Annotated in this window: 56 protein-coding genes, 1 tRNA gene and 1 pseudogene (2 of these 58 only partly in view); 34 read left to right on the top strand and 24 right to left on the bottom strand. The window is 70.1% G+C overall.

The window, feature by feature from the left end; genetic code table 11:
- Both V6S02_RS08790 and V6S02_RS08785 read left to right on the top strand, forming a co-directional pair.
- Positions 1 to 931 carry the 3' portion of an ABC transporter permease gene (locus tag V6S02_RS08790; RefSeq protein WP_336400535.1) on the top strand. 545 nt of this gene lie to the left of the window's left edge, so the window shows 931 of its 1476 coding nt (coding positions 546–1476); its start codon lies off the left edge, out of view; its stop codon occupies positions 929 to 931.
- Between the two features lie 3 nt (positions 932 to 934).
- Positions 935 to 1501, top strand: a pseudogene (locus V6S02_RS08785) (ABC transporter ATP-binding protein); the annotation flags it as partial.
- A gap of 232 nt (positions 1502 to 1733) precedes the next feature.
- Here the strand turns inward: V6S02_RS08785 and V6S02_RS08780 are convergent.
- From V6S02_RS08780 to V6S02_RS08770, 3 genes are all read right to left on the bottom strand, one after another.
- Complete coding sequence (locus tag V6S02_RS08780) at positions 1734 to 2726, bottom strand: SDR family oxidoreductase (protein ID WP_336400534.1); 993 nt, start codon at positions 2724 to 2726, stop codon at positions 1734 to 1736.
- Between the two features lie 36 nt (positions 2727 to 2762).
- Positions 2763 to 4262, bottom strand: a complete 1500-nt coding sequence (gene gndA, locus V6S02_RS08775) for an NADP-dependent phosphogluconate dehydrogenase (protein WP_276310450.1) — start codon at positions 4260 to 4262, stop codon at positions 2763 to 2765.
- Positions 4263 to 4412: 150 nt separating this feature from the next.
- Entirely contained in the window at positions 4413 to 4568 is a 156-nt protein-coding gene (locus V6S02_RS08770) for a hypothetical protein (RefSeq protein WP_164478098.1), read from the bottom strand.
- Between the two features lie 196 nt (positions 4569 to 4764).
- Between V6S02_RS08770 and V6S02_RS08765 the strand changes: the two genes are divergently transcribed.
- Positions 4765 to 5430 carry a 50S ribosomal protein L25/general stress protein Ctc gene (locus tag V6S02_RS08765; RefSeq protein WP_336400533.1) on the top strand — a complete coding sequence of 222 codons (666 nt, stop codon included), beginning with the start codon at positions 4765 to 4767 and terminating at the stop codon, positions 5428 to 5430.
- A gap of 9 nt (positions 5431 to 5439) precedes the next feature.
- Positions 5440 to 6024, top strand: a complete 585-nt coding sequence (gene pth / locus V6S02_RS08760) for an aminoacyl-tRNA hydrolase (RefSeq protein ID WP_336400532.1) — start codon at positions 5440 to 5442, stop codon at positions 6022 to 6024.
- A 10-nt stretch (positions 6025 to 6034) separates the two neighbouring features.
- Here the strand turns inward: pth and V6S02_RS08755 are convergent, their stop codons facing one another.
- Positions 6035 to 6556 carry a hypothetical protein gene (locus V6S02_RS08755; protein WP_124293625.1) on the bottom strand — a complete coding sequence of 174 codons (522 nt, stop codon included), beginning with the start codon at positions 6554 to 6556 and terminating at the stop codon, positions 6035 to 6037.
- 48 nt (positions 6557 to 6604) lie between these two features.
- Here V6S02_RS08755 and mfd point away from each other — a divergent pair, with 48 nt between their 5' ends.
- Positions 6605 to 10234, top strand: coding sequence for a transcription-repair coupling factor (gene mfd, locus V6S02_RS08750; RefSeq protein WP_336400531.1), 3630 nt, complete (start codon positions 6605 to 6607; stop codon positions 10232 to 10234).
- Here mfd and V6S02_RS08745 read toward each other — a convergent pair.
- Positions 10219 to 12888, bottom strand: coding sequence for a phosphoenolpyruvate carboxylase (locus V6S02_RS08745; protein ID WP_336400530.1), 2670 nt, complete (start codon positions 12886 to 12888; stop codon positions 10219 to 10221). The genes mfd and V6S02_RS08745 overlap by 16 nt on opposite strands.
- Before the next feature lie 131 nt (positions 12889 to 13019).
- Here V6S02_RS08745 and nhaA point away from each other — a divergent pair, with 131 nt between their 5' ends.
- Genes nhaA through hisS form a run of 3 tightly spaced genes read left to right on the top strand, consistent with a single transcriptional unit; the run spans position 13020 to position 16230 of the window.
- Positions 13020 to 14216, top strand: coding sequence for a Na+/H+ antiporter NhaA (gene nhaA / locus V6S02_RS08740; protein WP_124293623.1), 1197 nt, complete (start codon positions 13020 to 13022; stop codon positions 14214 to 14216).
- 16 nt (positions 14217 to 14232) lie between these two features.
- The gene (locus V6S02_RS08735; protein WP_336400529.1) at positions 14233 to 14898 is read left to right on the top strand and encodes a MazG family protein; all 666 of its coding nucleotides are present in this window, start codon (positions 14233 to 14235) and stop codon (positions 14896 to 14898) included.
- Positions 14899 to 14949: 51 nt separating this feature from the next.
- The gene (hisS, locus tag V6S02_RS08730) at positions 14950 to 16230 is read left to right on the top strand and encodes a histidine--tRNA ligase (RefSeq protein ID WP_336400810.1); all 1281 of its coding nucleotides are present in this window, start codon (positions 14950 to 14952) and stop codon (positions 16228 to 16230) included.
- Here hisS and V6S02_RS08725 read toward each other — a convergent pair whose 3' ends face one another.
- The gene (locus V6S02_RS08725) at positions 16231 to 17493 is read right to left on the bottom strand and encodes an APC family permease (RefSeq protein ID WP_124293620.1); all 1263 of its coding nucleotides are present in this window, start codon (positions 17491 to 17493) and stop codon (positions 16231 to 16233) included.
- A gap of 83 nt (positions 17494 to 17576) precedes the next feature.
- Here V6S02_RS08725 and V6S02_RS08720 point away from each other — a divergent pair, with 83 nt between their 5' ends.
- From V6S02_RS08720 to V6S02_RS08665, 12 genes are all read left to right on the top strand, one after another.
- Positions 17577 to 18395, top strand: coding sequence for an SGNH/GDSL hydrolase family protein (locus tag V6S02_RS08720; protein WP_336400528.1), 819 nt, complete (start codon positions 17577 to 17579; stop codon positions 18393 to 18395).
- A 32-nt stretch (positions 18396 to 18427) separates the two neighbouring features.
- The gene (locus V6S02_RS08715) at positions 18428 to 19096 is read left to right on the top strand and encodes an O-methyltransferase (RefSeq protein ID WP_336400527.1); all 669 of its coding nucleotides are present in this window, start codon (positions 18428 to 18430) and stop codon (positions 19094 to 19096) included.
- An 88-nt stretch (positions 19097 to 19184) separates the two neighbouring features.
- Complete coding sequence (eno, locus tag V6S02_RS08710; RefSeq protein ID WP_336400526.1) at positions 19185 to 20465, top strand: phosphopyruvate hydratase; 1281 nt, start codon at positions 19185 to 19187, stop codon at positions 20463 to 20465.
- 31 nt (positions 20466 to 20496) lie between these two features.
- Positions 20497 to 21006, top strand: a complete 510-nt coding sequence (locus V6S02_RS08705) for a septum formation initiator family protein (protein WP_240638601.1) — start codon at positions 20497 to 20499, stop codon at positions 21004 to 21006.
- 9 nt (positions 21007 to 21015) lie between these two features.
- Complete coding sequence (locus tag V6S02_RS08700; protein WP_336400525.1) at positions 21016 to 21531, top strand: DUF501 domain-containing protein; 516 nt, start codon at positions 21016 to 21018, stop codon at positions 21529 to 21531.
- Positions 21528 to 22811 (top strand): S8 family serine peptidase, encoded by a 1284-nt coding sequence (locus V6S02_RS08695; RefSeq protein WP_336400809.1) that lies wholly within the window; start codon positions 21528 to 21530, stop codon positions 22809 to 22811. Before V6S02_RS08700 ends, V6S02_RS08695 begins: the two co-directional genes overlap by 4 nt.
- 21 nt (positions 22812 to 22832) lie before the next feature.
- Positions 22833 to 24257 carry an NAD(P)/FAD-dependent oxidoreductase gene (locus V6S02_RS08690; protein ID WP_336400524.1) on the top strand — a complete coding sequence of 475 codons (1425 nt, stop codon included), beginning with the start codon at positions 22833 to 22835 and terminating at the stop codon, positions 24255 to 24257.
- A 29-nt stretch (positions 24258 to 24286) separates the two neighbouring features.
- Positions 24287 to 24359, top strand: a tRNA-Leu gene (locus V6S02_RS08685).
- 23 nt (positions 24360 to 24382) lie between these two features.
- A complete protein-coding gene (locus V6S02_RS08680; protein ID WP_336400523.1) occupies positions 24383 to 25624 on the top strand; it encodes an alanine racemase in 1242 nt (413 codons plus the stop codon).
- Positions 25621 to 26928, top strand: coding sequence for a D-arabinono-1,4-lactone oxidase (locus tag V6S02_RS08675; protein WP_336400522.1), 1308 nt, complete (start codon positions 25621 to 25623; stop codon positions 26926 to 26928). The genes V6S02_RS08680 and V6S02_RS08675 overlap by 4 nt, the downstream gene beginning before the upstream one ends.
- Positions 26929 to 27012: 84 nt before the next feature.
- Entirely contained in the window at positions 27013 to 27582 is a 570-nt protein-coding gene (locus V6S02_RS08670; protein WP_124293613.1) for a LemA family protein, read from the top strand.
- Positions 27579 to 28667 (top strand): DNA glycosylase AlkZ-like family protein, encoded by a 1089-nt coding sequence (locus tag V6S02_RS08665; RefSeq protein WP_336400521.1) that lies wholly within the window; start codon positions 27579 to 27581, stop codon positions 28665 to 28667. The genes V6S02_RS08670 and V6S02_RS08665 overlap by 4 nt, the downstream gene beginning before the upstream one ends.
- Here V6S02_RS08665 and V6S02_RS08660 read toward each other — a convergent pair.
- On the bottom strand, positions 28664 to 29569 hold the full coding sequence (locus V6S02_RS08660; RefSeq protein ID WP_336400520.1) for a hypothetical protein: 906 nt from the start codon (positions 29567 to 29569) through the stop codon (positions 28664 to 28666). The genes V6S02_RS08665 and V6S02_RS08660 overlap by 4 nt on opposite strands.
- Positions 29566 to 30837 carry a winged helix-turn-helix domain-containing protein gene (locus V6S02_RS08655; RefSeq protein ID WP_336400519.1) on the bottom strand — a complete coding sequence of 424 codons (1272 nt, stop codon included), beginning with the start codon at positions 30835 to 30837 and terminating at the stop codon, positions 29566 to 29568. The genes V6S02_RS08660 and V6S02_RS08655 overlap by 4 nt, the downstream gene beginning before the upstream one ends.
- A 61-nt stretch (positions 30838 to 30898) precedes the next feature.
- Between V6S02_RS08655 and V6S02_RS08650 the strand changes: the two genes are divergently transcribed.
- Positions 30899 to 32086, top strand: a complete 1188-nt coding sequence (locus tag V6S02_RS08650) for an AI-2E family transporter (RefSeq protein ID WP_124293609.1) — start codon at positions 30899 to 30901, stop codon at positions 32084 to 32086.
- Positions 32087 to 32088: 2 nt separating this feature from the next.
- Positions 32089 to 33333 carry a threonine ammonia-lyase gene (ilvA, locus tag V6S02_RS08645; RefSeq protein WP_336400808.1) on the top strand — a complete coding sequence of 415 codons (1245 nt, stop codon included), beginning with the start codon at positions 32089 to 32091 and terminating at the stop codon, positions 33331 to 33333.
- A 16-nt stretch (positions 33334 to 33349) separates the two neighbouring features.
- Here ilvA and greA read toward each other — a convergent pair whose 3' ends face one another.
- Both greA and V6S02_RS08635 read right to left on the bottom strand, forming a co-directional pair.
- Positions 33350 to 33841, bottom strand: a complete 492-nt coding sequence (greA, locus tag V6S02_RS08640; protein ID WP_124293608.1) for a transcription elongation factor GreA — start codon at positions 33839 to 33841, stop codon at positions 33350 to 33352.
- Positions 33842 to 33922: 81 nt separating this feature from the next.
- Positions 33923 to 34315, bottom strand: coding sequence for a DUF4307 domain-containing protein (locus tag V6S02_RS08635; protein WP_124293607.1), 393 nt, complete (start codon positions 34313 to 34315; stop codon positions 33923 to 33925).
- 66 nt (positions 34316 to 34381) lie between these two features.
- Between V6S02_RS08635 and V6S02_RS08630 the strand changes: the two genes are divergently transcribed.
- A complete protein-coding gene (locus tag V6S02_RS08630) occupies positions 34382 to 34621 on the top strand; it encodes a hypothetical protein (protein WP_124293606.1) in 240 nt (79 codons plus the stop codon).
- A 5-nt stretch (positions 34622 to 34626) separates the two neighbouring features.
- Here the strand turns inward: V6S02_RS08630 and trhA are convergent, their stop codons facing one another.
- Positions 34627 to 35316 carry a PAQR family membrane homeostasis protein TrhA gene (gene trhA / locus V6S02_RS08625; RefSeq protein WP_124294506.1) on the bottom strand — a complete coding sequence of 230 codons (690 nt, stop codon included), beginning with the start codon at positions 35314 to 35316 and terminating at the stop codon, positions 34627 to 34629.
- Between the two features lie 136 nt (positions 35317 to 35452).
- Here trhA and V6S02_RS08620 point away from each other — a divergent pair, with 136 nt between their 5' ends.
- Both V6S02_RS08620 and V6S02_RS08615 read left to right on the top strand, forming a co-directional pair.
- Complete coding sequence (locus tag V6S02_RS08620; protein WP_124293605.1) at positions 35453 to 36232, top strand: isoprenyl transferase; 780 nt, start codon at positions 35453 to 35455, stop codon at positions 36230 to 36232.
- Between the two features lie 213 nt (positions 36233 to 36445).
- Complete coding sequence (locus V6S02_RS08615) at positions 36446 to 37801, top strand: PhoH family protein (protein WP_442927907.1); 1356 nt, start codon at positions 36446 to 36448, stop codon at positions 37799 to 37801.
- Between the two features lie 180 nt (positions 37802 to 37981).
- On the opposite strand, the gene V6S02_RS08610 is transcribed toward V6S02_RS08615, so the two are convergent.
- The 7 genes from V6S02_RS08610 to xseA all read right to left on the bottom strand — a co-directional run bounded on the left by V6S02_RS08610 (position 37982) and on the right by xseA (position 44501).
- Entirely contained in the window at positions 37982 to 38638 is a 657-nt protein-coding gene (locus tag V6S02_RS08610; RefSeq protein ID WP_124293603.1) for a response regulator transcription factor, read from the bottom strand.
- Positions 38635 to 40107, bottom strand: a complete 1473-nt coding sequence (locus V6S02_RS08605; RefSeq protein WP_205782940.1) for a sensor histidine kinase — start codon at positions 40105 to 40107, stop codon at positions 38635 to 38637. The genes V6S02_RS08610 and V6S02_RS08605 overlap by 4 nt, the downstream gene beginning before the upstream one ends.
- Before the next feature lie 66 nt (positions 40108 to 40173).
- Positions 40174 to 41568 (bottom strand): class II fumarate hydratase, encoded by a 1395-nt coding sequence (locus tag V6S02_RS08600; RefSeq protein WP_124293602.1) that lies wholly within the window; start codon positions 41566 to 41568, stop codon positions 40174 to 40176.
- Between the two features lie 74 nt (positions 41569 to 41642).
- Positions 41643 to 42260, bottom strand: a complete 618-nt coding sequence (locus V6S02_RS08595) for a carbonic anhydrase (RefSeq protein WP_124294504.1) — start codon at positions 42258 to 42260, stop codon at positions 41643 to 41645.
- A 32-nt stretch (positions 42261 to 42292) separates the two neighbouring features.
- Positions 42293 to 42937 (bottom strand): DUF4245 family protein, encoded by a 645-nt coding sequence (locus V6S02_RS08590; RefSeq protein ID WP_336400518.1) that lies wholly within the window; start codon positions 42935 to 42937, stop codon positions 42293 to 42295.
- Positions 42937 to 43182: an exodeoxyribonuclease VII small subunit gene (locus tag V6S02_RS08585; protein WP_442927906.1), complete on the bottom strand. Its 246-nt coding sequence runs from the start codon at positions 43180 to 43182 to the stop codon at positions 42937 to 42939. Before V6S02_RS08585 ends, V6S02_RS08590 begins: the two co-directional genes overlap by 1 nt.
- Positions 43179 to 44501, bottom strand: coding sequence for an exodeoxyribonuclease VII large subunit (gene xseA, locus V6S02_RS08580; RefSeq protein WP_336400517.1), 1323 nt, complete (start codon positions 44499 to 44501; stop codon positions 43179 to 43181). Before xseA ends, V6S02_RS08585 begins: the two co-directional genes overlap by 4 nt.
- A 58-nt stretch (positions 44502 to 44559) precedes the next feature.
- Between xseA and V6S02_RS08575 the strand changes: the two genes are divergently transcribed.
- From V6S02_RS08575 to V6S02_RS08560, 4 genes are read left to right on the top strand one after another with little or no spacing between them, the layout of a single operon-like run.
- Positions 44560 to 45621, top strand: coding sequence for a 4-hydroxy-3-methylbut-2-enyl diphosphate reductase (locus tag V6S02_RS08575; protein ID WP_336400516.1), 1062 nt, complete (start codon positions 44560 to 44562; stop codon positions 45619 to 45621).
- Positions 45618 to 46184, top strand: coding sequence for a DUF6264 family protein (locus V6S02_RS08570; protein WP_336400515.1), 567 nt, complete (start codon positions 45618 to 45620; stop codon positions 46182 to 46184). Before V6S02_RS08575 ends, V6S02_RS08570 begins: the two co-directional genes overlap by 4 nt.
- The gene (locus V6S02_RS08565) at positions 46181 to 46921 is read left to right on the top strand and encodes a formylglycine-generating enzyme family protein (RefSeq protein ID WP_336400514.1); all 741 of its coding nucleotides are present in this window, start codon (positions 46181 to 46183) and stop codon (positions 46919 to 46921) included. The genes V6S02_RS08570 and V6S02_RS08565 overlap by 4 nt, the downstream gene beginning before the upstream one ends.
- A 28-nt stretch (positions 46922 to 46949) precedes the next feature.
- A complete protein-coding gene (locus V6S02_RS08560) occupies positions 46950 to 47498 on the top strand; it encodes an MOSC domain-containing protein (RefSeq protein WP_336400513.1) in 549 nt (182 codons plus the stop codon).
- A gap of 21 nt (positions 47499 to 47519) precedes the next feature.
- Here V6S02_RS08560 and fbaA read toward each other — a convergent pair whose 3' ends face one another.
- Positions 47520 to 48551 carry a class II fructose-bisphosphate aldolase gene (fbaA, locus tag V6S02_RS08555; protein WP_124293595.1) on the bottom strand — a complete coding sequence of 344 codons (1032 nt, stop codon included), beginning with the start codon at positions 48549 to 48551 and terminating at the stop codon, positions 47520 to 47522.
- A 220-nt stretch (positions 48552 to 48771) separates the two neighbouring features.
- Here fbaA and glpX point away from each other — a divergent pair, with 220 nt between their 5' ends.
- Together glpX and V6S02_RS08545 are read left to right on the top strand one after the other, a co-directional pair.
- Positions 48772 to 49761, top strand: coding sequence for a class II fructose-bisphosphatase (glpX, locus tag V6S02_RS08550; protein ID WP_336400512.1), 990 nt, complete (start codon positions 48772 to 48774; stop codon positions 49759 to 49761).
- A 159-nt stretch (positions 49762 to 49920) separates the two neighbouring features.
- The gene (locus V6S02_RS08545; RefSeq protein ID WP_124293593.1) at positions 49921 to 50124 is read left to right on the top strand and encodes a UDP-N-acetylmuramyl pentapeptide phosphotransferase; all 204 of its coding nucleotides are present in this window, start codon (positions 49921 to 49923) and stop codon (positions 50122 to 50124) included.
- A gap of 10 nt (positions 50125 to 50134) precedes the next feature.
- On the opposite strand, the gene V6S02_RS08540 is transcribed toward V6S02_RS08545, so the two are convergent.
- Positions 50135 to 51439 (bottom strand): DNA recombination protein RmuC, encoded by a 1305-nt coding sequence (locus V6S02_RS08540; RefSeq protein WP_336400511.1) that lies wholly within the window; start codon positions 51437 to 51439, stop codon positions 50135 to 50137.
- A gap of 44 nt (positions 51440 to 51483) precedes the next feature.
- Positions 51484 to 52101: an exonuclease domain-containing protein gene (locus V6S02_RS08535; protein ID WP_124293591.1), complete on the bottom strand. Its 618-nt coding sequence runs from the start codon at positions 52099 to 52101 to the stop codon at positions 51484 to 51486.
- An 82-nt stretch (positions 52102 to 52183) separates the two neighbouring features.
- Between V6S02_RS08535 and V6S02_RS08530 the strand changes: the two genes are divergently transcribed.
- Together V6S02_RS08530 and ychF are read left to right on the top strand one after the other, a co-directional pair.
- A complete protein-coding gene (locus V6S02_RS08530) occupies positions 52184 to 52930 on the top strand; it encodes a class I SAM-dependent methyltransferase (protein ID WP_336400510.1) in 747 nt (248 codons plus the stop codon).
- 42 nt (positions 52931 to 52972) lie between these two features.
- Positions 52973 to 54043: a redox-regulated ATPase YchF gene (gene ychF / locus V6S02_RS08525; protein ID WP_336400509.1), complete on the top strand. Its 1071-nt coding sequence runs from the start codon at positions 52973 to 52975 to the stop codon at positions 54041 to 54043.
- Here the strand turns inward: ychF and V6S02_RS08520 are convergent.
- Positions 53998 to 54642 carry a DUF4386 domain-containing protein gene (locus tag V6S02_RS08520; protein ID WP_336400508.1) on the bottom strand — a complete coding sequence of 215 codons (645 nt, stop codon included), beginning with the start codon at positions 54640 to 54642 and terminating at the stop codon, positions 53998 to 54000. The two genes, ychF and V6S02_RS08520, sit on opposite strands and share 46 nt — an antisense overlap.
- A gap of 69 nt (positions 54643 to 54711) precedes the next feature.
- Between V6S02_RS08520 and V6S02_RS08515 the strand changes: the two genes are divergently transcribed.
- Positions 54712 to 55380 carry a TetR/AcrR family transcriptional regulator C-terminal domain-containing protein gene (locus V6S02_RS08515; protein WP_336400507.1) on the top strand — a complete coding sequence of 223 codons (669 nt, stop codon included), beginning with the start codon at positions 54712 to 54714 and terminating at the stop codon, positions 55378 to 55380.
- 6 nt (positions 55381 to 55386) lie between these two features.
- Here the strand turns inward: V6S02_RS08515 and V6S02_RS08510 are convergent, their stop codons facing one another.
- Positions 55387 to 56055: a class F sortase gene (locus V6S02_RS08510; protein WP_336400506.1), complete on the bottom strand. Its 669-nt coding sequence runs from the start codon at positions 56053 to 56055 to the stop codon at positions 55387 to 55389.
- A protein-coding gene (locus V6S02_RS08505; protein ID WP_336400505.1) for a CHRD domain-containing protein crosses the window boundary here: on the bottom strand, positions 56052 to 56507 show its 3' portion. Its footprint extends 258 nt past the window's final position; 456 of the gene's 714 nt are visible here — the last part of the coding sequence; the start codon falls outside the window, past its right edge — the gene reads right to left on this strand; its stop codon occupies positions 56052 to 56054. The genes V6S02_RS08510 and V6S02_RS08505 overlap by 4 nt, the downstream gene beginning before the upstream one ends.

The raw sequence follows: 56507 nt of genomic DNA, 5'->3' as shown, positions 1-56507 counted from the left end.
GGAGCCCGGCGTCGAGGGGATCGGACCGGTGTCCGCCGCCGAGGTCACGGACGGTCGTGCTCTCGACGCCGACGACGCCGGCCAGGATGTCGCCGTTCTCGACGCGACCTACGCCTCGAGCGAAGAGCTCAGCGTCGGGGACGCGATCGAGATCGGTGGCACCGGATTCGACATCGTCGGCATCGTCGCATCGACCTCGGCCGAGGCCGACACGGCGGCGGACGTCTACATCCCGCTCGACGTGGCTCAGGAGCTCTCCGGAGCGGGCGATGTCGTGTCGACCGTCTACGTGCAGGCGGAGTCGTCCGATGACGTCAGCTCCGTGCAGGCGGCACTGCAGGACGAGCTCCCCGGCGCCACCGTGAGTTCCCCTTCGGACCTGGCTGCTTCGGTGTCGGGTTCCCTTTCCAGCGCCTCGTCGCTCATCACCGATCTCGGCACGTGGCTCTCGCTCATCGTCCTCGCGGTCGCCCTCGCGCTGGCCGTGCTCTTCACGATCTCGGGGGTGTCGCGACGCACCCGCGAATTCGGCACGCTCAAAGCCCTCGGCTGGTCGAACGGCCGGGTCGTCGGTCAGGTGGCCGGTGAATCGGTCATCCAGGGCCTCATCGGCGGAACGGTCGGCGTCGCCCTGGGGCTGGCAGGAATCGCCGTGGTCAATCTCGTCGCCCCGACGGTCTCCTCGGCGAGCACCGCCCCGTCGACGAACGGCCCCGGGGTCGTCGGCGGAACGGGCGGTCCGGGCGGCGGGGGCTTCGCCGAGATGGCGTCGGCGGCGGCATCCGACATCGTCCTGCAGGCTCCCGTCACGCTCTGGGTGATCCTCGCCGCCGTCGGCATCGCGATCCTCGGCGGCCTTCTCGCCGGAGCTGTCGGGGGATGGCGAGCCGCCCTATTGAGCCCTGCCGAAGCCCTGAGGTCGGTGGGGTGACCCATGTCCGATCACCCCGTCCCCTCAGGATCCCACCCGAACGAACATCAGACAGGAGAAACAGTCATGACCCAGAACCCCCCTGCGGTGCACAGCGATGTTGCCGACGCCACGCCGGAGACGCTCTACCGCCTGACCGGAGTCACGCGCACGTACGCGCAGAAAGGCCGCGAGGTCACCGCGCTCGTCGGCGTCGATCTGGAGATCCAGGCGGGGGAATTCGTGACGATTCAGGGGCCCACAGGTGGAGGGAAATCGACGCTGCTGCAGCTTCTCGGCGCCCTTGACCGCCCGAGCGCCGGCTCCGTCCGCCTCGGCGCCCTCGACATCGCCACGGCCGACAACCGTCGCCTCAGTCGCATCCGGGCGCATGAGATCGGCTTCGTCTTCCAGGGTTTCAATCTCATCCCCACCCTCTCGGCCGGCGAGAACATCGACATGGCCCTCGAGCCGCTGCGCCTCCCGGCCATCGAGAGAGCGAAGCGCGTCGGCGACGCGCTGAGTCGCGTCGGCCTGGCCGAGCGCGCCGATCACCGGCCGGGGGAGCTCTCCGGCGGTCAGCAGCAGCGTGTCGCGATCGCCCGGGCGATCGTCAAGCGACCCCGCGTGCTGCTCGCGGACGAGCCGACCGGAAACCTCGACGAAGGCATGCGTGACGAGATCCTCGGTGTTCTCCAGCGGCTGAACGATGAGGGACTGACCCTCATTGTCGTGACCCACGATTCCGCGGTAGCGAAACGCGCACACCGCCGGCTCCGGCTCGAGAAAGGGGGTGGTCACCGACATCTCCCGGTGACCCGCCTCACCCCGCCTGCCGGGCGTGGGCCGCGATGCGATCGAACAGCGCATCGTGGTCCGCGTCGACCTCCTGTCGATCGGGGTGCGCGTCGTAGAAGGCCAGGATCTGCCGCGCGCCCTCATCGAAGGTGATCGTGGTGCGGAACTCCGGCACGAGAGCGGTGACCTTGGCGTTGTCGAAGATCATCGAGTGCGCCTTGTCGCCGACCAGGCCGGGACCGAAGGCGGGGGCGAAGGCGGCGATCGTCTCGGATGCCACGTGGACCAGGTCGGGTGAGGTGACACCTGCCGCCTCGGCGAGCCACCCATAGATCCGATTCCAGCTCGGCGCGTGATCGCCCGTGACGGTGAATGCCTCACCCACGGCGTCGCTGTGCCCCGCCAGTCCCACGATCGCGACCGCGACGTCGTCACTGTGCGTGATCGTCCAGAGACTGGTCCCGTCGCCGTGCACGACGACCGGTCGTCCCGCCCGCATCCGGGCGATGTCCGTCCATCCCCCCATCGTCGGAAGGAGCTGCTCGTCGTAGGTGTGCGACGGTCGCACGATGGTGACCGGGAAGCCGCGTTCGCGATACGCCGCCACGAGCAGGTCTTCGCAGGCGATCTTGTCGCGCGAGTATTGCCAGAAGGGATTGCGCAGCGGCGTGGACTCGGTCACCGGCAGGCGCGCCGGTGGCTTCTGATAGGCCGATGCTGAGCTGACGAACACGTACTGGCCGACACGTCCCTCGAACAGGTCCAGATCGGCCTGGATGTGCTCGGGCGTGAATGCCAGGAATTGCAGGACGACGTCGAACTCCTCCGCCCCTAACGCTTCGCGAACCGCCCCGGGGTCGCGCAGGTCGGCTGCGAGCGTCCGCACCTCGGGGGGAAGCGCACGTCGCCCCGTTCCCCGATTGACCACGGTGACGTCATCACCGCGTGCCACCGCCCGGCGCACGCAGGACGCGCTGATGATGCCGGTACCGCCGAGGAAGAGGATGCGTCGCGTCATCCTCCGACCCTAGATCGTCGACGGGCGGCGAGGCGATCAGTGCGTGTCTTCGGCCGCCACTTCGGAACGATCACCCGACCAGAGCGTGTGGAAGGTGCCCTCCTGGTCGATGCGGCGGTAGGTGTGGGCGCCGAAGAAGTCGCGCTGACCCTGGATGAGCGCCGCGGGGAGCCGGGGGGCGCGCAGGCCGTCGTAATACGCCAGGGACGACGAGAACGCGGGCGCGGGGATGCCCGCCGTCGCCGCGGTCGCGACGATGTGCCGCCACGAATCCTGGGCGCGGCCCAGTGCTTCGACGAAGTAGGGGGCGGCAAGCAGCACCGGAAGGTCCGCGGTCTCGGCGTACGCGTCGGCGATGCGGTTGAGGAACTGCGCGCGGATGATGCACCCACCGCGCCAGATGCGCGACACCGCGCCCAGGTCGATCTGCCAGCCGTACTGGGCGGCGCCGGCACGGATGGCGTCGAAGCCCTGCGAATACGCGACGATCTTCGATGCGTACAGCGCCAGCCGCACCTGCTCGATGAAGGCGTCCGGATCGGTGACGGAGGATCCCACGGCGTCTTCTGCGGGGCCGGGGAGTCCGGCGGCCGCCTGCCGCTGCTCGGGGTGTGACGACAGCGACCGGGCGAAGACCGCCTCGGCGATCCCCGACACGGGAACGCCGAGATCGAGGGCGGTCTGCACCGTCCACGCGCCGGTGCCCTTCGCGCCGGCCTGGTCGAGGATCACATCCACGAGGGGACGCGCCGTCGTGGCGTCGTTCTGTCGGAGCACCTCGGCGGTGATCTCGATGAGGTACGACTCGAGCTCACCGCGGTTCCACTCGGCGAACACGTCGGCGATCTCGGCGGGGGACTTCCCGGTGCCCCGCCGGATGAGGTCGTACGCCTCGGCGATCAGCTGCATGTCGGCGTACTCGATGCCGTTGTGGATCATCTTCACGAAGTGACCCGCACCGTCGTGGCCCACGTGCGTGACGCACGGCTCGCCCTCGGCCACGGCCGCGATCGAGCGCAGGATCGGGCCCAGCGTCACCCACGACTCATCGGAGCCGCCGGGCATGAGCGACGGACCGAGCAGAGCTCCCTCTTCACCGCCGGACACACCCATGCCGACGAAGTTGATGCCGGTCTCGCGGACGGCCTTCTCACGACGGATGGTGTCGCTGAAGAGCGCGTTGCCGCCGTCGACGATGATGTCGCCCGGCTCGAAGACGCGGACGAGCTCGTCGATGACGGCGTCGGTGCCGCGGCCGGCCTTGACCATGATGATCGCCGTGCGGGGCGTGGACAGAGCGGCGGCGAACTCCTCGTACGAGAACGTCGCCACGAATCCGGCCTCGGGATGGGCGTCGAGCAGATGATCGGTCTTCTCGCGGCTGCGGTTGAACACCGCCACGGTGTTGCCGTCCCGGCTGGCGAGATTGCGGGCGAGATTGGAGCCCATGACCGCCAGGCCGACCACGCCGATGTTGGCCTTCGCCGCGGTGTCCGAGGGGGCTGCGACACCTGCTTCGGCGCGGGGACGAGGCACATCCTGGGGGGCGGGGGCACCCTCGTGTTCCTCGGTCGACCCGGGCTGGTCGTCGCGGTCGGTGGAGATCTTCGGCGAGTGGGAAGGATCGGTCACCGCTTCAGGTTATCGGGTCCTCTCCCGCCGCCCCGACCTGGCGAAGGGGCCTGGTCAGTCCTTGCGGTACGCCGTGCGCGCCATGGAGAAGACCGCCAGGACCAGGCCCACCGCGCCGATCGCCGTGATCGCGCCGACGACCCAGACCAGCACGTGCGAGAGAAAGCCGTATTCCATGGTGTCCTCCGTCGGGATGGCAGTGTCTCCCATGCTATCCCCGGTCGCTGGTAGACTGTCCCACTGGACTTCGGCGAGGGATCCCGGTTGCGCGAGCAGCGGAGCGGATCCGTGATCGACGAGGGTGTGAAGGCTCGTTTTCCTCACGCGCTCGCGTTCGAGTCGACCCAGACCCAGACCCAGGCCCCCGGGGCCGAGACGACAGGCGAGAGCCTGCGAGGAGAACACCATGCCCACCGAGACCGACACCACCGTCGCAGCCGAGCGCCGCGAGAACTTCGGCAAGGGCTTCGCCCGCCGCCTCCGCGCCGCCGGCAAGATCCCCGCCGTGCTCTACGGCCACGGCACCGACCCCGTGCACCTCGCCCTCCCGGGCCACCAGACCGCACTGCTGATCCGCCGCGCCAACGCCGTCCTCGACCTCAAGGTCGACGGCGTGTCGCAGCTCGCCCTTGTCAAGGACGTGCAGAAGGACCCGGTGCACCAGATCATCGAGCACATCGACCTGCTCGTGGTCAAGAAGGGCGAGAAGGTCCAGGTCGACGTCCCCGTCGTCATCACCGGTGAGCCCTTCGCCGGCACCATGGCGAATCTCGACTCGGCCACCGTGTCGCTCGAGGTCGAGGCCACTCACATCCCCGAGACCATCGAGGTCGATGTCGAGGGTCTCGAGGACGGCACCCACATCACCGCGGCCGACCTGACCCTGCCGCGCGGGGCGACGCTGCTGACCGACGCTGATGTGCTCGTCGTGGCGATCGCCGTGCCGGTGTCCACCCTGATCGCCGAAGAGGAGATCGCCGAGGCCGACGCCGAGGTCGCCGCCGAGCAGGCCGAGGAGTCGGAACAGGGCGAAGGCGAGGCATCGGGCGACGAGGCCTCCGACAGCGAGTAATCACCGGCCATGCCGGACACGTGGCTCGTGGTGGGGCTCGGCAACCCGGGGCCCCGCTACGAACGCACACGTCACAACGTCGGCCAGCTCGTCCTCGACGAGCTGGCCGACCGGCGTGACGCCTCTTTCCGCGCCCATCGCGCTCATGCCCGCGTCGCGGAGACCTGGCTGCGTCCGGGCGGGCCGAAGCTCATCCTCGCCAAGCCCACCTCGTTCATGAACGTCTCGGGTGGCCCGGTCTCGCAGTTGGCTCGCTTCTACCGGACCGAGCCGGAGCGCATCGTGGTCGTCCACGACGAGCTCGACATCCCGTTCGACACCGTGCGGTTGAAGACCGGCGGCGGACATGGCGGGCACAACGGCGTGCGTGACGTCGCCGCGGCGCTCGGATCCGCCGACTTCGCGCGGGTGCGGGTGGGTATCGGCCGTCCACCGGGACGGCAGGATGCGGCGGACTGGGTTCTTCAGCCCTTCCCCGCCGGGGACCGCGACGCCCTCACGATGCTTGTCTCCGATGCCGCCGATGCGGTCGAAGACGTCATCGAACACGGGCTGGTCGCGGCCCAGCAGCGCTTCCACGCCCCCCGCGCCTGACGCGCCGACGTCAGCCCGACGCGGCCGCCGCGAGTCCGGCCACGATCACCGCCTGGAGCGTCAACCCGAAGATGATCGGGCCGAGCGCCGCCACGACGACCGCAGCGATGCCCCAGCCGCGCCCGGCACGTCGGGCGATGGCGACGATGCCCTGGACGATCGCCCAGATGCCGAGGGCGGTGCCGGCCCAGAAACCGATCTCGGCGAGCAGGACCCAGTCGCGCACGGGGCTCAACAGCGACCAGTCGAAGTTCGTGCCGAGGGTGCCGGCCATGAGGCGCTCCCCGGTTCCGGCGCCGATGAAATAGCCGCCGATGGCGCCCGCCGCTGGGGCGAGCACCGCCGCGCCCAGCGAGACGAGGAAGGCCGTCAGCCCCAGAGCGGCGCCTCGCGCGGGTTTCGGTGGGGAGGGAGCCCACCCCGATCCTGGTGCGAAGCCCGTCGGCGGGAGATATCCCGTGGGCGGTGCATAGCCGGGTGGCGGGGTGTAACCGCCGGGCGTCGGTGCACCGGGCGCGGAGGGTGTGCTCACGCTGACATCCTAGGAGCCGATGTCGGCGGGCGACCGTAGACTTCTCCGGTGACAATTCCCGGGATCGTGCGCGCCCTCGAGCAGGCTGACTCCTTCCGGGAGGCGGTGGCCGCCGGCGTGACCGACGCCGAGTACTCGGTGGTCGAAGGAGTCGACGCGCCGCTGCTCGCCGCTCTCCTCGAGCGACGTCGCGCAGCGGGCAAGCCCGCTGTGCTGCTGGCGATCGCACCCACCGGTCGTCGGGCCGAGACCTTGGGGCCCGCCCTCCAGGCGCTTCTCCCCGATGCCGAGGTGCGTCACTTCCCCGCGTGGGAGACGCTGCCGCACGAGCGGCTGAGCCCGACGCCCGAGATCGTGGGGCGACGCCTCGATGTCATCGGCCGCCTCGCCCGGCTGCGTGCGGACGACACGCTCGTCGTCACGGCCTCCGTCCGCGGAGCGGTGCAGCCGCTGGCCGCAGGACTGGACCAGGCGACCCCGATCGAACTCGCGGTCGGCGAGCGCGGCCACGACCTCGGCCAGGTGGCGGCGATGCTGGTCGAGCGCGCCTATCACCGCGTCGACATGGTCTCGCGGCGCGGCGAATTCGCCCTGCGCGGCGGCATCCTCGATGTCTTCCCCCCGACAGCCGAGCACCCCTATCGCGTGGAGTTCTTCGGCGACGAGGTCGACCAGATCCGCGCGTTCTCCGTCGCTGATCAGCGCTCCCTGCCGGGCGAGGTCAGGGCGGTGAGCCTGCTGGCCAGTCGCGAGCTGCTCCTCACCGAGGCCGTCCGCGACCGCGCACGTCAGCTGAAGGACGAGTTCCCGGGTCTGCGCGGCATGCTCGAGAAGATGGCCGAAGGCATCCCCGTCGAGGGGATGGAATCACTGATGCCGGCCGTGGTCGATCAGCTGGTCACTCTCGTGGACTATTTCCCGCGCGGCACCGCGATCGGTCTGGTGGACCCCGAGCGCGCCGTGACACGCGCCACCACCCTCAGCGACACCAACCGCGAGTTCCTCGATGCCGCGTGGAATGCGGCGACCTCCGGAGCCGAGTCGCCCATCGACCTCGGTGCCGGAGACTTCGTCCCGCTCCCGCGGCTGCGCGAGGTCGCCGCCGAGCGCGGGGGCGTGTGGTGGAGTCTGAGCTCCTTCGATTCCGGAGCTGCCGACGCCTCGGCCGAGGGGCTGCTGGAGCCGGGTGAGACCTCCGTGACCCGCGTCGCCGCGGCATCCGTCCCCTCCTTCCAGGGCAACGTCGACGGTGCGGTCAGCCACGTCGCCGACAGGCTCCGCGCCGGGTGGCGGGTCGTCGTCATGGCCTCCGGCGGCGGGCTCGTCGAGCGCGCCAGGGATGTGCTGGCCGAGAGGGGTCTGGCCGCCCGGCGCGTGGAGACCATCGACGATGCACCCGAGCCGGGGGTCGCCCAGGTGGTCGCCTGTTCGCTCGAGCGCGGGTTCGAGATCGCCGAGGCGCAGCTCTCGGTGATCACCGAGTCGGAGTTCTACGGCCGCACCATCGGCGGGGATTCGCGGGTGGTCAAGAAGCTCGCGTCGCGCCGACGCAACGTCGTCGACCCGCTCCAGCTGAAGGCCGGCGACTACGTCGTCCACGCCACCCATGGCATCGGCCGCTTCGTCGAGCTCACCCAGCGAGAGGTGTCCAGCGGCGGCCGCAACGCCGTCAAGAGCGTTCGGGAGTACCTCGTGCTCGAGTACGCGCCCTCCAAGCGCGGCTACCCCGGTGACAAGCTCTTCGTCCCCACCGATCAGCTCGACCTGCTGTCGAAGTACGTCGGCGGGGAGGCGCCCACTCTGTCGAAGATGGGCGGCAGCGACTGGGCGCAGGCCAAAGGGCGGGCGCGCAAGGCCGTGCGCGACATCGCCGTGGAGCTGGTCAAGCTCTATTCCGCGCGGATGGCGGCGCGAGGTCATGCCTTCGGGCCCGACACGCCCTGGCAGCGCGAGCTCGAGGAAGCCTTCCCGTTCGCTGAGACGCCGGACCAGCTGCAGACGATCGACGAGATCAAGGCCGACATGGAAAAGCCCATCCCCATGGACAGGCTGTTGTCGGGCGACGTCGGCTTCGGCAAGACCGAAGTGGCGGTGCGGGCGGCCTTCAAAGCGATCCAGGACGGCAAGCAGGTCGCGATGCTGGTGCCGACCACGCTCCTGGTCAAGCAGCACCTCGAGACGTTCACCGAGCGCTTCGCCGGATTCCCGGTGAAGGTGCGCGCGCTGTCACGATTCCAGACCGACAAGCAGGCGAAGGAGATCGTGGCGGGCCTGGCCGACGGAACCATCGACATGGTCATCGGCACCCACCGCATCCTCACGGAGCGGGTGATCTTCAAAGACCTCGGGCTCATGATCATCGACGAGGAGCAGCGGTTCGGCGTCGAGCACAAGGACGCGCTGAAGAAGCTGAAGACCAACGTCGACATCCTCGCCATGAGCGCCACCCCGATCCCGCGCACGCTCGAGATGGCCGTGACCGGCATCCGCGAGATGTCGACCCTTGCGACGCCGCCGGAGGACCGGCATCCGATCCTGACCTATGTCGGAGCCCGCAACGACAAGCAGATCACCGCGGCCATCCGGCGGGAGCTCCTCCGGGAGGGCCAGGTGTTCTACGTGCACAACCGGGTGTCCTCGATCCAGCGGGTGGCCGCCCACATCGCCGAGCTCGTTCCCGAGGCCCGCGTGGCGGTCGCGCACGGGCAGATGGGGGAGCATCAGCTCGAGCAGGTCGTCGACGACTTCTGGGAGCGCAGGGCGGATGTCCTGGTGTGCACGACCATCATCGAGACCGGGCTCGACATCGCCAACGCCAACACGATCATCATCGACCGGGCCGACAAGTACGGGCTGTCGCAGCTGCATCAGCTGCGCGGGCGGGTGGGTCGGGCTCGCGAACGCGCCTACGCCTACTTCCTCTACGACGAGATCAAGCCGCTGTCCGAAACCGCCGCCGACCGCCTCGAGACCATCGCCGTCAACAACGACCTCGGCAGCGGCATGCAGGTGGCGTTGAAGGACCTCGAGCTGCGCGGTGCGGGGAACCTCCTCGGTGCGGAGCAGGCCGGTCACATCGCGGGGGTGGGCTTCGACCTCTACCTGCGCATGATCGGGGAGGCGGTGGCGACCTTCCGCGGTGAGGACACCGAGGGCCCCACCGAGCTGCGGCTCGAGCTGCCCGTGCAGGCGCGACTTCCCGAGGACTACATCGACAGCGAGCGGCTGCGGCTGGAGGCCTACCAGAAGCTCTCCGCAGCTGCCGCGCCGACCGCGGTCTCGCGCGAGGCCGATGGGCGGGATCCGATCGACGCGGTCATCGACGAATTGCGCGACCGCTACGGCGAGCCGCCCGCCGAGGTCGACGGCCTCGTCGCCGTCGCGCGCCTGCGGCGAAAGGCCGCGCGTGCGGGCCTCACCGATGTCGTGGCGATGGGACCGAACCTGCGCATCGCGCCGGCGAATCTGCCGGACTCGATGCGCGTGCGATTGCAGCGCCTGCACCCCAAGGCGAAGCTCCTCGCGGGCGGGGAAGCACTGGTGGTGCCCCTCCCGCGCGCCGGGGACGGCCCGCTGGGTGACGCCGAGCTGCTGGCTTGGGTCGACCAGCTGCTCACGCAGCTGTGGCCCGAGCCGGTCGCGGAATCCGCCGCCGCCGCGGATCAGCCGGTGTTCTGAAGGCCCGCGGCGACGCCGCTGACCGAGAGCAGGAGGAGGCGCTGCTGCTCGGGATCGGCGGGGGAGCCCGCCGCGGCATCCTGGCGGAGTGAGCGCAGCGCGCGCAGCTGGAGCAGCGACAGGGCATCGACGTACGGGCTGCGCATCTTCACCGCGCGCTGGAGCACCGGCTTGTTGCCTAGAAGCTCCGCGCCCCCGGTCACCGTGACGACCCAGGCGCGGGTGAGCTCCATCTCGCTCATCACCAGGTCGGCGAGATCGTCGCGGTCGCCGAGGTCGAGGTAGCGCCGGGCGATGCGCGCGTCGGCCTTGGCCAGGCTCATCGCGACGTTGTCGATGAGGGTTCGGAACAGCGGCCACTCCTGGTAGGCGCTTCTGAGAACCTCCTCGTCGCCGACGGCCTGCAGAGCCGTGCCGAGCCCGAACCAGCCCGCCAGGTTGATGCGCGCCTGCGTCCACGCGAACACCCAGGGGATGGCGCGGAGGTCGGCGAGCGACTCCACCGACAGGCCGCGCCGGGCGGGGCGGGAGCCGAGGGCGAGCAGCCCGATCTCCTCCATCGGGGTGACCTGGGCGAACCACGGGGCGAACCCCGGGGCCTTCACCAGCTCGAAGAAGCGGGCGCGAGAGGCCTCGTCCATGCGCGCGGCGACATCGGCGAACCGTTCTGCGGCGGCGTGGTTGCGCGTCTCGATGGAGGGGGAGGAGGCCAGCAACATCGCCGCGACCACCTGATCGATGTGGCGCATCGCGATGGCGGGGTCGCCGTAGCGCGCGAAGATCACCTCGCCCTGCTCGGTGAGCTTGAAGCGTCCGTCGACCGAGCCCGGAGGCTGCGCGAGGATGGCGGAGTTCGCCGGCCCGCCGCCGCGCCCGAGGGCGCCGCCGCGACCGTGGAAGAGCGTCAGCTCGATGCCGTTCTCCTGCGCCCACGCCGCGATCTGCGCCTGCGCCTGGTACAGGGCGAGGGTCGCAGCGACGGGTCCGACGTCCTTGGATGAGTCGGAGTATCCGAGCATGACCTCCATGCGCCTGCCCGTCGCCTCCAAGCGGGCCCGGAACTCGGGATGCTCGACGATCTCAGCGAGGATCCGGGGGGCGGCCTGGAGGTCGGCGAAGGTCTCGAAGAGCGGAATGACGTCGAGGACGGGGACGCGACCGTCGGGTCCAGCCGCATGACGGGCGAGTCGATGGACGGCGGCGAGGTCGTCGGCGGACTGGGTGAACGACACGATGTAGCGCCCCGCGGCGCGGGGGCCGTAGCGATCCTGCAGGAAGAGCACCGCTCGGAAGACGTCGAGCACCTCCTCGGCCCGTTCCGATCGCGCCCCGCCTGCGTCGAGCTCGGCCAGGACGGCGGCGTGCACCGCGGAGTGCTGGCGCACCTCCAGTTCGCTGAGGTGGAAGCCGTAGGTCTGCACCTGCCAGATCAGCTGCTGCAGATGCCCGTAGGCCTGCCGCGGCGCCTGCGCGGCGACGAGGGAGTCCTGCACCACGCGGAGGTGGCGGTGCAGCTCTTCGGGATCGCTGTAGGCGAGGTCGGCGTTCCGGAGCCGCGTGGCCTCGATCTTGACGGCGATCATCAGCAGGATCTGGCGATGCGGTTCCTGGGGCGACCGTGCTGCGATCTCGGCCGCGGCTTCCTCGTCCTCGGTGCGCAGCCGCTGCCACAGCGCGACGGCCTCGGGGCTCGGGGGAGTGGTCGCGGCATCGAGGGTGAGGGTGCGGCCGATGCGGTCCGCCGACCGCTCGAGCCCGCGCAGCACGTGCTCGCTGGCGATGGCGGCCGCTTTGCGGGTCACCGACGCGGTGACGAAGGGATTCCCGTCCCGGTCGCCGCCGACCCAGGATCCGATGCGGACGAAGGGTCGCACCAGCGGCGCGGCGCTGCCGGCGCGATCGGCCTGGAGCGCGTCGTCGACGCGGCGGTAGACGTGGGGGATGGCGGTGTAGAGGGTCTCGTCGAAGACGGCCATGACCGCGCGGACCTCATCGGTGGGCGTGGGCTTCTCGTGCCGGAGCGGTGCGGTCCGCCACAGGGTGTCGATCTCCTCCAGCATGCGCCGACGGGCGCGTCGCTGTGCGCTCCCGCCCTCCGGCGCGCTCTCATGCTCGGTGAGGAGGGCGGCGAGCCGGCGGATGCTGGTCGACACCGCACGTCGGCGCGCTTCGGTGGGGTGCGCGGTGAACACGGGGTGGAAGCGCAGCGACTGCAGACGGCTCGTCGCGGCATCCTCGCCCACCTCGTCGGCCAATCGCCGGAACGCCGCCGGGATCGAGTCGCTGTCGGCGTCGGGGGTGCGGTCGCGGTCGCGCAGGACCCGCACGCGCTGGTGCTCCTCGACGAGGTTGGCCAGATGGAAGTAGCAGGTGAAGGCTCGCGCGACTTCGTCCGCCCGGGTCACCGAGAACGAATCGGCGATCCGGGCGGCGCGGGCGAAGGCTTCGTCGGTCTCGTCGGTGTACGCCTGGATGGTGGCGATCCGCAGGCGCTCGACGTCGTCGAACAGGCCGGGCGACCCGCTTTCCCGCAGGACCTGGCCGAGGAGGGCGCCCAGCAGACGGACATTGGCCCTCATGGTCTCGGGGATGCCCTGCCCCGCCTCATAGCGACCGACGAGGTCGATGGCCTCAGTCTGGGTGAGTTCGCGCATGCCCCCACGGTATCGCCGCTGTGTGACGGGGATGTCACAGCAGACCCCGGTAGAATCGACAGCGGTGTGCCGGGAAGCCTGGTCGGCGTACGCGTCAGCGTACCCGCCAGACACCGACGAAAGGACCGCCTGTGTCCCTGCTGCGCTCTGCCCGATTTCCCGCCATCGTGCTCCTCGCCGCCGCTGCGGCGGCGCTCATCGTGGCCAACTCCCCGCTCGGCCCCGCGGCCCAGGCGCTGAAGGAGACCTACCTCGGCATCCCCGGCGTGTTCGAGATGTCGGTGGGCCACTGGATCCAGGACGGCCTGCTGGCGGTCTTCTTCTTCGTCGTCGCGGTCGAGCTGCAATACGAACTCACCAGCGGTGAGTTGAACTCGGCTAAGAAGGCCCTTCAGCCCGCGATCGCCGCCGCGGGCGGCGTCATCGTCCCGATCGCCATCTTCGTCCTCATCGCCGGTCGCTCCGATGCCGCGCAGGGATGGCCGATCCCCACCGCGACCGACATCGCCTTCGCCCTGGGTGTGCTCGCCGTCTTCGGCAAGGGCCTGCCCTCCGGCATCCGGATCTTCCTTCTCGCCCTGGCGATCCTCGACGACATCGTGGGCATCATCTTCATCGCGGTGCTCTTCACCACCGACGTCAACGTCGGCCTTCTCGCCGTGGCCGCCCTGCTGGTGATCGCCTTCGGCTTCCTCAGCCGACGCCTCGACACCCGCGGCCGCATCCCGATCACCATCACCCTCATCGCGATCGGTCTGGCCACCTGGGTGCTGGTCTACCTCTCGGGTGTCCATGCCACGATCGCCGGCGTGGCGCTCGGGATCGCGATGGCCCAGCAGCCGGCGCTTCGCACGCGCCACGCCCTCGAGCCGTGGGTGAACGGACTCGTCCTGCCGCTGTTCGCCTTCTCGGCCGCGCTCGTCGTCATCCCCGCCGTCTCGCCCACCGAGCTCTCTCCCGCCTTCTGGGGCATCCTCGTCGCCCTCCCCGTGGGCAAGATCATCGGCATCTCGGTCTTCAGCTGGATCTCGATGAGACTGCTGAACCGCGGCGCCACGCCGCCGCTGTCGTTCCTCGACCTCATGGCCGCCGGGGCGCTGGGCGGTATCGGGTTCACCGTGTCGCTGCTGCTGTCCGAGCTCGCCTTCGCAGGCAGCCCGCTCGTGCGCGACGAGGCGACACTCGGTGTGCTCGCCGGATCGGCCGTCTCGATCATCCTCGCGGCGATCCTGGTCGCCCAGCGCGCCCGCCACTATCGTCGGGTGTCTCCCGAGACCGCCGACGAGGAACTCCCCGAGCCGGCTCAGACCACGGGGGACATCGCCTGACGCGTGAGAGGTGAGCATGAGCGAGGATGACGGACTGCGCCGCGCGGCGGAGGTGATGCACGCGGTGCGTGAGCGATGCGCCTGGTCGCGTCTGATCACCCACGACGACCTCGTGCCCTATCTCGTCGAGGAGTCGGCCGAGCTCATCGACGCGGTCGAAGCGGGGTCGCGTCCGGAGCTGCGCGAGGAGCTCGGCGACCTCCTCTGGCAGGTGCTCTTCCACGCCGAGATCGCCTCGGAGGATCCGAACGACCCGTTCGACATCGACGACGTCGCCGCGGCGCTCGCCGAGAAGATGGAACGCCGCCACCCGCACGTCTTCGCAGACGCCGTCGCTGAGACACCGGAGGAGGTGCTGGTGCATTGGAACGCCGCGAAGGCAGCGGAGAAGAGCACGCGGACGAGCGTGCTCGACGGCGTGTCGGAGCGGATGCCGGCGCTCGCCCTCGCACAGAAGATGCTGGGTAAGGCGGCGCGAGTCCCCGGTCTGACCGCTCCTGCGGTGGAGCGGGGGACCGCCCCGGTCCCGTCGACCGAGGCGGAGCTGGGCGACGCCCTCCTCGCGCTGGCAGCCCGTGCGCGGGAGCAGGGGTGGGACGCCGATCGGGCGCTCCGCGGCGCTCTGAGGAACCTGGGCGATCGGATCCGCTCCGCCGAGGGCACCCCGCGCGACGCGTCGTAGGGGACGACCTGGAAGGATGGTCCGGTGCCCACCGTCACCCCGCCGCGCGGCATGCGCGATTTCCTCCCCGCTGACAAGGCCCGCCGCGAGCGTGTGCTCCGCACCATCCGCGATCGCTACCGGGTGCACGGGTTCGATGAGATCGAAACCCCGGTGATGGAGGATTACGACCGCCTCCACGCCGGAATCGGCGGTGACAACGAGAAGCTCGCCTACAACGTGCTCAAGCGCGGGCTCGACGCCGACGCCATCCGCGCGGCCGCCGACGACCCCGCATCCCTCACCGATCTGGGGCTGCGCTACGACCTCACGGTGCCACTGGCGCGCTTCTACGCCAGTCACCGTGCCGAACTGCCGAGCGTCTTCCGGGCCGTGCAGATCGCTCCGGTGTGGCGTGCGGAGCGTCCGCAGAAGGGCCGCTACCGGCAGTTCCTGCAGTGCGACATCGACATCATCGGCGACGCCACCTCCCGTGCCGAGTCGGAGCTGGTGACGGCGACCCTCGACACCCTCGATGCGCTGGGACTGGCGGGCGGCGAGGTCCGCATCAACGACCGTCGGCTGCTGGATGCGATGCTCGAGGCTTTCGGGTTCTCCGCCGACGCGCGCGCCGGGGTGCTGATCACCCTCGACAAGCTCGACAAGATCGGCCCCGAGGGCGTGACGGTCGAGCTGCGCGAGCGTGGGGCCGACGAGGCCGCGGTGACCGCGGTGGCGGCTCACCTCGCCCGTCTGGCCGCGTCCGACGCCGGTTCCGACCATGCCCTCACCGCGTCGGGGATCCGCGCCGCGCTGCCCGACGGGATGCCCGACGACGTCGTGGCCCACCTCGTGGGCATCGGCGAGGCCGTGGCGGCCGCGCGCGGGGTGGGTGCGGCCAGTGGTGAGGTTCCGCTGCGGTTCGATCCGTTCCTGGTTCGGGGGATGGGGTACTACACGGGCACGATCTTCGAGCTCGCCCACCCCGCCGTGTCGTACTCGTTGGGCGGCGGGGGCCGCTATGACGGGATGATCGGGCGATTCCTCGGCCAGGAGGTACCCGCGGTCGGCTTCTCGCTCGGATTCGAGCGGCTCGTCGACCTCGTTCCTGCCGCTGACGAGACCATGGCCGACGCGGTCGTGCTGGTTCACGATCGCGACGCGTCTGTCGGAGATCTGCTGGCCGTGAAGTCTGCTCTCGTCGATCGCGGCGCGCGCGTGCGTCTCGAGCAGCGGACGAAGAACCTCAAGGCCCTGCTCGAGCGTGCCCGCGCCGATGGATTCACCGCTTTCGCGACGGTGGCCGCCGGCGACCGTGATGCCGGGAAGCTCGAGATCAAGCCTCTGGGATGATCACCCGGCGCGACGGGCGCGCAGGCGCACGATCCGATAGACCACACCGATCGCCAGGACCGCCGCGCCGCTGACGACGCTCTGCCAGGGGAGGCTCAGGGCGAGGATGAGGCACCCCGCGACCCCGATCAGCTGCAGCCAGCGCGGGTAGCGGCGCGCGGTCCCGGTCTGGCGGTGGGCGGCCAGGTTCGCCACGAGGTAATAGGTCAGCACGCCGAACGAGGAGAAGCCGATCGCGCCGCGCAGGTCGACGGTCGACACCAGCAGCACCACGGCGAGCACGATCAGCAGCTCGGCGCGGTGCGGCACATGCCACCGGGGATGCACTCCCGAGAGGAAGACCGGCAGGTCCCGCTCCCGCGCCATGGCGAGGGTCGTCCGCCCCACCCCGGCGATGAGGGCGAGAAGAGCCCCGAGCGCGGCGGCCGCAGCGCCGATCCGCACGACCGGATCCACCCATGCCCACCCCGCGGTCGCTGCCGCCGCTGCCACGGGATCGGATGCCGCGGCGGTCGCCTCGGGGCCGAGCGCGGCCAGGACCGTGACGGCCACGACGGCGTAGATGACCACGACGATCAGGAAGGCGAGAGAGATCGCGCGCGGGATGACCCGTGCGGGGTCGCGCACCTCTTCGCCCATGGTGGCGATGCGGGCGTACCCGGCGAAGGCGAAGAACAGCAGACCCGCGGACTGGAGTATCCCGTACGCGCCGCCGACGAAGAGCCCCTGCACCGTCAGCGGGGGCGAGACCGGAGCCGCGGCGGCTCCCGCGGTTGCGGCGATCACCGCCACCGCGAGGCAGAGCAGGACGACGGTGACGATGATGCGGGTCAGCTGCGCCGTCCGGGTGATGCCGAACCAGTTCACGGCGCCGAGGGCGACCACCGCGGCGACGGCGAGGGGCCGCTCCCAGCCGTCGGGGGCGACGTAGGCGGCGAAGGTGAGGGCCATCGCCGCGCAGCTGGCCGTCTTGCCGATGACGAAGCCCCACCCGGCGAGGAACCCCCACCAGTCGTTCAGCTCCGCGCGTCCGTAGACGTACGTGCCGCCAGAGGTCGGGTACACCGCGGCGAGCTGAGCGGAAGAGGTCGCATTGGCGTACGCCACGACGCCGGCCAGCACGAGCCCGATGAGAAGGCCTGCGCCGGCGGCCTGGGCCGCGGGCGAGAAGGCGGAGAAGACACCCGCGCCGAGCATCGCGCCGAGCCCGATGAACACCGCGTCGCCGAGCCCCAGCCGTCGGGCGAGGGAAGGGGAGGACACGCCCCGAACCCTACTAAGACAGGGGGGCGGTGTGGACACCCCTTCGACGCTCTTCGTTCACCAAAGGCCCGTGCAATGACCTCATGACGCCCCCTCGAAGACCTGCACGCCGGGCCGACGCCGTCACGCCGCTCACTGTCGGCGGGGTCGCCGTCGTCCTCGCGGTCACGGTGAGCCTGGCGGTGCCCCGGGCCATCCGGCGGCAGGCCGCCATCGCGAGGCGTCGGATCGGCAAACCCTTCGGTGAAGACGCGCGGAACGCCGACCGGGTGTGGCGGCGTCGCATGCACGGCGACCCGATCGATCTCGTGGTCCTCGGTGACTCCATCGCCGCGGGGCTCGGTGCTGAGCGGCCGAAGGACACCCTGGGCGCGCGGGTTGCCAAAGGCCTGGGTGCGGCGGTGATGCGCCCGGTACGACTCCGATCCGTCGCGGTGGTCGGTTCGGAGTCATCCGCTCTTCCCGCCCAGATCGCACGCCTGCCGTCGGATCTGAGCCCGGACCTGGCGATCATCATCGTCGGCGGCAACGACGTCACCCACCGCGTCCCCACCGAGGTCTCCCTCGGTCATCTCGTCGACGCGGTGCGCGCCCTGCGGGCGCGTGGCGCGCGGGTGGTGGTGGGCACCTGCCCCGACCTCGGGGCGCTGCGCCCTGTGCCACAGCCGCTGCGCACGCTCGTCTCGCGCCTGTCGCGTCGGCTCGCCACCGAGCAGGCCCGCGCCGCACGTCAGGAGGGTGCGCGACCGGTCTCGCTGCACGCGGCGGTCGGACGCCTGTTCGCCCGGGAACCCGAGACGATGTTCAGCGCAGACAGGTTTCACCCGAGCGCGCTGGGCTACCGGCGCACCGCTGAGGCCCTCGTGCCCGCGCTCGTGACGGAATGGCGCGCTCGTCCTTGACGCGCGGGCCCCGGCGCTTGTTGGCTGGGGACATGACCCTGCCCACTCCCGACGCGTGGAGCCGCGTCGACCGCTATCTCAGCGACGCCCTCGTCGGCGAAGACGCCGCCCTGCGCGAGGCGGTCGCCGACCAGCGCGCCGCGGGACTCCCCGCGATCGAGGTGGCGCCGCTCACCGGGAAGTTCCTCCATCTCATGGTCCGCGCGACCGGGGCCCGGCGGGTTCTGGAGATCGGGACGCTCGGCGGCTACTCGGCGATCTGGATGGCCCGCGCCCTGCCGGAGGGCGGCTCGGTCGTGACCGTGGAGACCGAGCCCCGCAATGCAGCGGTGGCGCGCGGAAACCTCGCCCGGGCCGGCGTCTCGGACCGGGTGCGCATCGTGGAGGGACGGGGTTGCGACGTCCTGCCGACACTGGTCGACGACGAGCCGTTCGACCTGGTGTTCATCGACGCCGACAAGGAGTCCAACACCGTCTACCTCGACTGGGCGGCTCGACTCGGGCGCCCCGGCACCGTCGTGATCGTCGACAACGTCGTGCGCTCGGGGGAGGTGGCGAACCCCGCCAGCGAGAGCCCGCAGGTGCACGGTGTGCGCCGGGGGCTGGAGATGCTGGGCCATGACCCGCGCTTCGACGCCACCGCCCTGCAGACCCTCGACGCCAAGGGATGGGACGGCTTGGCGCTGGCCGTCGTGGTGTGAACCCGGGTCACTAGACTCGGGGGCGGACCGACGACGCTCCACCGTTCCATCGGGCGCAGGACGCCCTCCACGAGCAAGGAGACACCCCGTGGCATCAATCGAGGCTGTAGGCGCACGCGAGATCCTGGATTCGCGCGGCAACCCGACCGTCGAGGTGGAGGTGCTGCTCGACGACGGCATCGTGCAGCGCGCGGCCGTGCCCTCCGGCGCGTCCACCGGGGCGTTCGAGGCGTACGAACTGCGCGACGGCGACAAGAGCCGCTACGGGGGCAAGGGCGTGCTGAAGGCCGTCGCCGCCGTCATCGACGAGCTCGGCCCGGCGATCGAGGGCGTCGAAGCCAGCGAGCAGCGCATCATCGACGAGATCCTCATCGAGACCGATGGCACCGAGAACAAATCCCGCACGGGAGCCAACGCCATCCTCGGCGTCAGCCTCGCGGTGGCCAAGGCCGCAGCCGACAGCGCCGACCTGCCGCTGTTCCGCTATCTGGGTGGACCCAACGCCCACCTCCTGCCCGTGCCGCTGTTCAACGTCATCAACGGTGGCGAGCACGCCGACAACGGCATCGACTTCCAGGAGTTCTTCCTCGCGCCCATCGGCGCAGACACGTACGCCGAGTCGCTGCGCTGGGGTACGGAGGTCTACCACGTGCTGAAGGGCGAGCTCAAGAGCGCCGGGTTCGCCACGGGCCTCGGCGACGAGGGAGGCTTCGCGCCCGATCTGCCGAGCAACCGCGAGGGCCTGGACTTCCTCATCCGCGCCATCGAGAAGGCCGGCTTCACTCCCGGCGCCGACATCGCCGTGGGCCTGGACGTGGCGGCGACCGAGTTCTTCTCGGACGGCGTCTACACCGTCGAGGGCAAGGCGTGGAGTGTCGACGAGCTCATCTCGTACTTCACCGACCTCGTGGCCAACTACCCGATCGTCACCATCGAGGACGCGCTGGCCGAGGACGACTGGGACGGCTGGAAGAGCCTGACCGACGCGATCGGTTCGAAGGTGCAGCTGGTCGGCGACGACCTGTTCGTCACCAACCCCACCCGCCTCGCCGACGGCATCTCGCGCGGCGTCGCGAACGCGCTCCTGGTGAAGGTCAACCAGATCGGCACCCTGTCCGAGACGCTCGACGCCATCGCCCTCGCCACCCGGTCGGGCTACGCGTCGATGCTCTCGCACCGCTCGGGCGAGACCGAGGACACCACCATCGCCGACCTGGCGGTGGCCGTCAACGCGGGTCAGATCAAGACCGGCGCGCCCGCTCGCAGCGAGCGCGTCGCGAAATACAATCAGCTTCTGCGCATCGAGGAGGAGCTGGGCGACGCCGCGGAATTCGCCGGCCGCTCCGCCTTCCCCCGCTACCGGGGCTGACGCGCGACCGATCGTCGACGAAGGGGGAGCCGTGAGCGCACGATCGGCTCCCCCTTCGGCGTCCCCGGCGACCAGACGCCGGCGAACGGGGCGTCGCCGCGCGGACGGCCGCGTCGACGTGCGCGGCTGGCTCGGCGGCATCCGGCTCTCGGGGTTCATGGTGATCATGCTGGGCCTGGTGGTGCTCGCCGCCTTCGTGCTCGTGCCGACGATGGGGACCTACCTCGATCAGCGGCAGCAGATCGCCGCTCTGGAGCGGTCGGTGCAGCTCACGCGAGAGCAGATCGACGAGCTCGAGTCCGAGCGCGAGCGCTGGAGCGATCCGGCCTACATCACGACCGAGGCCCGCGAGCGCCTGTACTACGTGCGCCCCGGTGAGGTGGTCTACCTGGTCGACAACGATCTGCCGCCCGAGGACGTCCCGCAGGAGCAGGGCGCGGTGAGCGACGAGGTCGAGCGCACCCGCACCGACTGGATGTCGCAGCTTCTGCGCTCGGTCACCGAGGCCGGCCTCGCCACCACCGTCACCGACCCCGGGTAGCCTGTCGGGGTGACGAGGCCCCCGTATCCGCCCGTGAGCGACATCGACCTGGCTGTGCTCCAGCGTCAGCTGGGACGCCCGGCGCGCGGTGTGCTGGGGATCGCCGCGCGGTGTGTCTGCGGCAACCCCACGGTCGTCGCCACCGCCCCGAGGCTCCCCGACGGGACGCCCTTCCCCACGTTCTACTACCTCACACATCCCGCCGCGACCGCCGCCATGTCCGCACTGGAGGCCGGGCAGGTCATGCCCGAGCTGCTCGCTCAGCTGCAGGCCGATCCCGAAGGGCTCGACGCCTACCGGCGTGCACACGAGCAGTACCTCGCCGATCGCGCACAGTTCGGTGAGGTCGACGAGATCGCCGGGATCTCGGCCGGTGGCATGCCCACGCGGGTGAAGTGCCTGCACGCGCTGGCGGCGCACGCCCTGGCAGCCGGACCCGGGGTGAATCCGGTGGGTGATGCCGCACTCGCTCTGGCGACCTGGTCACCGAAGGTGTGCGCGTGTCCGCGGGAGGAGAGCGGATGATCCGCCGCGGCCGCGCAGGGATGATCGGCGTGCTCGTCGGGGTGCTGGTCGCAGGGCTGGTGACCCCCGCCGCCGCGGCCACGCCGACGCCCGACGCCGCCGCTGATCCCGTGCGGGCCGCGGAGTACTGGCTCGATGACTACGGCATCCGTGACGCATGGCGCACGACCCGTGGTGAGGGGTCCCGCATCGCCATCATCGACACCGGGATCGGTCGTGGACCGGTCGAATTCGCCGGGGCGGTCGTCGGCGGCACGGATGTGTCCGACATCGGCGCGCCCGATGGCCGGCTGCCGGTCGGCGCGGTCGACGGCAATCACGGCAGCTGGGTGGCCTCCCTCGCCGCGGCGCGGGGGACGGGCCCGGACACGGGCATGATCGGCGTCGCGCCGGCGGCCGAACTGCTGTCGGTGTCGATCGGGGTGGGGAACTCCTCGCCGGTGCCGTTCGTCGATCAGATCGCCGAAGCCGTCCGATGGTCGGTCGACAACGGTGCCGACATCATCAATCTCTCCCTCACCACGAACACCCCCGACTGGGACCGCAGCTGGGACGAGGCGTTCCTCTACGCCTTCGACAACGACGTGGTGGTGATCGTGGCCGCCGGGAATCGTGGCACCGGCACCACACGCGTCGGTGCCCCGGCGACGATTCCGGGGGTTCTCGCCGTCGGCGGTGTCGACCCTGAGGGACGCGCCAGCGTCGAGGCCTCCACGCAGGGGATCACCATCGGCGTGGCCGCCCCCAGCGAGAACCTCCTCGGCATCTCCGCCGACGGCCGGGTGGTGTCGTGGAACGGCACAAGTGGGGCGGCGCCCATCGTGGCGGGCGTCGCGGCGCTGGTGCGCTCGGCGTACCCCGACCTCGACGCGGCCAACGTGATCAACCGCATCATCTCCACCGCGCGACCGGTTCCGGGGGTCTCCGTCCCCGATCCGCTGTACGGATACGGCCTCATCGACGCCGCCGCGGCACTGAGCGCGACCGTGCCCGACGTGGCGCAGAATCCGCTCGGCGACCTCCGGGAGTGGGTGCGGCTCTATCGTCGCGCCGAGAGCGCTCCGGAGCCGCAGCCCACGCCCAGCACCGTGGAGGTGCCGCCGCTGCCTCCGGCAGACGCCGCGGGCCCGCCGGGATCGCCGTTCCTGCCGACGGCGCAGACCTTGCTGTACGGCACCCTGCCGCTCGGGGCCCTGACCGTCGGGGCTATACTGGTGGCGCTCGGCGTCACCGCTGCTGTCCGACGCGTCCGATTGGCGTCCCGCACGCCGAGCCGTTGATCTAGGGGAGTACTCCACATCGTGACCCACACCGCGCACAGGATCCTCATTGTCGGTGGCGGATACGCAGGCTTCTACACGGCGTGGAAGCTGGAAAAGCGTCTGCGCCGCGGCGAGGCCGAGGTGACGATCGTCGACCCGCTCGCCTACATGACCTATCAGCCGTTCCTGCCCGAGGTCGCCGCGGGTTCGATCGAGGCTCGGCATTCGGTGGTCTCGCTGCGACGGCACCTCAAGCGCACCCGGATCGTCGCGGCGAAGGTGACCGGAATCGATCACGCCCACAAGACGGCCACGATCACGCCGATCGCCGGGGAGCCGTACCAGCAGGAGTACGACCAGATCGTCGTCACCGCGGGCGCGGTCTCGCGTACCTTCCCCATCCCCGGCATCGCCGACAACGCGATCGGGCTGAAGACGATCGAGGAGGCCGTCGCGATCCGCGACCGCCTGCTCACGAACTTCGACAAGGCTGCGGCGCTCCCGCCCGGTCCCGAGCGCGAGCGGCTGCTGACCGTCGTCGTTGTCGGTGGCGGCTTCGCCGGAATCGAAGTCTTCGCCGAGCTGCGGTCCTTCGCCTCGTCGCTCGTGGCGAAGTACCCCGAGCTCACCTTCGACGAGACGCACTTCCACCTCATCGAGGCGATGGGGCGCATCATGCCCGAGGTCTCGTTGAAGACCAGCGAGTGGGTGCTGAAGGACCTGGCCAAGCGCGGAGCGTTCGTCCACCTCGACACCCAGGTCACGAGCGCCGTCGGCGGCGATGTCGAACTGTCCACCGGAGAGGTCATCCCTGCCGATCTCATCGTCTGGACGGCCGGTGTCATGGCCAACCCCACGGTCGTACGCGGTGGCGATCTCCCGGTCGAGGAGCGTGGACGCATCCGCACCCGCGCCGACCTCCGCGTGGGAACGAACGACGAGATCGTCGAGGGCGCGTGGGCCGCGGGCGACGTCGCCGCTGTGCCGGATCTCTCCGGTGGTGGAGTCGGCGGCTACTGCGTGCCGAACGCGCAGCATGCCGTGCGCCAGGGGAAGCTCCTGTCGAAGAACATCACCGCGGTGCTGCGCGGCGAGGACCCTGTCGACTATCTCCACAAGAACCTCGGGGCCGTCGCCGGTCTCGGTCTGTACAACGGCGCCTTCCAGTCGGGGAACATCGCGATCAAGGGCTTCCTCGCATGGCTCGCGCACCGCGGATACCACGGCTTGGCCATGCCGACCTGGGAGCGCAAGCTCCGCGTGATCGCCGGGTGGCTGGGCAACGTCGTCCTCGGGCGCGACATGGCCAACCTCGAAGCGGTTCAGACCCCGCGTGCGGCGTTCGAGGAGTTCGCGGCGCGTCCGCGGCCCGCTCAGCCCGCGGTCACGCCGCCGCAGACGCCCCGCGACGCCGGTGCAGACGCCGACGTCTCCGAGAAGTCGAAGGTCGCCGCAGGACGCTGACGCTAAGGTGACGGGTGTCGCAGGACGGCGCCCCCGTAGCCCAATGGCAGAGGCAGGCGACTTAAAATCGCTTCAGTGTGGGTTCGAGTCCCACCGGGGGTACGCATCTGCGCGAGGATGAGCCAGTGACGATCGATCTCCTGGCGTGGGATGCCGCAGCGAATCCGTCGAGCGAGCGCTGGCGTGTGCCGGCGAGGTACTGGGCGGAGATGTCGGCGGCCACCGCCCATCTGCCGGCACCGCTTGCGGCGATCGATCGGCAGGCGCTGTCGTTCAACGCCCTCGACATGATGGTGCGCGCAGGAGGCGTTCCCATCCGGGTGGCGAGCAAGTCCATCCGCGTGCGAGAGGTGCTCGATGCGGTCCTGCGGCTCCCCGGTTACCGCGGGATCCTGGCCTTCACGCTCGCCGAAGCCCTCTGGCTGAGCTCGGACCACGATGACATCGTGCTGGGTTATCCCACGGTCGACCGGGGGAGTCTCGCGCGCCTCGCCGCAGACGAGCATGCTGCGGCGAGGATCACCCTCATGGTCGACGACCCCGCCCAGCTCGACCTCATCGATGCGATCGCCCCGCCGCGCACCCGCGCCGAGCTGCGGGTCGCGCTCGACGTGGATGCCTCGTGGCGTGCCCCGGGGCTCGGTCACATCGGTGTGCACCGCTCACCCCTTCACACGGCGCAGGAAGCGTGGGCACGTGCCCGGCTCATCGCGGAGCGGCCGGGCTTCCGCCTGGCGGGGCTGATGATGTACGAGGCTCAGATCGCCGGCCAGCCGGATGCGGTCGGCGCGGGCGAGAGCGTCATCCGCTGGATGCAGCGTCAGTCGGCGGCAGAATTGCGCGAGCGCCGGGCCGAGGTCGTCGAACGGGTCCGTGAGGTCGCGCACCTCGACTTCGTCAACGGGGGAGGGACGGGATCCTTGGAGTCGACGGCTGCCGACCTCGCCGTGACCGAGCTCACGGCCGGGAGCGGGCTGCTCGCCGGTCACCTCTTCGACGGTTACCGCTCCTTCGACCCCGCCCCGGCGGCGGCTTTCGCACTCGACGTCGTGCGCATACCCGCGCCCGGCGTCGCGACGGTCCTCGGCGGGGGGTGGGTCGCCTCCGGTCCTGCCGCCCCCTCACGACTTCCGCGCCCCGTCTGGCCGGCGGGCCTGCGTCATCTGTCTCGCGAGGGCGCGGGGGAGGTCCAGACCCCTCTGCGCGGCCCGGCCGCCGCGCACCTGGCCGTCGGTGACCGGGTGTGGTTCCGTCATGCCAAGAGCGGGGAACTGGCCGAGCGGGTGGAAAGATTCGTCCTCGTGTCGGACGGGGGGATCGTGGCCGAGATGCCGACGTACCGCGGCGAGGGGAAGGCCTTCCTGTGACCCGCCCGGGCGCCGTCTGGCGCAACTGGGGGCGCACGGCGCAGGCGAAGCCGGTGCGCGCAGAGTTCCCGGCCACGGCCGAGGCCGTCGAGCGCGCGGTCGGCGCGGCCGCCCGACGCGGCCTGCGGATCAAGCCCATCGGTTCGGGGCACAGCTTCTCGGACATCGCCGTCGCACCCGACGTCCTCCTGGACCTGTCCGCGCTGTCGGGCATCGTCTCGATCGGTCCCGGGACCGGGCAGGTGACCTTCGGCGCGGGCACGCCCCTGCACCAGGTTCCGCGCCTTCTCGCGCGCCACGGGCTCGCCATGCAGAACCTCGGCGACATCGATCGGCAGACCATCGCCGGCGCGATATCGACCGGCACCCATGGCACCGGCATCGCGTTCGGAGGGCTGGCCACCCAGATCGTCGGCGTCACGATCGTCACCGGTACCGGTGAGACCCGGCGGATCGCGGAGGGGGATCCCCTGCTCGCCGCGGTGTCGCTCGGGCTCGGAGCGCTGGGCGTCCTCGTCGATGTGACGGTGCAGTGCGTCCCCGCCTTCCACCTCGAGGCTGTAGAACGCCCGGAGCCGCTCGAAGACGTCGTCGCCGGACTCCAGGAACGAGCGCAGGCGGCTGACCACTTCGAGTTCTACTGGTTCCCCCATACCGAGGTGGCACTGACGAAGACCAATCGGCGACTCCCTGAGACGACACCGCGACGCCCGCTGCCGCGCGTCGGCAGATTCGTCGACGAGACCGTGCTCGCGAACGGGGTCTACCGCGGCATGTGCGCCGTCGGATCGGCTCTCCCGCCGGTCATCCCGTCCTTCTCCCGCCTGGCCACACGCGTCACCGGCGACCGCACGTACCTCGACCGGTCGCACCGCGTCTTCACCCAGACGCGGGGTGTGCGCTTCCGCGAAATGGAGTACGCCCTGCCTGCCGAGCGCGTGGCAGGGGCATTCGCCGAGGTGCGTTCCCTCATCGCGGCCAAGAGGTGGCGGATCTCCTTCCCCCTCGAGGTGCGCTTCGCCTCCGGCGATGATCGCTGGTTGTCGACGGCGTACGGCAGACCGACGGGCTACATCGCCGTCCACCGGTACTTCCGGGAGGACCCGACGGCGTACTTCGCCGCCGTCGAGGAGATCATGCTCGCGCACGGTGGGCGTCCGCACTGGGGCAAGCTCCATTCGCTCGGTGCCGACGTCCTGCGGGACCGGTATCCCCGATTCGACGACTTCCTCGAGCTGCGTCGTGCCTTCGACCCGGACGGTCTGTTCCGCAACGCGTATCTGGACCGTGTCCTCGGGCTCTAGGCCTGTGAGGTCGCCGCACAGCCTGGGGCGCGGATCGGGAGACCGTTAGGATTGTCAACACTGACCTGGAACGGAGACCCCGGTATGTGGGAATGGCTCATCCCCGTCCTGATCGTCGTCGCACTGGTCGTCATCGCGGGGATCTACCTGTGGGCGACCTACAACTCGCTGGTTCAGCTGAACGTACGCGTCGATGAGGCATGGAGCGACATCACCGTCCAGCTGAAGCGCCGTGCCGACCTGCTGCCCAATCTCATCGAGGCGGTGAAGGGGTACGCCGCACACGAGAAAGCGGTGTTCGAGAACGTGACCCGGGCGCGCGCCGAGACCCTCTCCGCGGGCGGTCCCGCCGAGGCCGGTGTGGCGGAAGGTCACATGCAGCAGGCGCTGCGTTCGCTCTTCGCGGTCGCTGAGGCATACCCGCAGCTGCAGGCGAGCCAGAACTTCCTGCAGCTGCAGCAGTCGATCGTCGACACCGAGGACAAGATCCAGGCATCGCGGCGCTTCTACAACGGCGGCGTCCGCGAGCTGAACACCAAGATCAAGGTGTTCCCCAACAACCTCTTCGCCCGCAATCTCGGGTTCGACGAGCGTGAGTTCTTCGAAGTCGTCGACGGCGCCGCGATCTCGGAGCCTCCGCGCGTTCAGTTTTGAAACCGGTTCCCGCCCTGTCGCGCGCGGAGGCCGCGCGCATCGCCGTGCGCGCGCAGCTGCTCACCGCGCCGCGTCCCGGTGACATCGTCGAGTCCCTCCAGTCCCTCACCGTCCTGCCGATCGACCCGACGGCCGCGATCGCCCCGAGCGCCGATCTGATCCTGTGGAGCCGCATCGGCTGGCCCTATGAGCCTGCCGATTTCCGCCGCCTGTTCCATCACGATCGCGTGGTCTTCGAGTGGCGCGGGTTCTTCCGGCCGATGAGCGACCTTCCGCTGTTCCTGCCGCAGATGCGCCGCGGTCCGAGGTCGGCGGCCGCCCGCGACTGGCTCGCGGCGAATGATCGCTTCCGTCGCGACATCCTGGGTCGACTCCGGGATGACGGGCCGCTGCGCCCCGTCGACATCGATGACACCGCTGCGGTGCCGTGGCGATCGACGGGATGGACGAACGATCGCAACGTCCTGCAGATGCTGGAGATGCTCACCGAGTGCGCCGAGGTGGCCGTCGATCACCGGGACGCCAAGGGCAGATGGTTCGACCTGGCCGAGCGTGTCTATCCGGCGGTGGCGCCGGTGACCGACGACGAGGCCGCACGCGGGCGGGCCGAGCGGCGGCTGTCGGCGCTGGGGATCGCGAGACGAAAGGGCGTGGCGCAGCCGGGGGAGCCGGTCGATGTCGGCGACGTCGGGGTCGAGGTGGTCGTCGACGGCGTAGACGGGCGCTGGCGCGTCGATCCGGTGCTCCTCGACACCGACGGCGAGCCCTCGCGGACGGCGCTGCTCTCACCCCACGACCGTCTCGTCTTCGATCGCGTGCGGCTGCGGGAGCTGTTCGGTTTCGACTACGTCCTGGAGATGTACAAGCCGGCCGCATCGAGGCGCTGGGGATACTTCGCGCTTCCGATCCTCCACGGTGATCGGCTGGTCGGAAAGCTCGACGCCGCCCTCGACCGCCGCGCGGGTACGCTGCGCATCAACGCCGTGCACGAAGACGAGACCTTCACCTCCTCGGTATCGGAGGCGGTCGACGCCGAGATCGACGACCTGGCGCGGTGGCTCGGGGTCGAGGTGTCGCGACTTTAGAGGAGGCCGAGTCGGATCTGGGCTCCTGTGACGGTGATCGTTCCTCGTACGGTCCAGCCGTCATCGCGATACGTCGCCGACACAGGGGAGCCGTCTCGGCCGGTGCCGCTCGCCGTGGCGACCACGACGCCCCCCGTGGCGGCGAAACCGCCCTCCTCGGTCAGCTGCACCTCGGGCAGTCGCTCGACGCGGTACGCGATGCGCTCGAGGGCCGCGAGGTCGGCCGGCCACGGCACGCGGAGACCGCAATGGTCTGCCACGGTGGCCGCCGGCTGGGTGCAGGCGTTCAGATGATCGGTGACGACCTCGCGGACCGCGTCGAGAGCCGCGCTGTTATAGGTCGCCTGCAGGGCGACCGTGTGCTCTTCGCCGGGGATGACCGAGACCGAGGCCGATCCGTCGAGGTAGTCGCGCGGAGCGGCGGTGAGGTCGTAGGTCCCGGGAAGGAGCCGGATCTGCCCGGCGGGGACCACGGCCTCTCCGATCGTGACGCTGTCACCGAGGTCGGTGCTGATGTCCACGCGGCTGAGCGCGTCCTCGCCGACCAGCCACCCTTCCGAGCTCTGGGTGAGGGGGAGGCTGGCCTCGCGCACGTCCCCGGCCAGAACGAAGGAGACGTCAGCCTCGGCCGTATCGCCCTCGATCCGCACCCCGTGCACGGACGGCTCCGACGGTCTTTCCGCCGCGCCACCGACATCGAGGGCATCGATTCCCGTGCTCATCGCCGCTCGCGCCGCCTCGTCATCGCCCTCGGAGACCGCGACCAGCCACGCTCGCGCCACCGCTTCGGGACCTTCTTCTCGTGATCCCGCCCACGTCAGGACGCCCGCGACGCCCGCGATGACCACGACCGCCGCTGCGACGATGACCGCGACCATGCGGGCACGACGCGGTCCTGTCATCCTTCAACGCTAGGTGATTCGGAAGCGGGGCCGGCGGTATGCCGGGACGCGCGGGGGAGGGCGGCGGCCAGCTGGTCGACGGCGTCGCCCCAGCGCGAGACGGAGATGCGCTCCAGCCCCTGCCAGATCGCGGCCTGGCGCAGCTCCTCCGCCACGCGCTCCACGACGGCGGAAGCGGGCTCGCGCTCCCACCATGCGGACTGCACCCGCAGCGTCTGCGTCGGCCGGTCGGCCTTCAGATCGACCCTCGCGACGATCCCATCGTCGACGAGCACCGGAAGCGAGTAGTACCCGAACCGTCGTCGGGCCGCCGGAGTGTAGATCTCGATGCGGTAGGCGAAATCGAAAAGCCGCTCCGCGCGCTCACGGAACCACACCATCGGGTCGAACGGCGTGAGGATCGCCGCGGCCTCCACCCGTCGCGGGACCCTGGCGTCGCGGTGCAGCCACGCCCGCGCCGGGCGGCCCGCCGTCGACCATCCCGCAACCGACACGGGGATGAGCTCACCCTGCTCGACAAGGTCGGAGACCGCGGCCAGGATCGCGCCACGATCCCTGATGCGCCAGTAGTCGGCGAGGTCTGCGGCGGTCGCCACGCCATACGCCCGCGCGGCGCGACGCACCAGCTCCCGGATGGCATCGGGCCTCGGCACGTCCCGGCCCGCCAGCTCCGCGCCCAGGACGTCGACGGCGAGGCCGTAGCGTCGCTCGAAGCCGCGTCGTCCGGCGATCGCCACCTCGCCGAAGAGCCACAGGAACTCCAGCGCCTCCTTCACGACGTCCCACTCCCACCAGCCGCCCCGCCGTGAACGACGCGCATCGCGCTCGATCTCGGCCGGACGCAGAGGTCCGCGTTCAGCGAGCTCGCCGCGGACCCAGTCGACGACGTCTCGATGCCGCGAGACCCATCCCTCGGGGTCTCCTTCGTACTTCTGCCGGAACTCCGCCATCCGGAACGCGAAGAGCGGGCGGTCCGCCGCGTCGACGAAGGCGGCGACGTGCGCCCAGTACTCGACGTAGCGCGGACGGCGCGCGAACAGCAGGCGGTCGAGGTCCGTCGTGTCGTACGGACCGAGCCGGGAGAACAGGGGGAGATAGTGCGATCGGGCGAAGACGTTGACCGAGTCGATCTGGAGCACCGACATCCTGCGCAGCGCGTCGTTCAGCTGGCGGGTGCCGACGCGGGCGGGGCGTGCGCGGTGAAGGCCCTGTGCGGCCACCGCGACCCGACGTGCTTCGGCGGCGCTCAGCGTCTCTCGGGTCGTCACGGCGGCAACACTAGACCCGGCCCCCGACATCCGATGCGGGCAGCGGTTCTAGACTTGCCGAATGGCCGGATCGGACGAGCGCGAATCGCTGTGGAGCGCCCTGCGCGACCGCTCGCGCGTGGTGTCGACGGAGCTGTCGGGATCGATTCCGCGCGGGCTCCGGCTGGCGGCGGCCTATTCCTGGCGTTTCCTGGTCATCGCCGCCGCCGCGGGCGTCGTCATCTGGCTCGTCATCCAGCTGAAGCTGCTGGTGGTGCCGCTGCTCATCGCCATCCTCATCACCGCCCTGCTCTGGCCGTTCTTCAGTTGGATGCTGCGCCACCGCGTCCCGCGATGGCTCGCGATCGTCATCGCGGTGATCACCACGCTGGCCGTGGTGTCGGGACTTCTCTGGGTCGTGGTCTGGCAGATCACGCGCGAGTTCGGACGGGTGCAGGACCGGACCGTCGACGCCGTGGCCGCCTTCCGGCAGTACCTCATCGACGGTCCGCTCCACCTGTCCGCTCAGCAGATCGACGACCTGCTGAATCAAGCCGGCGCCCTGGTGCAGGAACAGGCCTCGCTGTTGTGGTCGGGGGCCCTGGCGATCGGGACGACCCTCGGTCATGTCGTCACGGGGGCGCTCCTCGCCCTGTTCATCCTGCTCACCCTTCTCGCCGACGGCGGCGGGATCTGGCGGTGGACCACCCGGCTCCTGCCCAAGGCTGCGCGCGTCCCGGTGGACGGAGCCGCTCGTGAGGGCTGGGTGACGCTGGTGAACTACGCCCGGACGCAGCTGCTGGTGGCGACGATCGATGCGATCGGCATCGGTCTGGGCGCACTCCTGCTGGGTGTGCCGCTCGCTGTTCCGATCGCGGTCCTGGTCTTCCTCGGCGCCTTCGTGCCGATCGTCGGTGCGGTCGTGACCGGAGCGGTGGCGGTGTTCGTCGCCCTGGTCTACAACGGTCCGCTCATCGCCCTGTGGATGCTGATCGTCGTCCTCGGCGTGCAGCAGCTCGAAGGACACGTGCTGCAGCCCCTGCTCATGGGTGCCGCTGTCAAGGTCCATCCCCTCGCCGTCGTCCTCGTCGTCGCCGGCGGGGCGATGATCGCCGGCATCCCCGGTGCGCTCTTCGCCGTTCCGCTCGCCGCTTTCGTCAACGTGGTCGTGCTCTACCTCGGCTCCCGCGGGTGGGAGACGGGTGGGCGGCCACCGCCGGAAGACCTCATCTGGAGCACCGTCCCCCGTCGAAGGAGAACCCCCGCGTGAGCATGCCGACGATCGCCGCCTCCGGCATCCCGACGCTCGCTGAGTTCGAGGACGCCGCGGCCGCCCTGCGCGGCGTGGCCGCACACACTCCGCTCGAGGAGTCGCAGCACCTCACCGACGTCCTGGGTGTTCCGACGTACCTGAAGCTGGAGAACCTGCAGCGCACGGGGTCGTTCAAGATCCGAGGTGCGACCTACCGGCTCTCGAGGCTGACCGAGGAGGAGCGCGCCCGCGGCGTCGTGGCCGCCTCCGCCGGCAATCACGCCCAGGGAGTGGCCCTGGCCGCTCAGAAGCTCGGGATCCCGGCCACCATCTTCATGCCGCTGGGTGTTCCGGTGCCGAAGCTCCTGGCCACCCGGGGGTACGGTGCGGATGTCGTCCTCGAAGGGGAGACGGTGGAGACGCCGCTGCGGTTGGCGGCGGAATTCGCAGAACGCACCGGCGCGGTCCTCATCCACCCGTTCGACCATCGCGACATCATCCTCGGGCAGGGGACTCTCGGGCTCGAACTGCACCATGACCTCCCCGACGTCGAGACGGTGGTGGTCTGCGTCGGTGGCGGTGGGCTCATCGCCGGAGTCGCCGCCGCCATGAAGGCCCGCGCGGCAGCGGAAGGGCGCCGCATCCGCATCATCGGGGTGCAGGCCGAGAACGCCGCGGGCTATCCGCCGTCGTTGGCCGCGGGGCATCCGGTCATCGCGCCCTCCCGGCCGACGATCGCCGACGGCATCGCCGTGGCGCGCCCCGGCGACCTCCCGTTCGCGATGATCCGTGAGCTCGTGGATGAGATCGTCACCGTGACCGACGACGACATCGCACGCGCCATCCTCGTCCTGCTCGAGCGGGCCAAGCAGGTCGTCGAGCCGGGGGGCGCGGCCGGGGTCGCCGCGATCCTGGCGGGGAAGATCCGATCCGACGGGCCGACGATCGCCATCCTCTCGGGCGGCAACATCGATCCGCTGCTGCTCCAGCGCGTCGTCGCCCACGGGCTGGCCGCCTCGGGTCGTTACATGACCCTGCGCATTCCGCTCCCCGACCGACCCGGCCAGCTGGCACGGGTCTCCGACGTCCTCGCCCAGGCGGGCGCGAACGTCATCGAGGTGCTGCATACGCGGCACGGACAGGGGCTGCAGATCAGCGAGGTGATCCTCCAGCTGAGCGTGGAGACGCGGGGCGAGGACCACCGCGCCCACGTGATGAAGATGCTCACCGACGCGGGCTTCTCGCCGACGATCGCCGTCGACTAGGGGCCGACGCCGGGGCTCACTGCCCCGAGTACGTCTCGACCTTGACGATCTCCACCGCGATCTCGCGTCCGTTCGGCGCGGTGTAGGTGGTCTTCTCGCCCTCCTTCAACCCCAGGATCGCCGCCCCGAGAGGGGAGGCTTCGCTGTAGACGTCGAGCTCGGAACCCGCGGCGATCTCGCGATTGCCGAGGAGGAAGACCTCTTCGCCGCCCGCGACGACCGCCGTCACGACGGTTCCGGATTCGACCACACCGGTGCTCTGGGGGGCATCGCCGACCTTGGCGTCCTTGAGCAGCTGCTGAAGCGTGCGGATGCGGGCTTCCTGCTTGCCCTGCTCGTCCTTGGCCGCGTGGTATCCGCCGTTCTCCTTGAGGTCACCCTCTTCGCGCGCAGCTTCGATGCGCTTGGCGATCTCTTCGCGGCCGGTCGTCGAGAGGTGCTCGAGCTCGGCGGCGAGACGGTCGTAGGCGTCCTGGGTCAGGAAGGTCACCGGGGCTTCGCCTGTCACGTTCGTCTCCTTCGGTCGTCGGCTGGTATGCAAAGACGCCCCGGCGCTGGCCAGGGCGTCCCTCTGAGTTGTCCCGCCAGATTACGTCACCCAGCAGGAGTTGACCAAACCGGTCGTCGCCTCGGCGACGGTGGGGACGGTCTCCTGGAACGCGCGTGGGGTCCCGTCGGTCTCGCTGAGGGTGATGACCTTCCAGCCCACGACGCCGTGATCGGCGTCCTGCGCCTCCAGTGCGCACGCGACGGTCCGTCCCGCAGGCGCCGTGACCTGGAAGTCGACGCGGACAGAGGTGTCGTCGACGAGCTGGAACCCGGTGGTGCGGACGTCGACGTCGTCCAGGGCGCCGGCCACCGTCATCCACCCGGCTCCGACGACCACCGCGGCCGCCACCGCGATGCCCGCGGCGATCAGCCATCGCGGCGCGCGGGAGCGGGTGCGGCCGTAGCGTTCGTCGAGCGTCTGGTGAGTCGTCATGGCCTTCTTCGGGGCGTCTAGGCTGGTGATTCCAGGCTAAGCGCTCCCACGCCCGGAGAGGACACCATGCAGCACGCTCTCGTGACGCTCGTCGCGGCCGCCACACCCTCGCCGGTTCCGACGGTGGATCCCGATCTCGTCACTCCCGGGCCGGTGGGTTTCGCCGTGATCGCGTTCATCGCACTCGCGGTGGTGTTCCTGGTGTGGGACATGATGCGTCGCATCCGCCGCGCGCGGATCCGTGGCGAGATCAACGAGCAGCTCGATGCCGAGGAGCAGATGCGCGACGGCGACGGCGGGTCCTGATCGCCTCAGGCGTGGTAGGCGGGCGCCAGAGCGATGAGCAGGCACGCCGTCCAGTGGCAGAGGAACGCCAGCACCGTGCAGACGTGGAAGATCTCGTGGAACCCGAAATGCCCGGGCCAGGGGTTGGGACGCTTGAGCGCGTAGACGACCGCCCCCGCGGTGTAGAGCAGGCCGCCCGCCACGACGAGCACCATCATCGCCGCGTTGGCGGCGAAGAGATCGAAGAAGTACATCACCGCAGCCCACCCGAGCACCAGGTACAGAGCGACGTACAGCCAGCGCGGGGCGTGGATCCAGAACACCCGGAACAGGATGCCCAGGATCGCCCCGCCCCAGACGAGGGACAGCAGCAGGACGGCCTTGTCGGTCGGGAGGGCGAGGACGGCGATCGGCGTGTAGGTGCCGGCGATGAGCAGGAGGATGTTCGCGTGATCGATGCGCTTGAGCACCACCTTCGTGCGCGGTGACCAGTCGAATCGGTGGTAGAGCGCCGAGTTGCCGAACAGCAGCAGCGAGGTGGCCATGAAGACGGCGGATGACCACTTGGCCGCTGTGCCCTCGGCGAGGACGATGAGGAGGATGCCGGCGCCGATCGCCACCGGGAAGGTCCCCGCGTGGATCCAGCCGCGCCAGGTCGGCTTCACGTCGGTGTTCGCATCGACCGCAGCGGCGTCGAGCAGGGGCAGCTGCGGCATGTCCGGTCCGTCGGGGGAGAGGTCGGTGTCCGGGCTGGGGGTCATCCTCCCAAGGGTACGGCGCTGCGCATGCCGTCGGCTGCACGTGCCCGGAGGTCGCGCACGGACGGCGCGTGGTCGGGAGTAGCGTAGATGTGTGAGTGCGACGGACGAGGGGCGGGGGCCGCTCTACCGGCTGTACATCTCCCGGCTGCGTCGCAGCCTCACACCCGATGTCGTGCCTCATCACATCGCGATGATGATCGACGGGAACCGCCGGTGGGCGAGGCAGCTCGGATACGATTCGGCGGCGCACGGCCACCGCGCCGGGGCTGCGAAGATGCGTGAGTTCCTGCGCTGGTGCGATGACATCGGCGTCAAGGTGGTTTCGCTCTACCTGCTGTCCACCGACAACCTCCGTCGTCGCGACTCGCGCGAACTGACCGATCTGCTGGAGATCATCGCCGAGCTCGCCCACGAGCTCTCGCACGAGCGCGACTGGCGGGTGCAGCACGTGGGACGTGCCGATCTCCTCCCGCCCGAGCTCGCCGATGTCCTGGGCCTCGCCGAGGAGCGCACGCGTGGTCACGGGGGTCTGCACGTCAACCTCGCCGTGGGCTACGGCGGGCGGAGCGAGATCGTCGACGCCGTGCGCTCCATCATCGCCACCCACGACCGCGAGGGCGGATCCCTGGAGGAGCTGGCGGCGAGCCTCACCCCCGAGCAGATCGGCGAACACCTCTACACCGGCGGCCAGCCCGACCCCGACCTGGTGATCCGCACCTCGGGCGAGCAGCGGCTGAGCGACTTCCTGCTGTGGCAGAGCGCGCACAGCGAGTTCTACTTCGTCGAGGCTCTGGGTCCCGATCTCCGAGAGGTCGATTTCCTGCGGGCCGTCCGTGACTTCGCGCGCCGGGATCGTCGCTTCGGGCGCTGAAGAGCGCTGCCTCGGTCTGATCGCCCGCGCGTTCACAGAACTTCATCTGCTCGTAACCCGCCGACAGCGTGTCTGCGACCCGCGGACCGCCGAACGGTCGTACCGTCATCTCACCGGGCAAGGTGCCCGGTCGGGTCGGCCTTTCGGATCGCGACTCGTGACCCACGGTCGACTCGAGACTGCCGGGTGACACGCCCGGGGCAGGAGTGGGTTGTGACCACACGAGCACCGCACGACCAGCGCCGCGAGCAGTACATCGACGAGGACGCCCCGTCGCAGGATCTGCGCACGTACGTCCTGGATACGTCGGTTCTGCTGAGTGATCCGCGTGCGTTCTTCCGGTTCGCCGAGCACAGCATCGTCATCCCGGTGGTGGTGATCACCGAGCTGGAGAAGAAACGTCACGATCCCGAGATCGGCTACTTCGCCCGGCAGGCGCTGCGTCATCTCGACGAGCTGCGCATCGAGCACGGTCGTCTCGACTTCCCCGTTCCGGTGGGAGCGGGCGGAACACTGCGGGTGGAGCTGAACAACACCGATCCGACGGTCCTGCCCTCCGGCATGCGCCTGGGCGACAACGACACCCGTATCCTCGCCGTCGCCATGCATCTGGCGCAGGACGGTCAGGATGTCACCGTCGTCTCCAAAGACCTTCCCATGCGCGTGAAGGCCGCGTCCCTCGGCATCGTGGCGGAGGAGTATCTCGCCGAACAGGCCGTGGATTCGGGCTGGACGGGCATCGCCGACATCGACCTGTCCGGCGACGAAGTGAGCGACCTGTACGAAAGCGAGGTCGCCACCGCCGACGCCGTGCACGGACTCCCCGTCAACACCGGTCTCATCATCCACTCCGAGCGTGGTTCCGCCCTCGGTCGTGTGACCGGCGACGGTGCCTTCCGGCTGGTGCGCGGCGACCGCGACGCCTTCGGCCTGCACGGGCGATCGGCCGAGCAGCGGATCGCGATCGATCTCCTGCTGGATCCTGAGGTGGGCATCGTGTCGTTGGGAGGACGAGCGGGAACGGGGAAGTCCGCGCTCGCCCTCTGCGCGGGCCTCGAAGCGGTGCTGGAGCGCCAGCAGCAGAAGCGGATCATCGTGTTCCGTCCGCTGTTCGCCGTGGGCGGCCAGGAGCTGGGGTACCTCCCCGGCGACCAGGCCGAGAAGATGAACCCCTGGGGTCAGGCGGTGTTCGACACCCTCGGTTCGGTGGTGTCGTCCAACGTCATCGAGGAGGTGATCGAGCGCGGCATCCTGGAGGTGCTTCCGCTCACCCACATCCGCGGGCGCTCACTGCACGACGCCTTCGTGATCGTCGATGAGGCCCAGTCGCTGGAGCGGAATGTGCTGCTGACGGTGCTCAGCCGCATCGGTCAGCACTCACGCGTCGTCCTCACCCACGATGTCGGGCAGCGTGACAACCTCCGCGTCGGCCGGCACGACGGCATCGCCTCGGTGATCGAGACGCTGAAGGGTCACGACCTCTTCGGTCACGTCACCCTCACCCGTTCCGAGCGCTCCGCCATCGCCGCACTGGTGACCGACCTCCTGGAAGCGGGCGAGCTGGCGTGAGCTGTCATCCCGGACGAACGTGAGAAGAGTCTCATCTGCCGGAGTGCCGGTGGACGGGGCCGTTCTGCCACCATGGGGATACGGCCGCGAATCCCCCAGAATCGCACGCGGCCGGTGACCGGGCCCCCAACCCGGATCTAGCCCCCGGTGTTCCCCCAACGCCGGGGGCTCTCACATCTCTCACTCCCAGCGGTAGCCGGCGCCCCGTACTGTCACGATGTGATGAGCGCCGAGCTTGGCACGCAGATACCGGACGTAGACGTCGACGACGTTCGATCCCGGGTCGAAGTCCAGCGACCACACGCGACTGAGCAGCTGCTCGCGACTGAGGACCCGGCCGGGGCTGCGCAGGAACTGCTCGGCCAGCGCGAACTCGCGCGCCGAGAGTTCGACCTCGTCGCCGGCCACCGTGGCGCGACGGCCCAGAAGATCGAGCATCACATCACCGTGACGCAGCGTCATCCCCGCCGGCACGGGATTCTCCCGGAGGCGCGAGCGTACCCTCGCCAGGAGCTCCTCGAAAGTGAAGGGCTTGCGGACGTAGTCGTTGGCGCCGGCGTCGAGTCCCTCGACGGTGTCCCGGGTGCTCGTGCGGGCCGTCAGCATGATCACGGGGACGGCTGATCCTCGAGCGCGCAGCTCGCGCAGCACCTCGAACCCGTCCATCGTCGGCAGGCCGACATCCAGCAGCACGAGATCCACACCGTCGCGGAGCGCGACGGTGAGCGCCTCGCCGCCGTCGGCGACGAGCAACGTCGTAAAGCCGGCATTCTCCAGGCCCCGGCTGACGAAGGCGGCGATGCGCGGCTCGTCTTCGGCGATGAGGATCGTCGTCATGTGGTGGACTCCCGCTGCAGCACATCGCCCGCGCGCACCGGAGCGGGAAGCTCCGCCGTGGCCGGGGGAACGTGGATGGTGAAGGTGGCACCGCCACCGGGGGTATCGGTGACCGCGCAGTAGCCGTCGTGTCCCTTGGCGATCGCGTCGACGATGGCAAGCCCCAGCCCCGACCCCCCGGCCAGTCTGGCACCGTCGGCGCGATCGAAGCGGCGGAAGATCCGGTGCCGGAAGGCGGGAGGGATGCCGTTGCCGTGATCGCGGACGTACAGTCGCGCTCCGGCGGCGTCCCAGGTGCTCCCCAACTCGATCGGCGAACCGGCGGGGGTGTACTTCGCGGCGTTGTCGGCCAGTTGGAGCCACGCCTGGAGCAGCCGGTCGGCGTCGCCCGGGATCGTGCCGTCGGCGATCTCATCGATCCGCCATCGGTGCCCCGGGATCACCGCCACGAGTTCGCCGATCCGGGCGGTGAGGAGGGCGAGGTCGACCTCGCCCTCGGCGAACGAGTCGCCCTCGACGGCTGCGAGGAGGTCGATGTCCTCGACCAGTCGGGTCATCCGGTCGAGTTCGGCGATGCTGATCTCCCGCGTCGAGGTGACGTCGGAGACATCCCTCGGGTCCATCATCTCCAGATGTCCTCGCACGATCGTGATCGGCGTCTTCAGCTCATGGCGCACGTCGTCCAGCAGCTGGCGCTGCACATCGACAGACCCCTCGAGGCGGTCGAGCATGGAGTTGACGGTGCGGTTGAGGTCGGAGATGTCGTCGGTGCCCTCGGCCGGGAGACGGGGGGAGAGGTCGGTGAGCGTGATGGCGTCCGCGGTCTCGCGGAGGCGGCGGATGGGCGAGAGCAGGCGGCCGGTGACGAACCACCCGACGACGCCGATCGCCGCGAGCACGGCGACCGCGGTCACGCCATAGGTGACGAGCGCGGACGCGACCGGACGAAGCGCCGCTCCGAGCTCCACCGCCCGCACCACGACACCTCGCGAAGGGTCGGCCGGCAGCGACACCGGGACGGCGATGTAGCGGAGGGTCCCCTCGGGTGTGACCGCCGTCGCCGGGGTGACGGGGACTCCCTGCTCGACCCCGCTGAGGATGCGGGCGATGAGGACGTCGTCCTCCGAGATGTCGATGCCGGAGGCGACGCCCGGACCGATGAGCGTCGTGCCGTCGAGGATCGCGAGAGCCGCCTCGTTGCGGGAGGGCACCGTGCGGTCCATCGCCGCGCGGAGGAACTCCTCGACCGTGGCGAAGTCATCGATCTGGGCGACGTCGTCCTCGGACTCGGCGACGGAGAGGAGGCTCTCGGCCTGCCCTTCCAGGCGGTCGTCGATCTCGCTCAGCACCATCTCCCGCTGAACGAGGAACGTCACGCTCCCCACCAGCGTCAGCCCGACGCACGCCACGGCGAGGACGGCAGCGAGAATGCGCGTTCTCGCCGACAGCGGGCGCGGGATACGAACCACGCTGTTGATTATCGCCCCCCGCGGACCGAGGGGGCGGATCCGGAGTTCAGGTGCCGCGCGAGAGGCTCACCCCGGCCGGGTCATCGACAGCAGATCCAGCCGCTCGTCCAGCTGCGCCTCGGTGAGCTCGCCGCGCTCGACGTAGCCGAGGTCGATGACCGCGTCGCGCACGGTGATCCCCTGGGCGACGGCATGCTTGGCGATCTTCGCCGCCGCTTCGTAGCCGATCAGCTTGTTCAGCGGCGTGACGATCGACGGCGACATGCCCGCGAAGGCGGCGGCGCGCTCGACATTGGCCTCCAGGCCCCGGACGGTCTTGTCGGCGAGCAGACGGACGGCGTTGGCGAGGAGCCGGATGGACTCCAGCACCGCGGTCCCCATGACGGGGATCGCCACGTTCAGCTCGAACGTTCCGGACGCTCCCGCCCAGGCGACGGTGGCATCGTTGCCGATGACCCGTGCGCACACCATGAGGTTCGCCTCGGGGACGACCGGGTTGACCTTGCCCGGCATGATCGACGATCCCGGCTGAAGGTCGGGGATGTGCAGCTCCGCGAGGCCGGTGTTCGGCCCCGAGCCCATCCACCGAATGTCGTTGTTGATCTTCGTCAGCGACACCGCGACGGTGCGGAGGGCTCCGGATGCCTCGACGAGGCCGTCGCGCGCGCCCTGCGCCTCGAAGTGGTCCTTCGCCTCGGTGATCGGCAGGTCGGTCTCGGCGACGATGAGTTCGAGGACGCGCTGGGGGAAGCCCACGGGGGTGTTGATCCCGGTGCCGGTCGCCGTGCCGCCCAGGGGGACTTCGGCGACGCGGGGGAGGACGGACTGCACGCGCTCGATTCCCAGGCGCATCTGGCGGGCGTAGCCGCCGAACTCCTGCCCGAGGGTGACGGGCGTGGCATCCATCAGGTGGGTGCGGCCGGACTTGACCACCTCGGCCCAGGCCTGCGCCTTGTCCTCGAGTGCGACGGCCAGGTGGTCCAGCGCCGGGATCAGGTCGTCGATGAGTTCCTGGGTCACGGCGATGTGGACCGAGGTGGGGAAGACGTCGTTGGACGACTGCGAGGCGTTGACGTGGTCGTTGGGGTGCACTGCACGGCCGAGGTCGCGAGTGGCGAGGGTGGCCAGGACCTCGTTCATGTTCATGTTCGACGAGGTGCCGCTGCCGGTCTGGTAGACGTCGATCGGGAACTGGTCGGCGTACTCTCCCGCGATGACGCGGTCGGCCGCGCGCGCGATGGCGTCGGCGATCTCGCCGTCGAGTGTGCCCAGTTCCTTGTTCGCCAGCGCAGCGGCCTTCTTGATGCGCGCGAGGGCCACGACCTGCGACGGATCCAGCGGATCGCCCGAGATCGGGAAGTTCTCCACGGCCCGCTGCGTCTGGGCGGCGTAGAGCGCGTCCTTGGGCACCCGCACCTCGCCCATGGTGTCGTGTTCGATGCGGTATTCGATGTCGGTCACGTCGTTGTCCTCCGAGGTGTGACGGATGCCGCAGGGCGCGGCGAAGGGGTCGGTGTGGAGCTCGGGCGTCCGGGTCAGGCGGCCGAGGTGGTGAGGTCGTCCGAGACGGCACCCACGATGACTTCGGGGACGGCCACGCCCTCGGCCAGGCGGTAGTTGGCCCCGATGACCGCGAGGCGGCCCTCTGCGACGGCGTCGCTGATGAGCTCCGACGTCTGCAGGATGTCGCCGACGGTGTCGCGCAGGTGCTCGCGGCCCACCGCCTCGCCGTCGATGTCGCTCGAGGAGGGGTCGGCCCTCACGACGCGCTGGACGGCCGGCACGATCGGGGCGATCAATCGCCAGATGTGCGGCGGCAGAGCGGGCGCATCGGGACGGACGGAGTCGATGGCGGCCCGGACCGCGCCGCATTCGTCATGGGCGAGGACGATGATCAGCGGAACGCCGAGCACGGCGACGGCGTACTCGAGGCTGCCGATGACGGAGTCCGAGACCACCTGACCTGCGTTGCGGACGACGAACAGATCGCCCAGGCCCTTGTCGAAGATGATCTCGGCGGCCAGGCGCGAGTCCGCGCATCCGAAGAGCGCCGCGCGCGGGCGCTGGCCGGCGGCGACCTCGTGGCGGCGCTCGGCGTCCTGTCGGGGATGACGCGGCTCGCCTCCGACGAAGCGTGCGTTGCCACGCTTCATCTCGTTCCAGGCCTGCTGCGGACTGGTCTCGCTCACGGACCCTCCTCCTCGGGGGGCAGCGGCAGATCGGCGGCGACAGCGGTCGCAGCCTCTTCCAGCGCTGCCTGATCGGTGGTGCCGTAGATGAGGATGATGTCCTCACCCGACGTGGTGCCCAGGGCGGCGGCGACATTGCCGGCCGCGGAGGGGTTGCGGATCTCGTAGCGGTCCCACTCCACTCCGCCGATCGTGACGGTCTCGGCGATCTCGGCACCTCGGAGCGTGCGCGAGGGCCAGCCCTCATCGGCCCCGAAGCCCTGCGCCACGCGCACGAAGCCTCGGTCCTCGGCGGGGACGTAGACGATCGTCCACGCGCGTACGGAGTCCCCTTCCACCGTCGCGGCGTTGACCTGCCATTCGGCGGGAACATCGGGGACGACCAGGGCCCGGTTCTCGTTGGCGGAGATGCGTGCGGCGACCTCTGCGACATCGATCGGTTCGCGCTCGGGGGGAGTGCCACGGGGTACGGCGAGGATGATCACGAGGACGACGGCGAGAGTCGCGATGAGCGCGGCGATGAGGTTGCGGGTGTTCTGGCTGGCACGGTAGGCGCGCGAGGAGGCGGCCTTGCGGTCAGCGGCCTCGTCCGGGGTCTCGGGACGCCCCAGTTCGGCGACGATCTTCGGGTCGCGGGCCATCAGTCCCCCTGCCCGGCGGTGACGGCCGAGCGGGCGGCGTCGAGACGCCGCTTGGCTCCCCGCAGCCACTCCTCGCAACGCGCAGCGAGGGCCTCGCCCCGCTCCCACAGGGCGAGGGAGTGCTCGAGGGTCGGCGTGCCCTGCTCGAGTTCGGCGACCACGCGGACGAGCTCATCGCGAGCCTGTTCGAACGTCATCGCCTGGATGTCGGCCACGTCCTCGCTCGCCCCGGTCATACCCGTCATTCTAGTTCGGCTCCGCCACGCCCATCCCGCGCTCCCTCGCCGGCGACGGTGACATCGGAGACGCCCTCCGACCGTGCGGCGATGATTCCCCGCTCCACCGTGATGACGAGTTTGGTGCCGGCTGGTGCGGCGGTCGCGTCACGGACGACGTGACCGTCCTCGCCCTGCGCGATCGCGTACCCGCGGGCCAGCGTGGAGGCGGGGGAGAGCGCGCGCAGCGAGGCGCGCAGTTCCGCGGTGGCGCGCTCGGCGGCGTGCACAGCCCGGTCGACGACGTCACGACCGCGCGCGGTGGCCAGCCAGACCTGCTGTGCTCTGGCGTCCACCAGCTGCTCGGGGGCCCTCAGCACCGGACGGGAGCGCAGCTGCTCCAGCTGGGCGATGTCGTGCGACACGCGCTGGGTCAGGCGCGAGGTCATCCGCGATCTCAGCTGGCCGATGAGCGCCCGCTGCTCCGCGACATCCGGCACCACACGCTTGGCGGCGTCGGTGGGGGTAGAGGCGCGCACGTCGGCGACGTCGTCGAGGAGCGGGTGATCGTTCTCGTGGCCGATGGCGCTGACCACCGGGGTCTGCGCCTCGGCGACGGCCCGGAGCAGGCGCTCGTCGCTGAAGCCCAGCAACGTCTGGGGATCGCCCCCGCCGCGGGCGATGATGATGACGTCGACCTCGGGGTCGGCGTCGAGTGCCTTCAAGGCTCCGATCGTCTCCGGCACGCAGCGATCGCCCTGCACGGCGGCATAGGCGGTGCGGAAGACCACCTGCGGCCAACGCAGCTCCGCGTTGCGGTGGACGTCCTTCTCAGCGTCGGATCGCTCCCCGGTGATGAGGCCGATGGTGCGCGGCAGGAACGGCAGCGGCTTCTTCCGCGAGGGATCGAACAGTCCTTCAGCGCGCAGTTTCCGGCGCAGCCTCTCAAGTCTCTCCAGCTGATCGCCCAGGCCCACGTGGCGCATGGCCGAGACCGCGAAGGTGAAATCGCCGGTGCGGACGAAGTAGTCCGCCTTGACGCAGGCGACGACGTGGTCGCCGACCTTGAGATCGCGGGGGAGGCGCTGCAGCGTTGAGGACCAGACGCGGAAGGACACCGTCGAGTCGGTCGCGAGGTCTTTCATACGACCGAAGACGTTGCCCCCGCGGACGTTCCACGACGTGACCTCACCCTCGACCCACACCGATCCCCAACGCTCGATGAACCCCCGGATCGTGTCGTTCAGCCGGGACACCGAGGTCGGGGTCTCCGACCGGGAATCGCGGGGGTGGACCGAGTCGGGGGGCGGCGCCTCGCCGGGGACCGCGGCGGGCTGGAAAGTCGTCATGGGGACTCCATCGGTCGATCGGGGTCGTCAGGGCCGGTTGCCCCGTAGAATCGAGGGGATGAGCACTCCGACCGTGAGCCTTCCCGTTCCCCGCATACCGGGGCGCCGCGGGCGGCTCCAGGATATCCCGGTGTCCGGACCCAAGAAGGTGCTCCTCGCCGCTCCGCGCGGCTACTGCGCCGGCGTCGACCGGGCGGTGATCGCGGTCGAGAAGGCGCTCGAGCGTTATGGGGCGCCGGTGTACGTGCGCAAGCAGATCGTGCACAACATCCACGTCGTGACCGAGCTCGAGCAGAAGGGCGCGATCTTCGTCGAAGAGGTCGACGAGGTCCCCGAGGGGGCGCACGTGGTCTTCAGCGCCCATGGAGTGTCGCCGGCCGTGGTGTCCGCCGCCGCCGACCGGGGTCTGCAGGCCATCGATGCGACGTGCCCGCTGGTGACGAAGGTGCACCGCGAGGCCGTGCGGTTCGCCCGCGATGATTTCGAGATCCTGCTCGTCGGCCACGAGGGTCACGAAGAGGTCGAGGGCACGGCCGGAGAAGCCCCCGACCACGTGACCGTCGTGAATTCTCCCGATGAAGCGGATCTGGTCGAGGTGCGAGACCCCTCGAAGGTCGTGTGGCTCTCGCAGACGACGCTCTCGGTCGACGAGACGATGGAGACCGTCCGGCGTCTGCGCACGCGGTTCCCGCAGCTGCAGGACCCGCCGTCGGACGACATCTGCTACGCCACGCAGAACCGCCAGGTCGCCATCAAGAAGGTCGCCAAGGACGCCGACCTCGTGATCGTGGTCGGCTCGGCGAACTCGTCCAACAGCGTCCGCCTCGTCGAGGTCGCTCTCGAGTACGGCGCGAAAGCGGCCTACCGGGTCGACTACGTCGACGAGGTCAAGCAGGAGTGGCTGGACGGGGTGCGGACCGTGGGTGTCACCAGCGGGGCCTCGGTCCCCGAGGTGCTCGTCCAGGAGGTGCTCGCCGAGCTCTCGGGGGCCGGGTACCGCGACGTCGAAGAGGTGCGGACCGCTGAGGAGGATCTGATGTTCTCGCTCCCCAAGGAGCTGCGAACCGACCCCGCGGGTCGTCGTGACGAGCGCGCCCTGGGCGGCCGGGGTCGCGCGTGACCGACGGGTCCGATCCTCGGCCGCGGCCGCAGTACGGCGAGTACGCCACCCCGGAGGAGCAGCGCGCGAGGATTCAGCAGCCCGACGTCACCGTCGCGTTGGAGACGGGAGCGGCACCGGCTGCCGCGGCATCACCTGCACCGGAGTCGACGTCGACTCCGACGAGGGATGCCGCACCAGACGTCATCGCCTCGCGACGCCGGTTCTTCGACCGCGTTCTCACGATCGCCCTGCTGATCTATGCGGTCTTCTCCGTCGCGACGGCCATCCCGGCTCTGGTGGACTACAACGGCTACGTCCAGACGCTCTTCGAGTTCATGGGCCTGACCGAGGCCCCCGATCCGACCTTCGACGGCCGTGCGTGGGGTGTGGCGGCGTCGCTGGTGCTGGGCGTCGGTCTTCTGCTGACCGCCGCGGTGTCGTGGATCATGCTCCAGCGGGGGAAGATCACGTTCTGGGTGCCGGTCGTGGGTGGCGTGGTGTTCAACCTCATCTCGGGTGCCCTGCTGATGGTGCCGCTCCTGAGCGATCCTGCGCTCATGGGGGCTCTGCTGTCGCGGTGACCGAGTTCACCCTCGCCGCCATCCCCGGTGGGACCGTGGTGCTGCACGATGCGCGCCGGAAGACACGCCGGAGCGTCGAGCTTTCGCCGTTCGAGATCGGCGTGTACCCCGTCACCGAGGAGCAGGTGGCCCAGATGCTCGAAGGCGGGCGTCATTCCCGCCGACCTGCGTCCGAGGTCAGTTGGCTCCGCGCAATCCGCTTCTGCAACGCCGCATCGGAGTGGGAGGGCCTGGATCCGGCGTACACCTACGACGGTGAGCAGGTCACGTGGCATGTCGACGCCGACGGGTATCGGCTTCCCACGGAGGCGGAATGGGAGTTCGCCTGCCGAGCAGGCTCGAGCGGCCCCCACTACGGGCCGCTCGCCGATGTCGCCTGGACGAGCGCCGATGCCGTCGAGGGTCCCCAGCCCGTCGGCGGCAAGCATCCGAATCTGTTCGGGCTGTTCGACACGCTCGGGAACGTCTGGGAGTGGTGCTGGGACTATCTCGACCCGGCCCGCTACGCCGACTACCGCGTCTTCCGAGGTGGAGGATACGCGGACGACGCGTGGAGCGTGCGAGCCTCCACCCGCCGTGGCGGACCACCGAGGTCGTCGCACGACGACGTCGGGTTCCGCATCGCCCGCGGCGGTTTCGACGCCGATGGTGAGGCTCAGGGATGGTCGGCCGAGGCCGATCTCCGGCGGGCGGACGTCGATGGTCCCGTGCCTTTCGGCTGGACGCCACTGCGCTGAATCCGGCTCGTCGCTCTAGGCTGATCGGATGCCTCGCCTCCTCGCCGTCTGCGCGGTCCACCAGCTTCGTCCCGACGCCGGAAGCAACGGGGTGACCGCCATCGACAAGCGCCCTGTCGAGGGCGCGGCGGCCGTCGGCCGCTACGGCGTGCGGGGCGACGTCCAGGCCAATCGCACGCACCACGGCGGACTGGACAAGGCGCTCTACGCGTACGCGCAGGAGGACGCCGACTTCTGGGCACTCCAGCTCGATCGCGATCTTCCGCCGGGATGGTTCGGCGAGAACCTCCGGGTGGACGGAATCGACGTCAACGCCGCCCGCGTCGGCGAGGTCTGGCGCATCGGGGATCGTCTGGAGCTCGAGGTGACGATGCCCCGCACGCCGTGCGCCACCTTCGCTCGCTGGGTCGGGGGCAGCCAGGCGCGCGGCTGGGTGAAGCGCTTCTCCGACGAGGGCCGGTTGGGTGCTTACCTGCGCGTTCGCAAGACCGGCTCCGTCACCGCGGGAGACCTCGTCGAGGTGGTGGAGCGCCCCGAGGGGGCGCCCACCGTGCTCGAGATCTACCGCGGCGTCTGAACAGTCGCGCGCGGGGCGCCCTCAGACGCCGAGGGACTTGCCGGCCGAGCCCAACTGGTGGGTCGCCTCGACGACGCGCGCGGCCATCGCCGACTCGGCGATCTTGCCCCAGGCCCGCGGGTCGTACTGCTTCTTGTTGCCGACCTCGCCGTCGATCTTGAGGACGCCGTCGTAGTTGGAGAGCATGTAGCCCGCGACCGAACGGGTGAACGCGTACTGCGTGTCGGTGTCGATGTTCATCTTCACCACGCCGTTGGCCACGGCCAGGGCGATCTCCTCGTCGCTGGAACCGCTGCCACCGTGGAAGACCAGATCGAGGGGCTTCGGGCCGGTGCCGAAGCGCGAGGCGATGCCCTCCTGGATCTCACCGAGAAGCTCGGGGCGGAGCTTGACGTTTCCGGGCTTGTACACGCCGTGGACGTTGCCGAAGGTGAGCGCGGAGATGTAACGGCCGTTCTCTCCGAGCCCGAGTGCCTCGACGGCCCTGGTCACATCGCCGACGGTCGTGTACAGCGCCTCGTTGGATCCCTCGTGTGCGACACCGTCCTCCTCGCCGCCGACGACGCCGACCTCGATCTCGAGGATCGCGTTGATGTTCTTCAGGCGCGGCAGAAGGTCCTTCGCGATGTCGATGTTCTCATCCAGCGGCACGGCCGACCCGTCCCACATGTGCGACTGGAAGAGGGGGTTCCGGCCCGCCTTGACCTCTTCTTCCGATGCCTCGATGAGCGGCAGCACGAAGTTCGGCAGCGCTTCCTTGGGGCAGTGGTCGGTGTGCAGGGCGACGGTGATGGGGTAGTTCTTGGCGACCTCGGTGGCGAACCTGGCGAAGGCGAGGGCGCCGGCCGCGCGAGCCTTGACGGTGTGACCGGCGAAGTAGTCCGCGCCGCCGGTGGTGACCTGGATGATCCCGTCCGAGCCGGCCTCGGTCAGTCCCTGGAGCACGGCGTTGATCGTCTGCGAACTCGACACGTTGATCGCCGGGTACGCGAACCCGCCGGCCTTGGCGCGGTCGAGCATGTCGGCGTACTGATCCGGGGTGGCAACGGGCATGAGGACTCCTGGTTGTCGAGTGGCCTGAGATGGGACGGTCGTGCGGGCTCCGCGCATCGCGGGTCGATCGAAACTCTAGCGAAGGCCTCGGCCGCGTGCCCGCCGGCACAGCGAACGGCCCTCGGTGCGGACTTACCGAGGGCGAAAGAACGGGTGTTCCTTCGCCCGAGGTCGGACCGAAGGCCGGTCGTGCGCCGCGCGCGCTGGCTAGGCTGGGGCCATGGTGAGCATCACCGGCGATATGAGCCCCCTGCACCCCGACCGCAACCTCGCGCTGGAGTTGGTGAGGGCCACCGAGGCAGCGGCCATCCGCGCCGTGCCCTTCATCGGCCGCGGGATGAAGGAAGCCGCCGACGGCGCCGCCGTCGACGCCATGCGCGCCTTCCTCACGACGGTGAACTTCGACGGCACGATCGTGATCGGCGAGGGCGAGAAGGATGACGCGCCGATGCTGTTCAACGGTGAGCGCGTCGGCAACGGCCGCGGCCCCCAGTGCGACATCGCCGTCGATCCGATCGACGGCACGTCGCTCACCGCCGCAGGTCGCAACAACGCCCTCTCGGTGATCGCGGTGTCCGACCGCGGATCGATGCTCGACGCCTCGGCGGTGTTCTACATGGACAAGCTCGTCACCGGCCCCGCCGGTGTCGGCGTGGTCGACATCCGTCTCCCCATCGGTGAGAACATCCGCCGACTGGCCAAGGCGCTCGGCAAACCCGTCGACGAGATCGTCGTGTCGGTGCTGAACCGCCCCCGGCACGAGCAGCTGATCGCCGACATCCGCGAGGCCGGGGCCGGCACCCGTCTGATGAGCGACGGGGATGTCGCCGGTGGGATCAACGCGGCGCGTCATAACGCCCGCACCGACATGTGCGTGGGAATCGGAGGCAGTCCCGAGGGCATCGTGACCGCGTGCGCGATCAAGGCCCTGGGCGGCCACATCCAGGGTGTGCTGTGGCCCCGCGACGACGACGAGAAGCAGAAGGGCATCGACGCCGGACTGCTTCTGGACGATCACGTCTATGAGGCGGACGACCTGGTGAAGGGCAGCAACACCATCTTCGTCGCCACCGGTGTCACCGACGGTCAGCTCGTCGACGGCGTGCGCCGCGAAGGGGACCACGTCTACACGGAGAGCGTCGTGCTCCGCGGGGCCTCGGGGACGCTTCGCCGCATCACCTCGGAGCACCTGACCTCGAAGTGGCTGTAAACGCGACGAGGGCGGGCCGGCAGGCAGACGTGGACGGCGAACTGTAGCAAATCGCCGATCGTGACGCAGTCGTGACGGGCATCTGTGGACGGTTCTGGCACAATTGATCGCAGTGCCAACGGAGTCACGTGTCGTTCGTCCACAGCAGGGGGTTACTCCATGTCGGTACAGTCCGTGGGTCCGCAGACGGGAGCTCAGGCGGTCATCGCCGACGCCGTCGACCCCGCCCGCCGCCCCGATGTGTTGTTCCGGGTGCGCCGGGATGAAGACCATCAGCTCTCTCCGTGGTGGATGATCGGCGCTTTCGCCGGAGTGTCCGTCGCCGTCATCACCCTGCTGAGCTTCGTCCCCGGCGGGGCCTGAGCGCCCCTCGTCAGCGCTGGTGCGGACCGAGCCGGTCCCGGAGGCCGCCGATATCGGCGGTCACGCCGGGCGCTCGTTCATCTGATGCCACCGACGCTGCGTCGAGCCCGTCGAGCAGTTCGGGCGCGGTGAACCTGCGAGGGCCCGAATCGATCGCCGCGGGCGCGCGGAGCGCATCGATCTTGGTCTCGTCGATGCCGGGGAACTTGCGCGCGGTCACGAGGACGCGGGATTCAAGCGACCCGACGAGGCCGTTGTAGGCGTCGAGGGTGCGCTCGAGAGCCCGGCGCAGGTCGTCGGCGTGGCCGGCGAGCGTGCCGAGACGGTCGTAGAGCTGGGTACCGAGGTCGAACAGCACGCGCGCGTCGGCCGACACGTCCTGCTGCGTCCACGTGTAGGCCACCGTCTTCAACACCGCCCAGAGGTTGACCGGCGACGCGATCGCCACGCGGCGGCCGAAGGCGTAGTCGAGGAGTGAAGGATCGTCCTCCAGCGCCGCGGCGAGGAGCGATTCACTCGGCATGAAGCAGATGACGAACTCGGGGCTCGAGCCGAGCCCCGCCCAGTAGGCCTTCTTCGACAGCGCATCCACGTGGGCGCGGACGGCTTTGACGTGCTTCTCGCGCAGCGCACGGCGGCGCACCGCCGGTTCGCCGGAGGCGCCGTCGGGAATCGCGGACGCCTCGAGGTAGGCATCGAGCGGCACCTTCGCGTCCACGGGGATCGCCTTGTCGCCGGGGAGGCGGATCACCATGTCGGGACGCCCGCCACCGGCGTCCGATCGCACGGCGCTCTGCACATCGAAGTCGACGTGCCGTGTGAGCCCCGCCGCTTCGACGACCCGACGCAGCTGGGTCTCGCCCCACACGCCGCGCGTGGTGCCCGACCGAAGCGCCGACGCGAGCGATTCGGTCGTCGCTCGCAGCGCCTCGTCGGACTGCTGCGCACGACGGAGCTGCTCGGCGAGGCTGCCGAACTGCTCCTGCCGCTCGCGTTCGATCTCGCCGACGCGATGCTGCATCGTCTGCAGCGTCTCGGCGACCGGAGCAAGGGCCCGCAGCACCGCCTGTTCGCGGCGCTCCCGTTCTTCGCGCGTCGCCTGCTCAGCACGGGACTGCGCCACGAAGTCGCGGTACAGCCGCAGCTGCTCGGCGAGCTGCGCGCTGATCGCCGCCTCGGAGGCCTCGGCCGCCGCCAATCGCTCACGCACCGTGGCCGCTCGGGATTGCGCGCGCACCGCCGCGAGCGCCCAGCCGGCGAGCAATCCGGCGAGAAGGCTCGCCGTCACGAGCAGGGGGAGAAGGAGGGCGTCCATGACCACACCATGCCGCAGGGGTCGGACATCGCGTACGCGACGCGCTACGCGACGGCCTCGAACGACATCGGGCGCCGCGCCGCCGGTGCGTCGCCGAGCGCGATCTGCGAAATCCGGACACCGGTCCACGCGGCCAGGTCGTCGATGTCGTCGGCGGCGACCCGTCGCGCCGCGTCGATCATGACGTGCGCGCACGCGAGGGCGTCGGCCACGGCGTTGTGATGGGCGAACTCGGCGAATCCCGCTTCAGCGGCGACGAAGGGCAGTCGGTAGGACGGCAGCTTGTACACCTTGCGCGCGACCTGCAGGCTGCAGGCGTACCGGTAGGGCGGGCAGTCGTCACCGGTCGCCTCGCACGCGCGTGTGAGCACGGCCATGTCGAAGCCGGCGTTGTGTGCCACCAGCACGTCGCCGCCGGCGAAGCCGGCGAGATCACCGAGCTGCTCCGACCAGCCGGGGGCGTGGGCGACGTCCTCCGGGCGGATGCCGTGGATGCGCATGTTGATGTCGAAGAAATGGTCGTGGCCGGCAGGCGGGCGGATGAGCCACCCGGCTGTGGCGACGACCTCCCCGCCGCGGACCCGCGCCAAGCCGACCGCACACGCCGAGGCACTGCTGGAGTTCGCCGTTTCGAAGTCGATCGCGGTGAAGTCCAGGGCCACGGCTTCACCCTCTCCATCGTCCGGCCGCGCGCGTCCGAGGCGCGCCGGGGTTCTGAAGATCGCCCCGCCGTAGGCTGAGGGCATGGCCCGCCGTGAGGAGATGTCGACATCGTTCGGGCGCGAGGCCGCCCGCTACGAAAGCGGACGCCCCGACTACCCCGCGGACGCGGTCGCGTGGCTCCTCGAGCCGATCGTCGTCGCCGGTCGGCGACCCCGCGTCGCCGACGTGGGCGCGGGAACGGGCAAGCTCACGAGGGTCCTCCGAGAGCTCGAAGCGGAGGTCGTCGCGGTCGATCCCGATGCCGACATGCTGGCGGAGCTGCGCCGACGCGTTCCCGGAACCCCCGCCTTCGTCGGAACAGCCGAGCGGATGCCTCTCCCGGACGCATCGGTCGACGCCGTCGTCGCCGGTCAGGCATGGCACTGGGTCGATCCCGTCGCAGGCGCTGCCGAAGCAGGTCGGGTTCTGCGGGAGCGCGGCGTCCTGGGCCTTGTCTGGAACGTCCGCGACGAGCGTGTCGCCTGGGTGCGTCGCCTCACCGGGATCATGCACGGGTCCTCGGCGGAACAGCTCATCTCCGAGGGCGGTCCCCAGCCGCATCCGCCCTTCGAGCGCTTCGACACGCGCGTCTGGGAGTGGCATCGACCCCTCACCCGAGAGGCGTTCCTCGACATGGCCGCCTCGCGCAGCTACGTCATCACCGCCGGCGAGACCGCTCGCCGGAGCATCCTCGACGAGGTCGGAGCGCTGTTCGACGAACTCGCCGAGAACGGCATCGTGGAGCTTCCCTATCGCACCGAGGCCTTCCGTGCGGCCGTCGGTCACTGACGGCGTCGGGAAGGCCGCGCGCCGCCGGTAGGCTGGATGCCCGTGGCTCTCACCATCGGAATCGTCGGTCTTCCCAACGTCGGCAAGTCGACGCTCTTCAACGCACTCACCAAGAATCAGGTGCTCGCGGCGAACTACCCGTTCGCGACGATCGAGCCGAACGTCGGCGTGGTGAATCTGCCCGATCCGCGTCTTGACGCCCTCGCCGAGGTCTTCCACAGCGAGCGTGTGGTGCCCGCGACGGTGTCGTTCGTCGACATCGCCGGCATCGTCCGCGGCGCGAGCGAGGGGGAGGGGCTGGGCAACCAGTTCCTGGCCAACATCCGCGAGGCCGACGCCATCGCGCAGGTGGTGCGCGGTTTCGCCGACGACGACGTGGTCCACGTCGACGGAGCGGTGAATCCCGCCGGCGACATGGAGACGATCAACGCCGAGCTCCAGCTGGCCGACCTCCAGACGCTGGAGAAGGCGATCGGCCGGTACGAGAAGGAGGTCAAGGGCAAGAAGCTCGACCCCGTCGTGCTCGAGACCGCCCTCGCCGCTCAGGACGCCCTGCAGAAGGGTGTGCTGCTGTCGGCCTCGGGCCTCGACCTGTCGCCGATCCGGGAGCTCGGCCTCCTCACGGCGAAGCCCTTCATCTTCGTCTTCAACGTCGACGAGGCCGTCCTCACCGACGATGCGCGCAAGGCCGAGCTCGCCGCCCTCGTGGCGCCCGCGCAGGCGGTGTTCCTCGACGCGAAGATCGAGTCGGAGCTGATCGATCTCGACCCTGAGGATGCCGCGGAACTGCTGGCCTCCACCGGTCAGACCGAATCCGGACTGGACCAGCTCGCTCGCATCGGGTTCGCCACCCTCGGCCTCCAGACCTACCTCACCGCAGGGCCGAAGGAGGCTCGCGCCTGGACGATCGGCCAGGGCTGGAAGGCGCCCCAGGCGGCGGGTGTGATCCACACCGACTTCGAGAAGGGCTTCATCAAGGCCGAAGTGATCTCCTTCGACGACCTCGTCGCCCTCGGCTCCGTCGCCGAAGCCCGCGCGAAGGGCAAGGCGCGCCTGGAGGGCAAGGATTACGTCATGCGCGACGGCGACGTCGTGGAGTTCCGCTTCAACTGACCGCGCCGGGGGCGCAGGCCCACCGCGATGAGGTGGATCGCCAACCAGACCTCGAATGCGAACACCGGCACCGCGCAGATCGCCGCGATCGTTCCGCCCTGCGGAATGAGGCCGAACAGCTGGGCGGTGTTGCTCATCCCCACCAGTGCCCCTCCGGCGATGCCGAGCACAGCGAGGCCGCGGGGGAGGACCCCGGCATCGAGAAGCAGCCAGCCCAGGATGACGGTGTTCACGCTGATCACCAGGCCTTGCCCGACGAGGAATGCCGCGGTGTGGAGAGCCCACAGGGCTTCCGCGGTCGGTCCGGCCGCGGTCAGTTGGATCAGAGCGAGCATCGGCAGGGTGCCCGCGGCGATGACGGCGGCCTCGAGCGCTCGAAGTCCGGCGAAGGTCGCCGCTCGTGCGGGTCCGAACGGGCGCAGCAGCAGCCAGAGGAGGATCCCTGTGCCCAGGCACCCGGCAGCGAGGATCAGCTCGAGGGCGACGCCGACGGCGCGGGCGTCCGACCCGTAGGCCGCGACGGCGGTGACCGACGTGACGTGGGTGACGAGATACAGGACGCCGGCGGTGCGCGCGTACAGGTGGGAGCGGGGGGTCATCGAGATCCTCACACGAAAGGTATACGCCGTAAACCGACGCGCCTCTCACTTTAGGTATACGGTGTAGACGTGTCAAGTGCCGTGTCTCGTCGACCGCTCGACCGTGAGCGTGTGCTGGATGCCGCTGTGGCCTTGGCGGATGAGGTCGGCCTCGATGCGACCAGCATGCGACGGGTGGCGGAGGCGTTGGGGGTCACCGCGATGGCCCTGTACAAGCACGTCGCGAACCGCGAGGAACTCGTCGACGGCATGCTCGACCGACTGGTGGCGAGCATCGACGTGCCGGCGGACGGCCTTCCCTGGCAGGAGGCGCTGCGCGCCCGGATCCGGTCGGCACGCGCTGTGATGGGCGAGCATCGATGGGCGCAGGCGGCGATCGAGTCGCGGGCGGCGGCGAGTCCGACCGTGCTGGCCTACATGGATTCGCTCATGGCCATCATGTTCGACGGGGGGCTCTCGGCGGACCTCGTGCACCACGCCATGCATGCACTCAGCACGCGGATGTGGGGGATCACGCGTGATGTCCTGCCCACTCCCACCGTGCCCGCCGACCCGGTTGTGCGGGCACAGGCGATGGCGGAGTTCGCGGTTGCGTACCCGGCGATCGCACGGATGGCGATGACCGCTCCGCACGCGGGTGCGGCCTGCGACGAGGACGCAGAGTTCACCTTCGCGCTCGACCTCATGATCGACGGATTCGCCCGACGGCACGAGGCGGGGTGGGCCTCGGTCTCCTGACGGGCGTCACCCGACGCGGACGGCGAAGACGACGCGATTGTCCAGGTAGGACCCGGCCGCCGTATCGAAGATCCCACCGCACGTGATGAGCCGCAGCTCGTCCGAGGGGACGGCGCCGAAGACCTCCGCCGTCGGGAACGCGGACTTGGGATAGTCCGCCGTCTCCCTCACCACGTACGCATGCGCCGTGCCGGCCGTGTCCACCACCTCCACGAGGTCGCCGACCTGCACCTCGCGAAGGCGCACGAAGACCGCGGGGCCCGTCGGGGAGTCGACGTGCCCGGCGATCACCAGCGGGCCCGGCCCTCCGGGTCGGCCGCCGCCGGTGAACCATCCGACATCGTCGAAATCCGTCGGTACCTGCATCGAGCCGTCGGCATTCAGGCCGAGATCGATGAGCGTCTCGTCCAGGCCGATCGAGGGCACCGACACCCGAGCCGGCGGAAGCGCCGCCACAGCAGCCTCCGGCGAGTACGGCGGTGCGGGCGTGGTGGGGGGCGTCGACATCGAGGGAGCTGGCGCCTGCGGCCGCGCGGGGCTCGACGCCTCGGAGAGGTCGGGAGACGTGCAGGCCGTCGCGCTCCCGATCGTCACCGCCAGCACGGCCGCGAGCGCGCCGCGCAGCGCCCATTCCCCCCGGAATGGGCGCTGCGCAGCCGTCCGCCGCTGCGTCACCGAACGGCGGCCTGCCGGCGCCTGGCCACCATGACCGCAGCGCCGAGCCCGAGGCCCGCCACACCGAGAGCTGCGGCACCGACGCCGAGGGTCGAGATGCCGGTGTCGGCCGTTCCGCCGGCTCCCGTGTCCACTCCGCCGACGGGGATGGCCGAGAGCTGTCCGCGAACGACACCGGCGGGGTAGTCGACGGTGTGGGAGTCACCGGTGAACCCGGCGGGGTTCGCCTCGATCTCGGCGAGCGAGAATCCGTCGCCGGTGTCGACGCCATCGGCCTCGACGCCCGTCGTGAAGGGTCCCTGGAGGCAACCGGACGACGTACGCGGTCCGTCACCCACCGGCTCGGGGTTGGGGAAAGCGATCCGCGGCGGACCCGGCTGACCCGCCGCTGCCTCGTGGATGTGCGTGGCCGTCTTCGCTGGGCTCTGGTAATCGCCGCTCACACCCTCCAG

The organism is Microbacterium sp. CCNWLW134 (assembly GCF_037083565.1).
Taxonomy (GTDB): domain Bacteria; phylum Actinomycetota; class Actinomycetes; order Actinomycetales; family Microbacteriaceae; genus Microbacterium.
The sequence above is the reverse complement of the archived record's forward strand: the minus strand, read 5'-3'. Positions and strand labels throughout refer to the sequence as shown.

Coding starts and splice junctions, on each gene's coding strand:
- V6S02_RS08780 (WP_336400534.1), bottom strand. CDS start 2,726: ATGACGCGACGCATCCTCTTCCTCGGCGGTACCGGCATCATCAGCGCG.
- V6S02_RS08770 (WP_164478098.1), bottom strand. CDS start 4,568: ATGGGAGACACTGCCATCCCGACGGAGGACACCATGGAATACGGCTTT.
- V6S02_RS08765 (WP_336400533.1), top strand. CDS start 4,765: ATGCCCACCGAGACCGACACCACCGTCGCAGCCGAGCGCCGCGAGAAC.
- pth (WP_336400532.1), top strand. CDS start 5,440: ATGCCGGACACGTGGCTCGTGGTGGGGCTCGGCAACCCGGGGCCCCGC.
- V6S02_RS08745 (WP_336400530.1), bottom strand. CDS start 12,888: ATGCGCGAACTCACCCAGACTGAGGCCATCGACCTCGTCGGTCGCTAT.
- V6S02_RS08735 (WP_336400529.1), top strand. CDS start 14,233: ATGAGCGAGGATGACGGACTGCGCCGCGCGGCGGAGGTGATGCACGCG.
- hisS (WP_336400810.1), top strand. CDS start 14,950: ATGCGCGATTTCCTCCCCGCTGACAAGGCCCGCCGCGAGCGTGTGCTC.
- V6S02_RS08720 (WP_336400528.1), top strand. CDS start 17,577: ATGACGCCCCCTCGAAGACCTGCACGCCGGGCCGACGCCGTCACGCCG.
- V6S02_RS08715 (WP_336400527.1), top strand. CDS start 18,428: ATGACCCTGCCCACTCCCGACGCGTGGAGCCGCGTCGACCGCTATCTC.
- V6S02_RS08695 (WP_336400809.1), top strand. CDS start 21,528: ATGATCCGCCGCGGCCGCGCAGGGATGATCGGCGTGCTCGTCGGGGTG.
- V6S02_RS08670 (WP_124293613.1), top strand. CDS start 27,013: ATGTGGGAATGGCTCATCCCCGTCCTGATCGTCGTCGCACTGGTCGTC.
- V6S02_RS08660 (WP_336400520.1), bottom strand. CDS start 29,569: ATGACAGGACCGCGTCGTGCCCGCATGGTCGCGGTCATCGTCGCAGCG.
- V6S02_RS08650 (WP_124293609.1), top strand. CDS start 30,899: ATGGCCGGATCGGACGAGCGCGAATCGCTGTGGAGCGCCCTGCGCGAC.
- ilvA (WP_336400808.1), top strand. CDS start 32,089: ATGCCGACGATCGCCGCCTCCGGCATCCCGACGCTCGCTGAGTTCGAG.
- V6S02_RS08635 (WP_124293607.1), bottom strand. CDS start 34,315: ATGACGACTCACCAGACGCTCGACGAACGCTACGGCCGCACCCGCTCC.
- V6S02_RS08630 (WP_124293606.1), top strand. CDS start 34,382: ATGCAGCACGCTCTCGTGACGCTCGTCGCGGCCGCCACACCCTCGCCG.
- trhA (WP_124294506.1), bottom strand. CDS start 35,316: ATGCCGCAGCTGCCCCTGCTCGACGCCGCTGCGGTCGATGCGAACACC.
- V6S02_RS08610 (WP_124293603.1), bottom strand. CDS start 38,638: ATGACGACGATCCTCATCGCCGAAGACGAGCCGCGCATCGCCGCCTTC.
- V6S02_RS08595 (WP_124294504.1), bottom strand. CDS start 42,260: ATGAAGCGTGGCAACGCACGCTTCGTCGGAGGCGAGCCGCGTCATCCC.
- V6S02_RS08590 (WP_336400518.1), bottom strand. CDS start 42,937: ATGGCCCGCGACCCGAAGATCGTCGCCGAACTGGGGCGTCCCGAGACC.
- V6S02_RS08585 (WP_442927906.1), bottom strand. CDS start 43,182: ATGACGGGTATGACCGGGGCGAGCGAGGACGTGGCCGACATCCAGGCG.
- xseA (WP_336400517.1), bottom strand. CDS start 44,501: ATGACGACTTTCCAGCCCGCCGCGGTCCCCGGCGAGGCGCCGCCCCCC.
- V6S02_RS08575 (WP_336400516.1), top strand. CDS start 44,560: ATGAGCACTCCGACCGTGAGCCTTCCCGTTCCCCGCATACCGGGGCGC.
- V6S02_RS08560 (WP_336400513.1), top strand. CDS start 46,950: ATGCCTCGCCTCCTCGCCGTCTGCGCGGTCCACCAGCTTCGTCCCGAC.
- fbaA (WP_124293595.1), bottom strand. CDS start 48,551: ATGCCCGTTGCCACCCCGGATCAGTACGCCGACATGCTCGACCGCGCC.
- glpX (WP_336400512.1), top strand. CDS start 48,772: ATGGTGAGCATCACCGGCGATATGAGCCCCCTGCACCCCGACCGCAAC.
- V6S02_RS08545 (WP_124293593.1), top strand. CDS start 49,921: ATGTCGGTACAGTCCGTGGGTCCGCAGACGGGAGCTCAGGCGGTCATC.
- V6S02_RS08540 (WP_336400511.1), bottom strand. CDS start 51,439: ATGGACGCCCTCCTTCTCCCCCTGCTCGTGACGGCGAGCCTTCTCGCC.
- V6S02_RS08530 (WP_336400510.1), top strand. CDS start 52,184: ATGGCCCGCCGTGAGGAGATGTCGACATCGTTCGGGCGCGAGGCCGCC.
- V6S02_RS08520 (WP_336400508.1), bottom strand. CDS start 54,642: ATGACCCCCCGCTCCCACCTGTACGCGCGCACCGCCGGCGTCCTGTAT.